Source organism: Streptomyces sp. NPDC001796 (assembly GCF_042892355.1).
Taxonomy (GTDB): Bacteria; Actinomycetota; Actinomycetes; order Streptomycetales; family Streptomycetaceae; genus Streptomyces.
In genome coordinates this window covers 115,344-171,698 of sequence record NZ_JBIAUC010000003.1, presented here as the reverse complement: position 1 = coordinate 171,698, position 56,355 = coordinate 115,344, and the positions used below count along the sequence as shown (strand labels likewise).

Below are 56,355 nucleotides of genomic sequence, written 5' to 3'. Positions count from 1 at the left end.
CTACCACCGCTTCATGGAGTTCCTGCGCCGCCGCGGCGAACTGGACGGCACCCGGCTGCTGGCCCCCGAGACGGTCACCGCGATGACCTCCAACCAGCTCCCGGGCGACGCCGACCTGCGGTCGTACGGCAGCCGGGTGCACCGCGAGCCCGGCAAGGCGGGCCTCGGCTTCGGCCTGGGCGTCTCCGTGGTCACCGACCCGGAACTCACCCGGTCCCCTGCGGTGCGGGGCTCGTTCGGCTGGAGCGGGGTGGCCACCACCACGTTCTGGGTGGACCCGCAGCACGACCTGACGGTCCAGTTCCTCACCCAGCTGCGGCCCACCGGCTCGCACACCGTGTACCCGGAGCTGAAGCAGCTCGTGCACGAGGCCCTGCCGGGAAGCGTCGGATCCGCAGCGAGATCCAGCAGGTAGCGGCCCCACCAGGTCTGCCCCGGGCCGGCCCGTACGCGGCGGACTCAGACGTCGCTCCCTTCCTCTCCCCCGGCTCCGAGTGCCCGGACCGCGGCGTCGAAGTGCTCCCGGCAGCGGCCCCAGGCGCCGCCCACCTCGAAGTCCAGCAGCAGCGGGGTGAGTGCGCCCGAGAAGTCGGTGCTGGCCTCCAGGGGCAGCAGGGACGGGAGGTTGTCGATGGCGATGAGGTCGAGCACGGGGTGCTCACGCAGCCGGCGTACCGGGTGGTCCCAGTCGGTCGGGGTGTCGTAGACCGGCAGGAGGTTCAGGGGCGAGCCGACGTCGGCCGTCACGTCGCACAGGGTGCGCAGGCGGCGCCCGGGTTCGTCGAGGTCCTTGTCCGTCAGGAAGGGCGGGACGGGCCGGGTCGTCAGGACGGTGTTGACCATCAGCTCGTGGGCGAGCAGGGCCTGACGGTCCAGGTTCCGGGTCTCGGCCAGATCCCAGCAGGTGGGGTCGGCGCCCGCGACGCCGAGCGCGACCCGGGCACCGCGTCCGCTGCGGCCGAGGGCGCCGATCACCAGCGCCCGCACCTCGCCCGAGGCGGCGCGCAGTTGTTCGTCCAGTTCCTCCTTGGACGTCGGCCGCAGCGGCGCGGTCAGCCGGCCCTGGTGCTGGAGCAGGGCGAGAGCCGCGCCCAGGTATCCGGCCCAGTAGCCGAACGCGACGAGCCGCCGCCCGTCCTCGTCCACCAGGTACTCCAGGTCCAGCAGGGCGCCACCCCCGGCGACGAACCGGCGCAGCAGGGCCGCGGCGCCCGGCTGCCCCTTGTAGGCGTGCCCGAAGAACAGGTGTCGGTGGACCAACGCGGAAGGCTCGTCGGGGAGTTCCTTCAGGCCGGCGATCACCGCCTCCGGCGGCGCCGACACCCAGGAGCCCGGCTCGGCGACACGGCAGCCCACCTGCTCGTACGCCTCGGCCGGGAACACCCGCTGCGGGGAGTCCTCGACCGTCACGGTCACGCCGCTCTCGACCAGGCGCCGGGCGTCGGACGGCACGATCGGTGTGCGCCGTTCGGTGGTACGGGACTCGTGGCGGAGCCACAGGTGGAGTGCGGTCATACGCGGTTGACCTCCGGGCGCGGGGGCGTCGGCGGCGAAGCGTCCGACGCTCACGGGGCTGACGTCGACGAAGGGTACGCGTCCGCGGAGGAGATCCCTCAGGATCTCGCCGACAGCGGGTCCCGGCGGGAGGCCGTGGCGACGGCGGTCGGTGGACCGACGGGAGCGGGGTGCGCGGCGGCCGGCGCCGGACGGCCGCCGCGCGGGCCGCTCACGAGGACTGCACCACCGCGTCCAGGTGCGGCAGGTAGTGGTCGAGCCGCTCCCGCTTGGTGCGCAGGTAGGTGATGTTGTTCTCGCACGGCGGTATCAGCAGCGACACCTGCTCGTCGACCTTGATGCCGTGCCGCAGCAGCGCCTCCCGCTTGCGCGGGTTGTTGGAGAGCAGGCGCACGGACCGTACGCCGAGGTCGTGCAGGATCTCCGCCGCGACCCGGTAGTCGCGGGCGTCCACCGGCAGACCGAGGGCGAGGTTGGCCTCGACGGTGTCCAGGCCCTCCGACTGGAGCTTCATCGCGCGCAGTTTGGCCAGCAGGCCGATGCCGCGGCCCTCGTGGCCGCGCAGATAGACGACGATGCCGCGGCCCTCGGCCACGACCTGCCTGAGGGCGGTGGAGAGTTGGGGCCCGCACTCGCAGTGCGTGGACCCGAAGGCGTCCCCGGTCAGGCACTCGGAATGCAGGCGGACGAGCATGCCCTCTTCCTCGATGTCGCCGTACACCAGCGCCACTTGTTCGTCGCCGCGGTCGTGGTCGAGGTAGCCGACGGCCTGGAAATCACCGTACTTGGTGGGCAGGGGTGCATTCACGACTCGGGTGACACCGGTGGGCACGTTCGCGATCCGGGTGACTCCCGAGGGGGCATTCCCGCCGAGCACGCCGTCAATGTCTGTCATGATCTGATTCCTATCTGGTAAGCGCAGGCGGTACGAGACGAAAGGCCGTGAAGTGATGAGCGGTTCGGGAACTGCGGGTACTGCCGGGGGCCGCACCGCGGGTGTGCTGCCGTCGGACACCTCGCGGGACGTGCGGGAGCGGGCGGAGGGTGTGCGCCGTCAGGTGGCCGTCCTCCCCGTGGGCAGTTTCGAACAGCACGGTCCGTACCTTCCGTTGGCGACCGACACGCTGGTCGCCTGCGCGATCGCCCGCGAGCTGGCCGCCGCGTATCCGGTTCACCTCCTTCCTCCGGTGACGATCTCCTGCTCGCACGAGCACGCGGCGTGGCCGGGAACGGTGAGCATCTCCTCCGTCACTCTCCATGCGGTGGTACGGGACATCGCCGCGTCGCTCGAACGCTCGGGCGTTCAGGCCCTGGTCCTGGTCAACGGTCACGGCGGTAATTACGTCCTCGGCAATGTCGTCCAGGAGGGCAATGCCGTCCGGGATTCCTCGGGCAGCGGTGTGCGGATGGCGCTTTTCCCGGCCCCGGAGGACTGGGAGGCGGCCCGGGAACGGGCCGGGGTGCGCACCTCGCTGCTCAGCGACATGCATGCCGGGGAAATCGAGACCTCCATTCTTCTGCACTGTCATCCCGAATTGGTCAGGCCTGGTCACGAGACCACGGATTTCATCGCCGACGACCGGCGGCATCTGCTCACCCTCGGTATGTCGGCCTATACGGAGTCCGGTGTCATCGGACGCCCTTCGCTGGCTTCCGCGGAGAAGGGGAAGCAGTTGCTCGCGACGCTCGCGGAGTCCTTCGAGCCGTATTTCTCCCTGGTCGGGCCGGACGGCGACGAGGACGGTGTGACGCATCGCCGGTGATCCCGGGTCAGGAAGGGCGCGGGGGCGGAGCCGGTGCGGCGGATGCGCGGACGGGGGGCGCGGAGCGCGTGGGGGGTACGCTCCGCGCCCGGTACGGGGGGCCGGGAGGGCGCCGCGGGGGCCCGGTTCTCCTCGGCGGCGTCCGTCGTCGTGGTGCGCGGGTGCCGCAGGCCCGTGCTCCAGCGGGCGAGCAGGACGAGCAGGCCGGGCAGGCTCGCCACGAAGCTGAGGACGCCGTAGACGACCGCGACGCCCAGCCCGGTGTCCGCGCCGAGGCCCGCCGCGCCGAAGGCCCAGGCGGTGACGCCCTCCCGGGGGCCGAAGCCGCCGATGTTCAGCGGCAGGCCCATCGCGATGAGCGCGAGCAGGGCCAGGGGCAACAGCGTGACCGGGGAGGCGTGCGATCCGGCGACCCGCGCGGCCACCAGGAACATCAGCAGGTGCCCGGCGAGCACGACGACGGACGACAGCAGGACGGCGGGCCAACTCCCGCGCGCCAGCAGGGCGGTGCGGGCCTCTGCGAGCGCGACCCCGAAAGCCCGGCGCCTGCGGGAGGGACGGGGCGCGCGACCCATGCGGACGGCCACGACGATGGCGAGCGCACCGAGCATGGCGAGCGCCGTCAGGCCGGCCAGATGGCGGGCCTGGGTGAGCACCGGCGAGGGCACCGTGAGCAGGACCGGTACGCCCACCGCCACCAGGGCGATCTGGCCGGCGGTGCGTTCCAGGACCACGGCGCGGACGCCGCGGCCGACGTCACCGGCGCTCTGCCCGTGCCGCACCGCGCGGTGCACGTCGCCGAGGACGCCGCCGGGGAGCGCCGCGTTGAGGAACAGGGCGCGGTAGTAGTCGGCGACGGCGACGCCGAACGGCAGCCTGATGCCGAGCGCGTGGGCGACCCGGCACCAGCGCCAGGCGCTGAACACGGTGGTCAGCACGCCGATCCCGAGGCCGGCCAGAAGGGTCGGCACATCGATCCGCCGCAGCCCGTCGAGCAGCACGCCGGTCCCGAGCCGCCACAGCAGCACCCCGAGGATGAGCGCCCCGGCGAGGGTCCCGACGTGGGTGCGCAGGGCGCGCAGGACCCGTCGGCGCGGGGGTGCGTCGGTGTGGGCGGCGGCCGCCACGGGGACGGTTTCCGTCACGGTCACGCGCACCTCCTCCGCCGCCGTCGCCAGGGCCGCCGTCCGCGTCGTCATCACGCGCCTCCCGTCGGGCGGGGCAGGACCAGAACGTCGCTGTGGTGGACCGTCACGCGCAGATCGCCCGCCGCGCAGGCGTCCAGGCGGTCCCGCAGATACGTCTCCGCACGGGACGCGAGGTCAGGGCGCTGCTCCACGGCCGCACCGACCCAGCCGCGCAGCCACTCCTGCGTCAACTCCCGCTGCCGGGCGCCCAGTCGCCAGGGGCTCGGATGGACCCGTACGCTCGCGCCGAGCCGGTCGAAGGCCTCGCAGGCCGCACCCACCGCGTCGGGGCCGAGGAGGTCACCGCGCCGCTGGTGGGCGTTGAACGCCTCGCCGATCTCCCGGTCCAGGGGGTGCTCCGGCGTCAGTTCCACGCGGCCCACGACGGACAGCGTCAGCAGCGCCGGGCAACCGGCACCCACGCAGGCCCGGGCGAGCGTGTCGATCTCCTCGGCGGTGAGCACGTCCAGCAGCGCGGACGCGGTCACCAGCGACGCCCCGGTCAGCGCGTCCGGGGTGAGCCGTCCGATGTCGCCGCGCTGGGTGGTGACGGTCACCCGGCTGCCGTCGGCCGCCGCGCGGGGCGCCCCCACCGAGGCGAAGTGCAGCAGGTAGGGGTCCCGGTCGTGCAGCACCCAGTGCTGGGGGCCGTCGAGCAGCGGGGCGAGCCAGCGGCCCATGGAACCGGTGCCGCAGCCCAGGTCGTGCACGATCAGCTCGGTGCCGTGCCGGGGCCGGTTCGCGAGGCGGATCCGCAGCGGGTCGAGCAGTTCGTGCGCCCGCCCCTCCGCGTCGGCCGGCTCCCGCAGCCTCAGCCACTGCGGGGCGTATCGCGGCACCTCGGTCTCGCCGCCGCCGGGCGCGGGGATCGCGGGGAGCACCCCGGGCCCCGGTTCCGTGGACGTCTCGGACCCCGCCTCCGATGTCGTACCCGTGCTCATGCCGCCCTCCGAGGATCGTGCCGCAGCCGGCCCAGCACACCCGCCAGGCTGCGTGCCGTGGTCGCCCAACCGTCCAGTGCCGCCCGGCGGCCGCGCGCGGCGGCCTTGAGCCGGCGCCGTACGTCCGCCTCGCCGAACCAGCCGCGCAGCTCGGCGGCGATCGCGCCGGGGTCCTCCGGCGGGACGAGGATGCCGGGCACCCCGCCGTCCGGCGCGCGGCCCACCGCCTCGGGCAGGCCGCCGACATCGGTGGCGAGGACCGGGATGCCGCGCGCCAGGGCCTCGGTGACGGCCATCCCGTACGTCTCGGCGTACGAGGTGAGGACCATGAGGTCGGCGGAGGCGTAGCTGGCCTCGAGTTCGGCACCGGACCGCGGGCCGGCCAGGTGCAGCCGGTCGGCCAGGCCGTGTTCGTCGATGAGGGCGCGCAGCCGCTCCACGTACTCCGGGTCGTGGCCGAGCCCGCCGACGCACACGCAGGTCCACGGCAGGTCCTTGACCGTGGCGAGGGCCTCGATGAGCCGGTGCTGCCCCTTGCGGGGGGTCACGGCGGCGACGCACAGCAGCCGGGAGACGCCGTCGGTGCCGGGAGCGAGGGGCGCGATGTCGGCGCCGGGGGCGGCCACATGGACCCGCTCGGGGGCGAGCCCGTGGTGGGAGACGAGCCGGCGCGCCGCCCAGTCGCTGGTGGCGATCACGGCGGGCACGGCCCGCAGGGTGGCCCGCTCCTTGGCGTCCAGTTCGGCCGCGGTCCCGGCGTCCAGACCGGTCTCGTCGCCGAGCGGCAGGTGCACCAGGACGGCGAGGCAGAGGCGTTCGGCCTCGGGCACGACGATCTCGGGGACGCCGCAGGCGACCAGGCCGTCGAGCAGGACGACGGTGCCGTCCGGCAGGTCCCGCAGCGTACGGGCGAGTTCGGCCCTCGCCTGCGCCCCGGGCCGGGGCCAGGAGCCCTCGACCAGGTGCCTTTCCACCTGCCAGCCGAAGCCGGGCAGGTCGAGGCAGATCCGGCGGTCGTAGGCGTTGCCGCCGCTGGGGGTGGCCGGGTCGTCGACGCCGCCCGGCATCACGAAGTGCACGGTGCGCAGGGACATGGGGATGATGTCGGCGTTCCTGAGGGCCGTGTTCTGCACGGGCACATAGCCGAGGCGGGGCTGGGCCTGCTGCCCGCTGGTGTTCACGGACGCGTGGTCGATGGTCGTGTCGGTCACAGGGCACGCTCGTAACTCGCCCAGGCGATGTGCGACTCGTGCAGCGTGACGGTGATGCCGGCGATTCCGCGGGCGCTCTCGCCCAGGGCGCCCTTGTGGATCCGCTCGGCGAGGCGGTCGGCGATCACCTTGGCCAGGAACTCCGTCGAGGTGTTGGTGTTCGCGAAGTCCGGCTCGTTGTCGAGGTTGCGGTAGTTGAGCTCGCTCACCACCGCGCCCAGCTCCTGCGTGGCCAGTCCGATGTCGACGACGATGTTGTCGTCGTCCAGCTCGGCGCGGCGGAAGGTGGCGTCCACGAGGAACGTCGCTCCGTGCAGGCGCTGCGCGGGTCCGAAGACCTCGCCGCGGAAGCTGTGGGCGACCATCAGGTGATCGCGGACGGTGATGCTGAACAACGGACGACCCTCCAGGTGCGGTGCGTCTGGTCCCCTTCGGGGGCATGCCGTGTAGTACGGCTGACCCCTCCGCGTTGTTCAGCTGCCCGTTCTCCTTGTTCGGAGGTTCCTTGGAAGTTCTTCGGGAGTTTCCCCCAAGGTCGGGCAACTCGGGCGGCCGGGGGATCAGTCGGCGGTGTACAGGATGCGGTGGCACAACCCCTTGAGCTCACCACGGGTGAGGCGTGGCAGCACGTCGGGGAGGTCTTCGAAGCGGGACTCGCCGGTGACGAGCGCGTCGAACGCGGGGTCGGCGAGCAGGTCGAGGGCGAGGGCCATGCGGTCGGCGTAGTCACGTCCGGCGCGAGCGCGCGGCGAGACGGTGCCGACCTGGCTGCTGCGGATCGTGAGGCGGCGCGAGTGGAAGGCCTCGCCGAGCGGCAGGGTGACGCGCCGGTCGCCGTACCAGCTGAGTTCGACGACGGTGCCTTCCGGCGCGAGGAGTTCCAGGGCGCGGACGAGCCCCTGTTCACTGGCGCTGGCGTGGACGACGAGGTCGCAGTCGCCGAGGGCGTCATCGGGCAGGGCGAAGCCGACGCCGAGCGCGCGGGCGGTCGCGGCGCGTTCCGGATCGGCGTCGACGAGCTGGACGCGGACGCCGGGGTGACGGGCGAGGAGGGCGGCGACGGAGCATCCGACCATGCCGCCGCCGACGACCGCGATCCGGTCCCCGAGCTGCGGACCCGCGTCCCACAGGGCGTTGACGGCGGTCTCGACGGTGCCGGCCAGGATGGCGCGGTGGGCGGGCACGGCGTCGGGGACCACGGTGACGGCCGAGGCGGGGACGACGTACCGGCTCTGGTGCGGATAGAGGCAGAAGACGGTCCGCCCGACCAGCTCGTCCGGTCCCTGCTCCACCTGCCCGACACTCAGGTAGCCGTACTTCACGGGGGCAGGGAAGTCGCCCTCCTGGAAAGGGGCGCGCATGGCGGCGTGCTGGCTCTGGGGGACACCGCCGCGGAAGACGAGCGTCTCGGTGCCGCGGCTGACACCGGAGTACAGCGCGCGCACCAGCACGTCGCCGTCGCCGGGCTTCGGCAGCTCCACGTCCCGCAGCTCCCCGTGGCCCGGCGAACGCAGCCAGAAGGCACGAGCTGTGAGGTCCATGTGCGTCTCCCTGAACGATCCGGCGTTTCACCACGTACGCAGCTACGAGAAGTCGCGCACAAGGTACGCGCGAAGATCGAATCTGTCACTTGGCCGGAGGGTGAGCGGTGGCCCTGAACCACACATACGAGGCGAGGCTCTTGCAGCAGGAGACGACCGTGGGGGCGGGCGTGCAGGTACTGCTGCTGGCCTTGCTGGGCACGGTGATCGGCATGGGTCCGGCCGGCTGGCTGACGGGCCTGGCGTTCGCGCTCGCCACCTGGGCCGTGCTCACCCGGGCGGTGCTCCGCTCCCGGCTCAGCTCGTTCGGCCCGGCGAACCGGGTGACGCTCGGCCGCGCGATCCTGGTGGGCGGGGTGACCGCGCTGGTCGCGGACTCGTTCGAGAGCGCGCCGCCGGTGACGGTGTTCGTGGGGCTCACGGCGGTGGCGCTGATCCTGGATGGCGTGGACGGCAAGGTGGCCCGCCGGACGGGCACGTCCTCGGCGCTGGGCGCGCGTTTCGACATGGAGGTCGACGCGTTCCTGATCCTGGTGCTGAGCGTGTACGTGTCGATGGCGCTGGGCCCGTGGGTGCTGCTGATCGGCGCGATGCGGTATGTGTTCGTGGCGGCGGCCCGGGTGCTGCCGTGGCTGAACGGCGAACTGCCGCCGAGCATGGCCCGCAAGACGGTGGCGGCGGTGCAGGGCGTCGCGCTGCTGGTGGCCGCGTCGGGGTTGCTGCCGTACGCGGCGAACGTGGGGGTCGTCGGGTGCGCGCTGGCGTCGCTGGTGTGGTCGTTCGGGCGGGACGTGCTGTGGCTGTGGAGCGTGCGGGACGGCGTCGCGGTGGAGTCGTCCGCCGCGGTGGTGGTGGAGCCGGTCGCGGAACTGGTGGCGGGCGGCTGACCGGCGCCATCGCCTCAGGTCCTCAGGAGGTGGCCCTCGGGCCGTCGAGCCGTCCGATGCGGGCCACGTTCTCCCGGTCCTCGGGGTCCTCGCTGGGGCGGGCGGCGAACCAGGCGTCGAGGATCTCCTTCAGGAGCGGCTCGGAGGTCAGGCGCAGGCTGAGCGCGAGCACGTTGGCGTCGTTCCAGCGGCGGGCGCCGTCCGCCGAGTACGCGTCCGTGCACAGCGCCGCGCGCACGCCCGGCACCTTGTTCGCGGCGATCGACGCGCCGGTGCCGGTCCAGCAGCACACGACCGCCTGGTCGGAGGTGCCGTCGGCGACCTCGCGGGCCGCAGCCTCGGAGCACGCGGCCCACTGCGGGTCGTCCCCGGCCATCAGCGCACCGTGTGTGATCACCTCGTGGCCACGGCCGCTCAGTTCGGCGACGAGGCTGCGGGCCACAGGTTCGTCCATGTCCGAGGAGACGGAGATCCGCATGCTCCGGAGACTACCCGCTCCCCCGGCGCGAGCCGAGGGTCCGCCAGGGCCTCCGGCCCGGTGCGGTGGGCGCGGCTCGGTCGGGGTGCCTTCAGGAGGCCGTCAGGTCGCGCACCGGAGACGCCACCACCGCGTCGCGCAGTCCGGTGGTCATGACGGCCTGCGGGGTACTCGGGCGCCGGACCGAGTCGGAAGGAGCCGGACGTGAGCGGCAGCGATCGGCTGCGGGAGTACCGCGGCAAACGTGACTTCGACCGGACCGCCGAGCCCCGGGGCGAGGTGGCGGCATCCGGCGAGGAGCCGCACTTCGTGGTGCAGATCCACGACGCGAGCACCCTGCACTTCGACTTCCGGCTCCAGGTCGGCGACGTCCTGAAGTCCTGGTCGATCCCCAAGGGGCCGTCCGCCGACCCCGGCGACAAGCGGCTCGCCGTGCCCACCGAGGACCATCCGCTGGAGTACGAGAACTTCGAGGGCGTCATTCCCGCCGGCGAGTACGGGGGCGGGACCGTGATCGTCTGGGACCGCGGCACCTACCAGCCGCTCAGCCACGACCGGCGCGGACGCCCCGTGCCCTTCGAGGAGTCGCTCGAGCGCGGGCACGCCACGTTCCGGCTCGACGGGTCGAAGCTGCACGGCGAGTACGCCCTCACCCGGTTCCGCGGCGCGGAGCGGGGCGACAGGGAGGAGGCCTGGTTGCTGGTGAAGGCGGGGCGCGCCGGCTCCGGCGGCCATCGGACGCCCGACCCGCGCCGCGCCCGGTCGGTCCGCAGCGGACGCACACTCGCGCAGGTGGCCGCGGACGGCGGTGAGGGCTGAGGCGCCATCAGCGGCCTGCCTCGGGCGCTGCCCGCCGAGGAGCATCGAATGGGCGGCGCGGCACGCCCCGGCACCGAACTCGCCGCACGGCCCGTGCTCACCACGCTGAGCCGTCGGCGCGACTTCCCTGCCGGCGGGGTGGCGGTCTGAGCCGGCATGCGCCTGTCGTCGAGCCGGGGCGGACGATCAACAGGACCACCACGATCAGCCAGGCAAGGGAGAACAGTCCGGTGATCATCGACAGGCGGGGCAGCCGGGCGATGACGGACTCCGAGGGGGACGTCTGTTCGGACTTGTCGAGGTGCGTGACCACGTCGTCCTGGACGCCGAGTACCGCGGTGCCCAGCAGGAGCGCGGCGACCACTGTCAGCGCCATGGAGGCGATGAGCCAGGGGCTGCCCATTACGCCCATCACCTCAGCGGTGGCGATACCGAAGACCGGCCGCTCGCGACCGACCGAGCCTTGCCGCCTCCGGGGACCCTCAGGGGCGGCAAGGCTCGGTACGTCACGTACCCGACGTGGCAGCCTCCCGCTCCGGGCGCGAAGCGGCTCGCGGCGCACCCTCGGTGCGCAACGCGCGCCTGCCCGGCACCAGCAACGCGGCCAGCGCGGCGCCGAGGCACAGCACCCCCAGCAGACCGAAGCCATGCGTGTACCCGGAGCCGTACGGCAGCCCCGTCGGCTGCAACCGACCCGTCACCAGCACACTGGTGACGGCCGCGCCGATGGAGCCGCCGATCGTGCGGATGTTGGCGTTCATCCCGGTCGCCGCACCGGTCTGCTCGGCCGGAACGCTGCCGACGATCAGGTTGGCCATGGAGGCGAAGGCCAGTCCGATGCCGAAGCCGAACACGCCCGCCACGAGAGCCACCTGCCACTGCGCGTCGTGCCACAGGGTGAGGAACCCGCAGGCGACCGCACCCAGCGCGGCCCCCGCAGTGAGCAGCGCCTTGGCTCCCACGACCGGCTCCAGGCGGCCGCTCAGCACGCCCGAGACGAACATGGCCACCAGCATCGGCAGCATGAGCAGCCCCGATGCGGTGACGGACGCGCCGAAGCCGTATCCGGCGGAGCGGGGCGTCTGCACGAAGGCGGGCAGGAAGGACCAGATCGCGTACATGCCCGCGCCGAACAGCAGCGCGGCGGTGTTGGTCGTCCACACGGCGGGCAGCCGCAGGACGCGCAGATCGATGAGCGGGCTGCGGGAACGCGCCTCGGCCGTCAGCCACAGCGCGAACACTGCGGCGGCGGCGAGGAAGAGACCGATCACCCTGGCCGATCCCCAGCCCCACCTGGTCGCCTGGCTGAGCGGCAGCAACAGCGCCACCAGCCACGCGGACAGCAGGACGGCACCGAGCCAGTTGACGCGTCCCTCGGCCCGGCTCGGCGACTCGGGCACGAAGCGCGCGGCGATCAGTGTGGTGACGGCGACGACGGCGACCGGGATCCAGAACAGCCAGCGGTAGTCGAGCGCGGAGACGATGGGACCGGCCGCCACGATGCCGACGCCGCCACCGGCGGCGATCACGGCGGACAGGTTGCTGATGCTGCCGCTCACCTCGGCCGGGGCGAACTCGTCCCGGATGATGCCGAACGACAGCGGGAACAGCGCGCCGCCGGCGCCCTGGACGACCCGGGCGACGATCAGCACGCCGATGTTCGGCGCGAGCGCGGCGAGCAGACAGCCGGCCAGCAGCGTCAGCAGCACCGCGACGAGTGTGCGTTTCCTTCCGACGAGGTCGCCGACCCGTCCGAGGATCGGTGTGAAGACCGAGGCGGACAGCAGGTACGCCGTCATCACCCAGGTCGCGGTGGACTGCGAGGTGTGCAGCGCGTGCTGGACCGTCGGCAGGGCCGGCGCGATCAGGGACTGCAACATGGAGAACACGCCCGCACCGGTCGCGAGGACCGCGAAGGTGAGGCGGGTGGACTTCCGGGGCATAAAAGCCTTTCCGAACAGGGCGCGGCCGGGTTCTTCCGGCCGCGGTCGTAGGACTCCGTCCTGCGTCAGGGCAGCGTGGAGCACGCCGACGGCCGCGGGGAGCGGTCGCGGAGCGGATGGAGTGAGGGCGGGCGGTGCGATCGGCGCAGGGCCCGCAGTACGAGGTCATGGGTACGAGGCCCCCGAGGGCGCGCGTGGCCGCACGCGTCCGGGGCGGACGCACCCCGACTGTTAAAGTGGAGGCGTGCCTCCACTGTAGCGGAGGCATACCTCCGCTTCAACCGGCCGGCCTCGGGAGGCAGCAGTGACGACCCCGCCGTTCCCCGTCAGTGAGATCGTGGCGTCCCAGCGGCCGCACCGTAAGGACGCCGCCCGCAACTACGACGCCCTGATCGCCGCCGCCCGCGAGGCCTTCGCGGAGCACGGCGCGGAGGCGTCCCTTGAGGACATCGCGCGCCGCGCGGGCGTCGGGATCGGCACGCTGTACCGCAACTTCCCCACCCGCCGCCATCTCTTCGAGAGCGTCTACGCGGGCGAGGTGAACGACCTGTGCCGGGTGGCGCGGGAGGTCGAGGACCGTGAGCCGTGGGAGGCGCTCACCTCGTGGCTGCGCCGGTTCGTGGACTACACGGTGACCAAGCGGGCGATCCGCGAGGCGATGGACGACGAGTCGGAGATCTTCCTGGCCTGCCGGGAGTCCATGTACCGGGCGGGCGGCCCGCTCTTCGAGCGCGCGCAGCAGGCCGGCGAGGCGCGCACGGACATGACCTTCGACGACCTGCTGCGGATGGTCGCCGGCATCACGGCGACGAACTTCCTGGACGACGAGCAGCGGGACCGGGTCCTGACCGTGGCCCTGGACGGGGTCCGGGGGTCCGGCGCCTGACGCTGCCCAGGCGCCGGACCGCGCTCAGCTGTTCCAGCTCTCGTCGTACGGGTCGCCGGGTGTCGCGACGGGCTTCGCCTGTATGACGTCGAGGTAGGGGATGATCCCGCCGTTGACGGGGTCCTTGGCGCGCTTCGCCGTGTAGGTGCCGGTGACGTCGAGCCAGGAGTCCGGCTGCAGGACGGGCGGCAGCTTGCCGGTCAGGCCGATCTTGACCGGCTGGGCGTCGGCTGCGCAGCAGTTGAGGGCCATGCGGACCAGGTAGGGCGTCCCTGTGCGGTCCAGGGCGACGAACCCGGTGATCTCCACCTTCCGGCCGCCGAGGGAGCGTCCGTGGTCGTACGCCGCGCGGCCCGCGTAGTCCACCAGGCCGAGCCTCACCGGGTCACCGGACGGCAGGGCCGGATAGGCCAGGGGCTGCTGGAGGGCCGTACCCGAGCGCAGGGCGCTGTAGGAGCCGAGCGCGGGCGGGGCGACCAGGATGAGCGCGAACAGCGGGAGCACGAGGAGCCAGGAGATCCCCGGCTCCCGGTGGGCGTGGCCATGGCCGTGGCCGTCGGCGGATTCGTCATGCTGGTCGTGTGCCTCGCCGCCCGGGTGCTTGCGGGCCGCCCGCGCGCGGCGCAACTCGTACCAGAAGGTGGCGCCCGCCGCCGCGATCAGGACGGCGCCGGCCGCGAGCAGCAGCGGCTGCAGGCCCGCCTTGACGTAGCGCAGGTACAGGCTGGTGGTCCCGGCGTGCAGCAGTGCCCCGCCGACCAGGAACAGGACGGCCGCTTGCGCCTGACGGTTCACAGCAGCACCGCCCCGGTCAGTACCGACACCAGGACCGCAAGCGCGAAGGTGGCGGGCGCGAACCGCAGCGCGAAGGAGCGGCCGAAGGTGCCGGCCTGCATCGCGAACAGCTTCAGGTCGATCATCGGCCCGACCACCAGGAACGCCAGCCGCGCGGTCAGCGAGAACTGCGACAGCGAGGCCGCCACGAACGCGTCCGCCTCGGAGCAGATCGACAGCAGCACCGCGAGCACGGAGAGCGCGAGGACCGCCACCACCGGGTTGCCGGCCGCCGTCCGCAGCCAGCTCGCCGGTGCCACGGCCTTGAGGGTCGCCGCGGCCATGGCGCCGACGACCAGGAAGCCCCCGGCGTGCATCACGTCGTGCCGTACGGACCCCCAGAACGCGGCCCCCTTGCTCTGCCCTTCGTACGACGCCCGGGCCGGCGGCCGCAGCCAGTCGGAGCGGCCGAGGCGCTGCCAGAGCCAGCCCATCGCGCACGCAACGAGCAGGCTCGCCAGGAACCGGGCCAGGACCATCTCGGGGTCACGGGGGAAGGCCACGGCGGTGGCGGTCAGCACGATCGGGTTGATCGCGGGCGCGGACAGCAGGAACGCCAGCGCCGCCGCGGGCGTCACCCCCCGGCGTACCAGCGCCCCGGCGACCGGCACCGAGGCGCATTCGCAGCCGGGCAGGACCGCCCCGGCCACCCCGGCGACGGGCACCGCGAGGGCGGGCCGCTTCGGCAGCGCGCGGGCGAAGAACGACGGCGGGACGAACACGGCGAGCGCCGCGGACAGCAGCACGCCGAGGACGAGGAACGGCAGCGCCTGGACGACCACCGCGAGGAACACGGTCATCCAGCTCTGCATCACCGGCGCGCCCAGCGCCCGGCGGATCGGGCCCTGACCGACGACCAGCACGAGCAGCAGCAGGGTCAGGCCCAGGGAGGAGTTGAACTGCCAGCCCTGCGAAGGCTCCTCGTCGTGGCCCCGGTCGACCGGGGCCGGGGGTGCTTTGACGACGGTCACGGGCGGGGTACCTCCGGAAAGGGGCGGGCGGCGCTGGGGGGGGTTTCCCCCTCCCCACTCATACGAAGTCCCGGGCGCGGTGTCTCACCGCGGACCCGGGACTTTGCCGCTCAATGACCTTCCGCCGTCACCGGCCGCTGCCGTACGCCGGTTTCGGCTGTCCCCCGGCGGCCGGGGCGTGCCGGCGGCGGAAGAGGGCCGGCAGGCTCGGTACGGTCAGGAACCCCTCGGCCCGTGCGCTGGCGATACCGATCCGGGGTATGTCGCGGGTGTTCTCGAACAGCAGGAAGCGGGGCTCCCAGACCGGCCGGTACTTGGCGTTGGCCCGGTACAGGGACTCGATCTGCCACCAGCGGGAGAAGAACGTCAGCACCGAGCGCCACAGCCGCAGGACGGGTCCGGCGCCGAGGCGGGAGCCGCGTTCGAAGACCGCGCGGAACATGGCGAAGTTGAGCGACACCCGCTCGATGCCGAGGTCGCGGGCGCGCAGCAGCAGCTCGATGACCATGAACTCCATCAGGCCGTTCTCGCAGTCGCGGTCGCGGCGCATCAGGTCGAGGGAGAGGCCCCGCTCGCCCCAGGGGACGAAGCTGAGCAGGGCGCGCGGCTCGCCCTCGCTGTCGCGGCACTCCAGCATCATGCAGCAGCCGTCGGCGGGGTCGCCGAGGCGGCCGAGGGCCATGGAGAAGCCGCGCTCGGTGGCGCCGTCGCGCCAGTGGTCGGCCTTCTCGATCAGCTCGGCCATCTCGGACTCGGGAATGTCCCTGTGGCGGCGGATGGTCACGGTGTATCCGGCGCGCCGTACCCGGTTGTGCGCCTGCCGCACGACCCGCATCGCGCGTCCCTCGAGGCTGAAGTCGGCGACCTCCACGATCGCCTCGTCGCCCAGTTCGAGGGCGTCCAGTCCGTGCCGGGCGTAGATCGTGCCGGCCTCTTCACTCGCGCCCATGACGGCGGGCGTCCAGGCGTGCCTACGGGCCTCCTCCAGCCACTCCTCGATGGCGCCGGGCCAGGCCTCCGGGTCGCCGATCGGGTCGCCGGAGGCGAGGGTGACGCCGCCGATCACCCGGTAGGCGATGGCGGCCTTGCCGCTCGGGGACCAGATCACGGCCTTGTCGCGGCGCAGCGCGAAGTAGCCGAGGGAGTCCCGCTCGCCCTGCTTGGCGAGCAGTTCGCGCAGCCGTCGCTCGTCTTCCTCGCCGAGGAGCTCGCGGCCGCGGGGTGCGCGGAAGCAGGCGTACAGGACGAGGAGGAAGGTCGCCGCCGTCAGGACGTTGATGGTGATGTCCACCCAGCGGGGGGCGTGCACGTGCTCGATGTGGTCGGCGAGCGGGCCGACGCTGACGCCGCGCAGCAGCGCGTACACGATCTTGTCCGCGAGGGAGGCCGAGGCCTCGGTGTGCGCCTTGTTGGTGGCGTCCACCAGCAGGGTGCCGATGCCGCCGCTGACGACGATGCCGCAGGCGGCGACGATCAGCGCGAGCTTGGGGTTGGAGCGGTCGCCCACGGCCCGGAACTCCTTGCGGCCCAGCAGCAGCGCGGCCACGAACAGACCGGTGAGCAGGGCGGAGATCCAGTTGAAGACGTGCCGGTTGTACTGGTGCTGGGTCAGAGCGGCCGCGTAGAGCACGAGCAGCGGGCCGGCGAGCAGGATGTTGGCGATCCAGGCCGCGCGCTTGCGGCGCCGCATGACCATGGCCAGGAACAGGGCCAGGGCCGCCGAGACCAGTCCGGCGGTGGCCAGGTAGGGGGTGAAGAACTGACCGCCGTTGTGCTCGTGCACTTCCTCACGGAAGGGCAGCGAGACGACGGCCACGATGTTCAGCAGGGCCATCAGCCGCAGGTACCAGACCGTGGCGACGGCCGCCCCGGGGCCCAGGCGCGCGGGCAGGGACGGGCCCTCCCCCGCCGCGCCCTGCGGGCGCCGGGCGCGTTGCTGGACGATCTCTGCTTGCTGCTGTGGGGGCACCGCGATGACTCACCTTGACGAGTAAGAGGCCGGAGCGACCGGCATGGACGGAAACACTCACATCGACCCTACATTTCGTAGGGGTAACGGTGGCTTTTCCTAGGGTAGGAGTCCGGCAAGGACGATCCCGTTCCCGCGAACCCGTGAGGGGGGGCGCGGGACGGCCGCCGGGGGCGACAGGTTCACCCGAACGGGAACCCCCTGGAAGTCTACGGGTCTGGCTATGGGGCTCTCTCCTCCGTGTGCTCGAGCCCGGCGCGTTCGAGGTCCGCGTGTTCGAGCAGGAACGGCATGATCGCCCGCTCCAGCAGGGCGCGCTCCCAGGCCTCGCGGGCCCGGCGCACCCGGGGATCGCGGTCTGCGGGGTGGTCGCCGTCGTCGCGGCGGGTCCGGGCGCGGGCCGCCAGGAGCCAGGCGAGGTCCCCGAGGGCCGCTCCCGCCGTCACGACGGCGGCGATCACCCCGGACATCACGAGCCCGTCGCCGATGTGCGGGCGCACGGCGAAGGCCCGCAGTCCGAAGCCGCACAGCAGGAACACTCCCGTGGCCGCGGCGCCGAGGCTCGGCACCAGGACCGCGAGCGCTGGCAGCAGTCTTCTTTGCATACGATCGTCGCCGTCCCCCGCCGGCCTGTCGCAGTCGACGGCCGCGGCCCGCAGCGCGAGGTAGTGGTGGTACTCGTCGGCGGCGATCCCGGCGAGGCGGTCGCGCGCCTCCAGTGCCCGCACACGCAGCTGCTCGCGCACCGGTCCCGCCCCGGTGGCGCCGATCGCCGCCGCGATCACCGGATGGCCGAGAGCCCGGTCCACCATCCGTTCGAAGATCGGGCCGCCCGCTGGTGACGGCTCCTCGGACTCCCGCACAGATCCCCCGATCGGCGCACAACGGGCCGGCCGATACCGACCGGCGGACGGACGAGCCAAACCCTACAACATGTAGGACCTCCGGCAGGGACAGAGCGTGGAGACCGCACATTCCCGGGGCGGGGACCGACTCGGGCATACGGTCAGTGCTCCTCGGCGGGCTCGGCGTCCAGGCCGGTGCACGCCAGCTTGCCGTCCACCTTGGCGCACGCCTCCACGTCGTCGGGCGACGTCACGGCGAGCATGGGGCTCGCCGAGCCGCCGGAACCGTCTCCCGGATACGCCGCGGAGAGCATGTCCCGCCCCTTGCGGACGGAGATGACGCGGGCGTCGGAGGCGTCCGCGTCGACCTCGGCCCAGGCGGTGCCGCAGCTCGGGGAGTACTGGAGGCGTACCGCATAGGAGGCGTCGCGGACCTTGCTCTTGGTCTGCGCGTCCCGGTCGCAGGCGGACACGTCGGGCAACCGCCCCTGACAGGCGTCGCCCCGGCACCGGGGCGAGGCTGCCGCGAGCCGTCCGCCCGGCGCACCGGAGCGGTCGGAGGCGAGGAGGGCGACGGCCACCGCGGTGACCGCGACGATCAGGGCGACCGCCGACAGCGGCAGCCGGCGCGGCCGGGCGGTCCGCGGCGGGGGGCCGTCGTGCGGCGGCGTGTCCGCGGGCGGCGGGCGGTCGGCCGCCTCCCACAGGGTCAGCACGGGAGCGGAGTCGGCGCCGGCGAGTGCGGCGAGCGCCTCGACCGCCGAACGAGGGGGCCGTTGGGCGCCGGTGAGATAGCGGTGCCAGGCGGACTTGCTGTACGGGGTGCGCGCGGCGAGGGCCGCGAGGCTGAGACCGGTGCGCTCCTTCAGGTCGCGCAGCGTGGTCACGAACGCCTCGTCCGTCTGTGGGGGCGCTGCGGCCGAGGTGCCGCAGGGCGCCGCCGTCCGTGCCGCGCCGGCCTTCACGGTCTGGATCCTTGGGGCTGTCTCATGACCTGTCCCTCAACACCTAATCCTATTTGGGTGGTTCGCCCTTGTTGTCGAGATGTGTTCCCGGGGGCTCGGTGCCGCCACACATCGGGACCGGTATGAGAAATGGGCGACTTGAGTCGCCGGGACGGAGCACACCGACGGCCTGCCCGGTCACATGCGTGAGCCGGGCAGGCCGTCCCTTGGAGGGGAGAGCGGTCGCGGTGTCAGCACCAGGGCAGTGCGCCCCGCGTGCGGACGTAGTGGGCGGAGACGTAGCCCCGGTTGCCCGAGAGCTTGTACCAGCGCCGGTCGCCGAAGACGTACGAGCCGTTCTTCTTGCAGACCAGTACGAGGCGGCCGTTGACGTGCGCGTGGCCGACGACGCGGTAGCGGAAGCCGGGACCGGAGCGGACGTTCAGTCTGACGTGGCGCGTGGCGACGTGTCCCACGAGGCGGACGGGGCGCCGGTGGTGGACCACGCGGGTGACATGCCGGGTGTGGCGGGCGGGGTGGGAGCAGCGTGTGGAGCGGTGCGCGCGGTGCCGGGCCGCGATGTGCCGGGCCGGGGCGGGGAGCAGGATGTGCGGGCGGTGCGGAACCGTCCGCACGACCGGTGCCGGGGTGGGCCGGCCGCCGTCGGCGGCGACGGCGGCGGCGGCCGTGGGCACCAGCGCGAACATCGCGACCGCGGCCACCAGGCCGCTCTGCAGTGTCCGGCGAATCATGGGAACCTCCGTGCTGACGATGCCGATCACGGTCTGCGTGATCTCATGTCGCCCAGCGTTTCCGTGCCGACGGCCGGGGATTCCGTCCCGTTGTGCCAGGGATACGGGAAACGTCCCGTGGGACGACCGGCGACGGCGAGCCACCGGAGCGCGGGCCGCACACGACGGCGCACGGCAGGTCGCGGGGGTCTGCGCGGCGCAGGCGCGGCGACGCACAGACGTTCGGGACTGCGGACGTGAGATGTGCGGACGTGCGGACGGGTCCCGCCCCGCGCACGGGGCGCGACGGTCGTCGAACTACCGGGTTGGGACCAAGGTCGCCGTCCTCACCTGCCTGCCGGTTGGGCGGGCAGGCCGAAGACGTGCCCGGGCGTGACGAGCTTCGTGATCGCTTCGCCGAAGAGCGTGCTGGGTTCCTGGCCGGCATGGCCGATGTCGGTGTTCAGCAGCACCACGAGGGTCGTCCGCGCCGACGGGAGGTGGACGGTGAGGGACTGGTAGCCCGGCAGTGAACCGTTGTGCCCGATCCAGCCGTGGACATCGAAGACGCCCAGGCCGTATCCGGCACCCGGGACGGGGGTCGGGGGTGCGGTGAGCCGTTGTCTCTGCAGGGCCGGGCTGATCAGGGTGCCGCCGCCCGGGAGCATGCCGGTGGCCACCGTCCGCGCCCACACCCGCAGGTCCCGCAGATCGGAGATCATCGCGCCGGCCGCCCATGCCCAGGAGGGGTTCCAGTCGGTGGCGTCCTCGACCTTCCCGCTCGCGGTCTGGTCCGTGTACCCCCGCGCGTGCGGGATCGGAAAGCCGGCGTCGAGCGGGAACAGCGTGTGGTGGAGGCCGGCCGGTCCTAGGACGTTCCTCCGGATGAAGTCCGCGAGCGGCTGGCCGCCGGCCTTCTCGACGACCAGGCCCAGCAGGACGGTGTTGGTGTTGGAGTAGTCGAACTTCTGCCCGGGCGGAAACAGCACAGGATGCCTGAAGGCGTAGTCGAGCAACTGCCGTGGCGTGAAGGCCCGTCGCGGATCGGACGTCAGCGCCTTGAAGAAGTCCGGGTCCTGCGAGTAGTTGAACAACCCGCTGCGCATGCCGGCCAGTTGGCGCAGGGTGATCCTGTCGCCGTTCGGTACGCCGCCGACGTACTTCCCGATCGGGTCGTCCAGGCCCACCCTGCCCCGGTCGACCAGCTGGAGCAGCGCGGTCACGGTGAACGTCTTGGTCTCGCTGCCGATCCGCAGGTAAAGGTCCGGCGACATCCGCCGCCCGCTGCTCTGGTCGGCGACGCCGAACGACCGGACGTAGCTGCCCTGGTGGGGTGTCCACAGCCCCACGGTCACGCCGGGCACGTGCGCCTCCCGCATGACCCGCCGAACGGCCGCGTCGAGTTGCCGCGTCACGGCGGGGGTGAGGTCTCGGACCTCACCCGAGGCCGACGGCGTGGGCGGTCCGGCGGCGGTGACGCCCGTGACAGGCGACCGGGCCGCTCCGAACGCGGTACCGCCCGCGGCCGGCACGACGAGCATCCCCGCCGCCACGGCGGCCACGGCCCCCCTGCGCCATCGCGTACACGCACGTGTCATGGGCTGACTCCCACCGAGCCGCAGGTCCCGAGGTTCCGCGGGCCAGCCTAGGGGCGTCCGCCCGCTGCCGCCCGCCGGCGTGGCGCGAGCGCGCTGGTGCGCGCAGGGCGGCCGTCAGTGCTCTCGGAGCGCCGCCGTGGTGCCCCGGACGACCAGGCGCGGGGCGATGACGGCCTCTTTGCCCGGGGCCGTTTCGCTGTCCGTCTCCCCTTCCAGCCGGGCGATGGTGCGGCCGACGGCGAGTTCGGCCAGGCGGGGGATGTCCTGGGCCACGGTGGTGAGGTCGATGTGGGCGAGGCGGGCCAGGCGGGTGTCGTCGAAGCCGACCACGGACACCTCGTCGGGGACGCCGACACCGGCCCGCAGGAAGGCGTCGAGGACACCCATGGCGCAACGGTCGTTGAAGGCCAGCACCGCGGTCGGCCGGGGCGCTTCGGCGAGCAGGGCGCGTGCGGCCCGGGCGCCGGCCTCCTCGGTGAGCCCGCCGGTCAGCAGGCGTACGTGGTCCTGGAGGCCGTGGCGGTTCATCGCGGTGCGGTAGCCGCGGCGGCGGTCGGCGGCACCGGGCGCCCGGCCGCCGTCGATGTGCACGATGGCGCGGTGGCCCAGCGCGACCAGGTGGTCGACGGCCTGGCGGGCGCCCTCGTCGTCGGCGGTGCGCACGACGTCGACGCCGGGCGGGGCCGACCGCAGCCGACGGGCCACCGAGACCACGGGGACCTGGGTCGCGAGGTCCGCCAGCCGGGCGACGGGCATCTCGGGGCCGAGCAGGACCAGGGCTTCGCACCGGTCGGCGAGCAGCGCCTCCACCGCCTGCCGCTCGCCGCGGGAGGGCGCGACCGCGCTGAGGGCCACCTGGTAGCCGGCGGGCTCCGCGGCGGCGTAGATGCCCTCCACCAGGTCGGTGTGGAACGGCTCGCGCAGCCCGAACTGCACGCCGAGCAGGCGCGAACGGCTGCTGCGCAGCAAGCGGGCCCGGGTGTCGGGCCGATAGCCGATCTCCTCGGCGGCCCTGAGCACGCGTTCGCGGGTGGCGGCGCCTGCGCCCTTGGCCCCGCGCATGACGATGGAGACCAGGGCGACGGACACGCCCGCCCGTGCCGCGACGTCGGCGAGGGTCGGCCGTTTTCCCTCCCCGGCCGCGGGGGTCGTCGGCACGGCTTCCCTCCCTGTTCGAGCCGGTCCCGGTGTGCTTCCCGGCCGGAATCGTAGCCGGTCCGAGGGTACTGCAACGTTCTAGTCCAGTGGGGGTGCGAGCGCTTGACAGGAGGGGACGGCGACTGGCCTACTGCTGCCGACCTCACTAGAACGTTCTAGTAACTCGAACGTTCTGGTTCCGAGCGGCCACGAAAGCGTGAAAGAAGGCGTGCAGCCATGTACACACTGGCGGTCTGTGCCGAGATGGTCTTCCGGGAACTGCCGATCCACGAGCGTGCGCGGCGCATTCACTCCGCCGGCTTCCAGGTCGAGATCTGGGACTGGACCCGGCACGACCTCGACGCGCTCGCGCGTACCCCGGCCACGTTCTCGTCCATGACCGGGTACATCCGCGGCAGCCTCACCGACGAGGCGGGCGCCGCCGAACTGCTGCGCACCGCCGAGGAGTCGGTCAGGGCGGCCGAGCACCTGGGGTGCCCCCGGCTGAACCTGCACGGCACCGGGCTGGACGCCGAGGGCCTGCCGGTGGTGCCGGTGACCGGCGCGGCCACCGGCCCGATGTGGATCGCGGCCCACCGCACCCTGACCCGCCTGGCCGAGCTGGGCGAGAGCGCCGGGGTCACCTTCACCCTGGAGAACCTGAACACGGCGGTCGACCACCCGGGCGTACCGTTCGCGACAGCCGCCGACACCCTCGCCCTGGTCGCGGCCGTGGACCGCCCCGGCCTGCGGATGAACCTGGACCTGTACCACGCCCAGATCGGCGAGGGGAACCTCATCGGACTCCTCCGCGAGGCGCACGGGCTTGGCCTGATCGGCGAGATCCAGGTGGCGGACGTGCCCGGCCGCCGGGAGCCCGGCACCGGCGAGATCAACTACCCGGCCGTCGCCCGCGCCCTGGCGGACCTCGGCTACGACGGCACGGTCGCCCTGGAGGCCTGGGCCTCCGACGACGACGGCGACCGCGCCCTGGAGCGCTTCCGCTCCGCGTTCACCCTCTGAGCAAGGGCCACACGCGGAGGCACGGCCCCCGCGAAGGCAGCACCCGTCCGCGAACGCAACCACCCGCGAACGCAACGGCCGTCCACACACGCAACAGGCACCCGCGACCGTACGGAGAACCCGATGACCACCCACCAGCCCCTCGCCATCGCCCTCGTCGGCGCCGGACGTATGGGCTCCTTCCATGCCGAGACCCTCGCCCACCGGCTGCCCGGCGTCCGCCTCGCCGCCGTCGCCGACCCGGCCCCGGGCGCGGCACGGCGCCTGGCCGACCGGCTCGGCTGCCCCACCGCACACACCGAGATCGGTGAGCTGCTCGCGGACCCGGCGGTCGACGCGGTGGTGATCGCCACCCCGGCCCGCACCCACGCCGGTCTGGTCGAGGCCGCGGCGCGCGCGGGCAAGGCGGTGTACTGCGAGAAGCCGATGGCGGTCACGCTCGCGGAGGCCGACCGTGCCGTCGCGGCCGCCGCCGAGGCTGGCACAGTGCTCCAGGTGGGCTTCAACCGCCGCTACGACCCCGGCTTCCGCGCCGCCCACGAGAAGATCGCCGCGGGCGCCATCGGCACCCCGCAGCTGCTGCGCTCGCTCACCCGCGACCCGAAGCTGGCCGATCCGGCGCGTATCCCGCCGTGGACGATCTTCCTCGAGACCCTCATCCACGACTTCGACACCCTGCGGTTCCTCAACCCGGGCGCCGAGCCCGTGGAGGTGTTCGCGTGGGCCGACGCCCTGATCCGTCCCGACTTCAAGGACCGCGGCCTGCTGGACACGGCCATGGTCACGATCCGCTTCGGCGACGGCGCCCTCGCCACCGCGGAGGCGAGTTTCCAGGCCGTCTACGGCTACGACGTGCGCGGCGAGGTCCTCGGCTCCGCGGGCATGCTGACGACGGGCGACCTTCGCCGCACCCACCTGACGGCGTACGGACCGGACGGCATCGCCGCCGAGTGCGTGGCCTACGACCAGGACCTCTTCCACGACGCGTACATCGCGGAGCTGGCCGACTTCGCCGACAGTGTCCGCACCGCCGGCACCCCGTCGGTCACGGGCGAGGACGCCCGCGCGGCCCTGGTGATCGCGCTCGCGGCCATACGGTCGGTGGAGACGGGAGGGCCCGTACGCATCTCGGACATCGAGGGTGATGCCGACGCGGGCATCAAGGGGCGGACCGATCTCCCGGACGGCGAAATGATGGGAATGAGCAATTCGTCTCTTTCGCCAATATAAGTTCTAAAATTACGTACGGCATCCAACCGTTCCCCCAACGAGAGCGGCGGAGCAGCCCAGCGGCGAGCCGGCGAGGGGAGTGATGCACATGGTCGTGGACAACGGCATCGACCTCGCCCAGGTTCGCGAGCGGTTCCTGCAGGGCGGGACCGTGGACAGCTGCGTACGGAGCATGATCCGCAACTCCTGGCAGCGCTCCGTGCTGCTGGGCCTCTCCCCCGATCAGGCCGAGCTTCCCTACCGGCCGGACGTCGACACGGACGTACGGCTCGTCCGTGCGGCCGACCCGGTGCTCGACTGGCTGCAGAACCGGTTCGCCGGCAGCCGGGTGAACATCGGGCTTGCCGACGGGGAGGGAACGGTGCTCGCGCGCCGCTTCGGGCAACCGTCGCTGGCGCGCAGGCTGCCGCCGTTCCAGGTCGTCCCCGGGTTCGTGTTCGCCGAGCACGTCGCAGGCACGAACGGCATCGGCCTCGCCCTGGCGGAGCGGCGGCTGTGCCGACTGTACGGCGCGGAGCACTTCGCCGAGCGGTCGCAGGGCAACGCCTGTTCGGCCATCCCGATCCGGGATCTGCTCAGCGGACGCATCGAGGGCGTCCTGTCCTTCGGCTGCCCCCGCACCGACGCCGGCCCGGTCATGGACAACCTGATCGTCCAGGCCGCCCACGCGATCGAGCGCCGGCTGCTGGAACAGAGTTCGGCGCGCGAGCGTGACCTGCTCCAGGCATACCTCGATGCCCGGCGCGGCGCCACGGTCGGCGCGCGGCTGCTCGACGCCGCGCGGATCGGCATGGACGAGCCGGCCCTGAGCGAGCTCAACGGGCGCGACCGGATGATCGTCAAGGAGAAGGCCGCGGAGCTGATCTCCGCCGCCCAGCGCGGCGCGGTCGAGGTGGCCCTCTGCGACGGCCGGCGGGTCACCCTGGTGAGCCAGGTGGTGACCGGCCCCGGCGGCACCGAGGGCGTCGCCGTCGAGGCGGTCCTGCACGAGGACGGGCCGCAGCCACTGCTCACCCTGCCCGGCCGCCCCGGCGAACCGCGCGACCTCGCCACGCCGGACACGCCCGTCATTCCGGTGCCCCGGCACCTTCCCGGTGTGCCGCCCGGCCAGGTGACCACGGCTCCGCCCATCACCGTCCGTACGCCCGAGCGGTCCGGCGGCGGCGCACCCGTCCCGACCCCTACCGACGGCCCGCTGGTCCTCGTCGGGGAGCCCGGCGTGGGAAGGTACGCCGTCGCGGCGCGCCGACGTCTGGAGCTGCTGTCCGAGGCGAGCGCCCGTATCGGCACCACCCTGGACGTGCGCCGCACGGCTCTCGAACTGGCCGAGATGGCCGTACCGCGTCTTGCGGACCACGTCGCCATCGACCTGCCCGAGGCGGTCCTGCGCGGCGAGGAGGCGGCCGACCCGCGCACCGGCATGGTGCGCGCGGTGATGCACGGCACCCGTGACGGCCTCCCCTTCTACCCGGTCGGCGAGCGGATCGACCCGCGACCCGCGACGCCGCAGTCCCGGTGCCTGGACCGCGAGCAGGCCGTGCTGGTACCCGATCTGAGGGTCTCCACCGGCTGGCTCTCCCAGGAGCCCGCCCACACCGAACGACTGGTCTCCATGGGCGTCCACTCCCTGATCGCCGTCCCCCTCCTCGCCCGCGGCGTCGTCCTGGGCATCGCCAGCTTCTACCGTTGCGAGTCCCCGTCGCCCTTCGACGACGACGACCGCTCCCTGGCCCAGGAACTCGCCACACGCGCAGCGATCTGCATCGACAACGCCCGCCGCTACACCCGCGAGCACACCATGGTCCTGGCGCTGCAGCGCAGCCTGCTGCCGAACCGGCTGCCGGAGCAGAACGCCCTGGAGATCGCGCACCGCTACCAGCCCGCCGAATGGGAGGTCGGCGGGGACTGGTTCGACGTCATCCCCCTCTCCGGCACCCGGGTCGCGCTGATCGTCGGCGACGTGGTGGGCCACGGCCTGCACGCCGCGGTCACCATGGGCCGGCTGCGCACGGCCGCGCGCAACTACGCCGAACTCGACCTCTGCCCCGACGAGGTGCTCACCCACCTCGACAACCTGGTGGGGCGCTTGGACCGGGACGAGACGGCCTGCGGCACCACCGGCATCATCGGCGCGACCTGCCTGTACGCCGTCTACGACCCCACCTCGCAGCGGGCCACCATGGCGCGCGCGGGCCATCTGCCGCCCGCGCTGGTGCACCCCGACGGCAGCGTGACCTTCCCCGACCTGCCCGCCGGGCCTCCCCTGGGCCTCGGCGGCCTGCCGTTCGAGTCCACCGAGATCCCCCTCCCCGAGGGCAGCGAACTCGTCCTGTACACCGACGGGCTCGTCGAGGACCGCGGGCGGGACCTGGACGCCTCCTTCGAGCTGCTGCGCCGGGTGCTCGCCCACCCGGACCGCGCGCCGGACGACACCTGCCGCGAGATCCTCAGCGCCGTGGCGCCGGAGCACCCCGACGACGACATCGCGCTGCTGGTCGCCCGCACCCACGCGCTGGACCCCGGCCGGGTCGCCGACTGGTCGCTGCCCGCGGACCCGGCCCGCGTCAAGGACGTCCGAGCCGCCGTCGGCCGCCGCCTGGCCGACTGGGGCCTGGACGAGGTGTCGTTCACCGCGGAACTGCTGCTGAGCGAACTGGTCACCAACGCCGTCCGCTACGGCAGCGGTCCCATCCACGTACGCCTGATCCACGACCGCACCCTGATCTGCGAGGTCGCGGACACCAGCAGCACAGCGCCGCACCTGCGCCACGCGGCCACCTACGACGAGGGCGGCCGGGGCCTGTTCCTCGTGGCGCAGCTGGCCCAGTCCTGGGGCACGCGCTACACCGACGAGGGCAAGGTCATCTGGGCGGAGTGCGCCCTTCAGGCGCCGTCCGGCGCTCTGCCGGAGGCGGTGCCGACGGACATGGACTGGGGGGACCTCGCTGGCCTCGCATGACGTCCCGGACTTCGCCGCGAACGACAGCGGTGCGGAGCCCCTGCTGCGCATCCGGGGGCTCGGCAAGCGGTTCGGCGGCACGCTCGCGCTGGACTCGGTCGACCTGGACGTCCACCGGGGCAGCGTCCTCGCACTGCTGGGTCCCAACGGCGCCGGCAAGTCCACCCTCATCAAGGTGCTCGCCCAGGTCCACCGCGCCGACGAGGGAGAGGTGACGGTGGCCGGGCACCCGCTCGGCACGCAGGCCGCCGCGCGTGCCATGTCCTTCATCCATCAGGACCTCGGGCTCGTCGGGTGGATGACCGTCGCGGAGAACATCGCCCTGGGCACCGGTTACCCGCGCCGCCTGGGCCTGATCTCCTTCAGCCGTATGCGGGAGCGGTGCGTGGAGGCCCTGGAGACCGTCGCCGGCCACCCGGCCCCGAGCGCCCGGGTCGCCGACCTCGGCCGGGCCGAGCGTTCACTGGTCGCGATCGCCCGCGCGCTCGCCACCCGGGCCCCGCTGATCGTGCTCGACGAGCCCACGGCGAGCCTGCCCGCGACCGACTGCGCCCGCCTGTTCGACGTACTGCACGCCCTGCGCGACCGCGGCCACGGCGTCGTGTACGTCAGCCACCGGATCGACGAGGTGTACCAGGTCGCCGACCGCTTCGCCGTACTGCGCGACGGCCGCGTCGTCAGCCGGGGCCGCCTCGCGGACCATCCCCCGGCCCGGCTGGTGCACGACATCGTGGGCCATGGCCCGGTGGTGGCCCACCGGCCCGCGACGGCTCCCGCACCCGGACCGGCCGTACAACCGCCCACGACGGCTCCCGCCTCCGGACGGGCCGCCCCCCGGCCCACGACCTCCATCGCTCCTCGACCGATCGTGCTCCGCCTGGAGGACGTCCGCACCGAGACCGCGGGGCCGGTCAGCCTGCGGCTGCGCTCCGGTGAGCTGCTGGGCATGGTCGGACTGACCGGCGCCGGCCACATGGCTCTGGGGCGGGCGCTCGCCGGGTCGGGGACGATCACCGGCGGACGGGTCCTGCTGGACGGCCGTCCCTACCACCCTCGGACGGTCGCCGACGCCGTCGCTGCCGGGGTCGGTTTCGTCACCGACGACCGGCAGGAGGAGGGCTGCCTGCACGACCTCACCGTCCGCGAGAACCTCCTGGCCAACCCCCGGGCGCAAGGCCCGCGCGCGCCCCGCTGGATCGGCCCGCCACGCGAGCGCACCACGGCCCTGTCCCTGCTCGACCGGTACGGGGTGCGCCCCCGCGACACCGAGGCACGTATCGACACCCTGTCCGGCGGCAACCAGCAGAAGGTCATGGTGGGCCGGTGGCTCGGGCTCGGCCGGCGCCTGCTGATCCTCGAGGAGCCGACCGCCGGCATCGACGTCGGCGCCAAGGCGGCGATCCACCGCCTGCTCGATGAGGCGCTGGCCGCCGGGGCGGCGGTGCTGCTGTGCTCCACGGACTTCGAGGAGGTCGCCGACGTGTGTCACCGCGCCCTGGTGTTCGCCCGCGGGACCGTGGCGGCCGAGTTGACCGGCGCGGCCCTCACGGTCCCGGAACTGACCCGCACGGCCTCGGCCATGCCGGGCATCACCGGGACGGCGACGGAGGGATGACCGGCGCCGCCCCGCGGTCCCCACACGGACCGTCCCGCCCGCCACGGTGGCGCCCGCTCCGTGCCCGGGGCCACGTCATCGGCGCGTACGGCCTGCTGTTCCTGACCGCCCTGCTGTTCCTCGTCTTCTCCCTCGCCCTCCCGGGCACGTTCCCGACGCTGGACAACGTCTCCTCCATCCTGTCCAACCAGTCGGTGCCGGCGATCCTCGCGCTCGGGGCGACGGTCCCCATCGCCACCGGCCGGTTCGACCTGTCCATCGGGTACGGCCTCGGCCTCGCCCATGTGATGGTCCTGCAGCTGCTGGTGGCCGGCGGCTGGCCCTGGCCGGCGGCCTGCCTGGCCGTCATCGCCGGCGGCGGTGTCGTCGGCGTCTGCAACGGCCTGCTGGTCGAGTTCGCCCGCATCAACTCCTTCATCGCCACCCTCGGCACGGGCACGGTGATGTACGGGGTCACCGGCTGGATCACCGGCGGCGCACGGATCGTCCCCGGCCCGGCGGGCCTGCCGCCCGCGTTCACCGACCTCTACGACGCCACGTTCCTCGGCCTGCCCCTCCCCGCCTTCTACGTCCTGGCACTGGCCGTTCTGCTCTGGCTGCTGCTGGAGCGTCTGCCGCTCGGCCGGTACCTCTACGTCATCGGCTCCAACCCGCGCGCCGCCGACCTGGTCGGTATCCCCACCCGCCGCTACGGCGTCTACGCCTTCACCGCCTCCGGCCTGGTGGTAGGCCTCGCCGGAGTCCTCCTGGCGGCTCAACAGCAGCTGGGCAACCCGAGCGTGGGCATGGACTACCTGCTCCCGGCCTTCGTCGGCGCGCTCCTCGGCTCGACCGCCATCAGGCCGGGCCGCGCCAACGCCGCGGGAACCCTCGTCGCCGTCGCGGTGCTGGCGATCGGCCTGGCCGGCATCCAGCAGCTCGGCGCGGACTTCTGGGTCACGCCGCTGTTCGACGGTGGCACCCTGCTGCTCGCGGTCGGTCTCGCGGGGTATGCGGCGCGCCGCCGCGCACGCGCGGCCACGGCGGACGGCCGCCCCGCGCCGACGACCGGCGAAGGCCCTCCGAGGAACCCTTGAGGTGGACGAAGACCCTCCGCGGCCCCTTCGCCGTGGCTCACAGCGGGAAAATGTGCACGTGAACCGCACAACCGCCGCCGGGACCGCGGCCCTGGCCGCCGTCGTCGTCCTCGCCGTCGGCTGCGGACACGGCTCGCGGCCGGGCACCGGGACCTCCGCCGAGCCGTCGACGTCCGGCTGCCCGGCTGCGTTCGCCCGGGCGCAGTCGGCCGTACGCCAGGCGGAGCAGCCCCACACCGCCTGGAACGGTCCCACGACCGGCCCCAGAGCGGAACGCGGCCGGACCATCGTCTATGTCGCGCAGACGATGACCAACCCGGGTGTGGCCGGCACGGCGAACGGCGCGCGGGAGGCCGCGAAGGCCATCGGATGGAAGTTCGAGGTGATCGACGGGGGCGGCACACCGGCCGGCATCCAGGCGGCGCTCAGCCAGGCCGTCGCGCTCAAGCCGTCGGGCATCGTGCTGGGCGGCTTCGACCCGAAGTCCACGGCGCAGCAGGTCTCGAGGGCGAACGCGGAGGGCATCCCGCTGATCGGCTGGCACGCGGTCGACAGGCCCGGCCCCAGCGAGAACCCGAAGCTGTTCACGAACATCACCACACGCGTGGGGGACGTCGCGAGGATCACGGCCGACTGGATCATCGCGCACTCCGGCGGCCGGGCGGGCGCCGTCCTGTTCACCGACGACTCGATCCCGTTCGCGAAACACAAGGCGGAATCGATCAGAGAGGAACTGGCCACGTGCGGTGGCGTGCGGCTCCTGTCCTACGAGAACATCCCGCTCCCGGACGCGAGCAGCCGCGTCCCCCAGGAGGTCTCTTCGCTGACCTCCCGCCTGGGCGACCGCTGGACCTGTTCGGCGGCCATCAACGACCTCTACTTCGCCGACGCCGCCCCCGCCCTGCGCGCCGCGGGAAAGAAGGGCTCGGGTCCCCCCTTCAACATCGGCGCGGGAGACGGGGATCCGTCCGCGTTCCAGCGCATCAACAGCGGTGGCTACCAGGCGGCGACGGTCCCGGAACCGCTCACACAACAGGGCTGGCAGATCGTGGACGAGTTCAACCGGGCGTTCGCGAGGTCTCCGGCGAGCGGGTATGTGGCGCCGGTGCATGTGGCCACGGCGCAGAACACCGGAGGGGCCACGTCCTGGGATCCGGTGGGGTATCGGGAGGCCTATCGGGGGATCTGGGGGACGTAGTCGGTGTTCACGGGTCAGTGGGCAAGAGCTCGCGCAGACAGGGGCGGTGGAGCGCGCCGAGAGCAGAAAAGGCACAGGGCCCAGTGATCACGACGCCTTGACTCGGGCCGCCGTCGGACGCTTTGATCATGCGCGTGCCGGGCCGTTGCCCCGGTACCTCAGAGGTGCGCCCGGCCGGTAGCGGACACGGTCCGAGTCCGGCCCGAGTCGCCAGGACCGCGACAGCGTCCGAGGCGGGGTGGTACTCGCGATGGATGGAGCGGACATGTCCGTCATGCGTGTGGCCCGTGTCGGAGCGGCCGCCGCTGTGGTGGCCCTGCTGGCGGTCGCCGGCTGCGGCACCAAGGCCGACACGGAGGACCCTTCGGACGCGAGCCCAGGGCAGATCCCGTCGCAGGCGTCCGCCTCGCAACAGCCCGCTCCCACCACGGTCAGGCTCCCACCGCCGCACGCCGGCTTCGACTACCAGATCGGGGGCGCCTATCCCCCGCCGCGCGGAGTCCGCGTCGTCAGCCGCGACCGTACGGCGTCCCCCGCGCCGGGCCTCTACAACATCTGTTACGTCAACGCCTTCCAGGCCCAGCCCGGTGACGAGAAGACATGGCCCGCCGATCTGCTGCTGCGGGACGACAGCGGCGAGGTGGTCATCGACCAGGACTGGAACGAGGCACTGCTCGACATCGGTACGGCGGCCAAGCGCGCCCGGGTGGCGACGCGGATCAACCAGTGGATCGACGGCTGCGCCGCCAAGGGCTTCGACGCGGTCGAGCCGGACAACTACGACAGCTACACCCGCTCCGGCAACCTGTTGAGCGCGCAGGACGCCACCGCCTTCATCACCCTCCTGTCGGCCCACGCGCACGCCCGCCATCTGGCCATCGGCCAGAAGAACACCCTCGATCTGGCCGGGCAGCGCAAGCGGACCGGCCTCGGCTTCGCGGTGACGGAGGAGTGCGGGCAGTACGACGAGTGCGACGCGTATGCGAAGGCCTTCGACAACCACGTCCTCGACGTCGAGTACACGGACAGCGGCCTGCGCAAAGCCCTCGCGGGCTACGGCGACCGGCTGAGCATCGTGCGCCGGGACCGCGATGTGTCCACGCCGGACAACCCGGGCTATGTGCGCAGGACCAACTGACGTGGGCCGCGCGCACGAATGACCTGCCGGGCCGGCCTCCGGTGAGAAGGCCGGTAACGCTCAGGGCCGTTGCATACGAAAGTTTTGCGCTTTCGAGGGGATCGCTCACACTGCCCCCCACCTGCTCCGAGTCCACTTTGTCCGCACGTACGGCCTGCCGGTCACACCAAGTTCACCGCGCTGCCCTTCCACGGCTTCTACGCGCGTGGTGTCATGCACGCGCCCACCCCCCGCTCCGTACGTCAACTCGACCAGGAGTCACGCATGCTGTGGAAGGTCCTCGGCCGTGCAGGTGTCGCCTTGGCGGCCGGCGCCGCCGTGCTCGCCACCGCCCTCCCCGCGAACGCCGCGAGCTACTCCGCGTTCGCCTTCTCGCAGAGCGGCAGCCAGCCCACCATCTACGACTTCATCAACTCGGCCACCACCTCGCTCGACATGACCATGTACGAGCTGGAGGACACCACGGCGGTCAACGACCTCATAGCCCTGGAGAACAAGGGCGTCACTGTGCGGGTCGTCCTGGACCGCCAGCACCAGAGCGCGAACGGCTCGGCTTACAACGCCTTGAAGAGCGCGGGCGTGGGAGTGGTGTGGTCGCCGTCCACCTTCGTCTACACCCACCAGAAGACCATCACGGTGGACGACGTCAAGTCGCTGATCCTGACCGGCAACCTCACCTCCCAGTACTACACGACCAGTCGTGACTACGGCGTGTTCGACGACGACAGTCGCGATGTCGCCTCGATCGAAAAGGTCTTCAACGCCGACTACAGCGGCACCTCGATCACCCCGACCGACGGCGACCATCTGCTCTGGTCCCCCACCGACTCCCGCAATCGCCTGCTGTCCGTCATCAACGGCGCCACCGCGAAGCTCGACGTCGAAGAGCTGGAGCTCAGCGACAGCACGGTGGTCAACGCCATCGTGGCGCGGGCGAAGGCGGGGGTGGCCGTGCGGGTGGTCCTGGAGAGCCCGTCCAGTTACTCCAGCGAGGTGTCCGCCATCAAGGCGGCGGGCGGCACCGTCGTCGGCTACTCCGACCCCAACGGCTTCTACATCCACGCCAAGGCGATGGTCGCCGACTACGGTCTGTCCACCCAGAAGGTGGAGGCGGGTTCCATGAACATCAGCAGCAACTCACTGAACAACAACCGCGAGCTGGGCCTCATCCTCACGGGTACCGGGGTGGCGGAGCCGGTGGCCACGACCATAGAGACCACCTTCAGCAGCGACTACTCGGGCGGCACTCCCGCATGACCCGGAGCCGGTGATCCGACCCGATGCCCTGCGGCACACTGTTGCGCGGGCATCGGGAGCCGGAAACTTCCGGCAGGTCTGACCAACGCGTCGAGTGCGTGGGACACTTGGACTGTCGTGCTACGTCCGGAACCGGGGGACGGGGAGTGGTGGGCGAGCAGATGGTGAGCACACCACGCGGTCAGTCGCGTGTGCTCGGCGTGACGCTACTGGCAGTCGGCTGGGTACTGCTGCCGGTCGGGGCGGCCTTCGAGTTCGTCTGCTTCGCCGCGACGCGGCCAGGCGGGAGCAAGCCGGTCTGGTCGCCGCTGGTCGGCTTCGCGCTGGGCCTGATCGGCCTGGCGATCCTGCTGGTGGCCAGGTACTTGGTGCGCCAGGGGAAGCGGCACCTGAGTCCGATCACCACGGCCCAGGAGGTGCTGGACGGCCCGCCCTTCGTCCTGTACCTGCGAACCTTCACCGACGATCCGGCGCTGGGCAGCATCCAGCCCGGAGCGAATCTGCGCGGCACTCTCGGAGACGAGCGCGTCTTCGGTCAGGCCCTGCGTACGGAGGAAGAGCAACTGAGGGTCGCGCTGCGCCCGTTCGGACCGATGGTGGCGGTCGGCCGGCCCGGAGAGCGACTGCCCGAGGTCGGGGCGAGGCGCCTGTACCTGGACCAGCACGACTGGCAGGACACGGTGCTGCAGCTCATGGCGAAGGCCGGTGACCGCGGGTTGGTGCTCATGGGCGCGGGACGGGGAGCGGCACTGCGCTGGGAACTGGCCCAGGCCGTCGCCCTGGTCCCCCCGTCACGGCTGGTGCTGCTGGTCCCCCTGCGGCAGGAGGACTACCAGTCCTTCCGGCGGGACGCCGCCGCCCTGTTCCCCGCCTCGCTTCCCGACCATCCCGCCGGTGCGCGACTGGTGAAGTACAACGCGCGAATCCGCGGCGCCGTCTACTTCGACGAGGACTGGACACCCCACTTCGTGCGCTTCGACACCCCTCGGTCACCCGGCAACTTCCAACGCGTCATCGAGTCGCGCTTCGTCTACGGGTTGCGACCGGTGTACGAGCGCCTTGGCGTCCCCTGGCCAGGCGTCGAACTGCGGCTTCCCACCCACATGCGCCCAACACGCCGCCAGGTGCCGCTCTTCGTCACCGTGCTCGGCGTTCCGCTCGCAGGGCTGGGTTTTCTGGGCTGGACGGTGCTGCACTCCTTGTAGCAGTGCCGCCCTGGCGGACGCGGGCGGGACCGTGACAGCGGTGCCGGCATCCGGGCCGGCCCACGGATGCCGTGCAGCGCCTGCGAGAAGGGCTCCCGGCATGCAGAATGGCAAAGTGACCGATCGTCAGGACCTGCTCTGGAACGCCGACGTCTCCCCGTCCGACTACGCGACGGCCTCCGAGAAGTACCAGGAGGCGATACTCGAGCAGTACAAGCTCTGTGTGGAGATGGCCGACAGGGTGAGCGCCCGCCGCAACCTGGCCAACACCTTCTTCCTGTCGGTCAACACCGCGGCGGTCGCGGCCGTCGCGGCCCTCGCGAGCCACGGACTGTCCACCCTGTCGCGCTGGGGGATCGCCGCAGGTCTGGTGATTCTGCTGGCCCAGTGTGCGGCCTGGTGGGCCATGGTCCGGTCATACCGCCAGCTCAACGCAGCCAAGTACCGGGTGATCGGCATGCTCGAGGAGCGTCTGCCGGCCTTCGCGTACTCCCGTGCCGAGTGGGTCATGCTCGGCGAGGGCCGCGACTGGCGTAGATACCTGCCCTTGTCTCACATCGAGCAGTGGGTGCCCGCCATCTTCGCCCTGTCGTACGTCTTGGGCTCGGCGGCTCTGGTGATGCGGCGGTGACCGCGGTGCAGTTGCGCGGTCACCGGGCTCGCACTGCCGGTTGCTCGCCTCTGTGACATCATGCGGCACATTGGACGACCGGGAGGAGGTGACCATGCCGACAGTCGCCGTCACCGGACACATGGATCTCACGGAGACGACCGTCGAGCGGGTCCGCGCCGCGCTGGACGAACTGCTGGGCGGGACGGGGCGCGACGACACTCTGATCGGCGTGTCATGCCTGGCCGCCGGCGCGGACACCGTGTTCGCCGAGGCCGTGCTCGACGCGGGCGGGGCCCTGGTCGTCGTACTGCCGTCGCGGGACTACCGCACGGCGAAGGTGAGGCCCCGGCAGGCGGCGCTCTTCGACCGCCTGGTGGCCGCCGCGTCGGAGGTCCTCGTCATGCCCTTCGCCGAGGCCGGCCCACCCGCCTACCAGGCTGCCAACGCTGAGCTGATAGCGCGGGCCGACACGCTGGTCGCGGTCTGGGACGGCACCGAGCCCGAAGGCCGGGGCGGTGGAACGGCGGACATGGTCATGGAGGCCCGTCGCGCGGGAGTCCCCGTGCGGGTGGTCTGGCCCGCAGGAGCGGAGCGGCGGGGGTAGGGCGGGCCCGGCCCATGCCCGCAGCCGGCTCGGATTCGGGTCGTCGGCCGGCATGAGCGATGCCACCGGCTCGTCCGGGATTCGACCAGACGGGTGTTCGTTGTCCGAGGTGGGGGTTGCCGCCCGTCGCTCGCCCCTCACGCCCGGCCATGCGCCTCCTGCGACCGTCGTGACAGCGCGTCGATGACCGCCGCCGCGAACAGCACCCCGCCGGTGATCACGAACTGGAGGGCGACCGGGATGCCCGTGATCGCCATGCCCGAGGAGATCGACTGGATGATCAGCGCGCCGAGCACTGCGGACCAGGTGGTGCCGCGTCCGCCGAACAGGCTGGTGCCGCCGATGACCGCGGCCGCGATGGCGTTGAGCAGCAGGACGCCCGAGCCGGAGGACTGGCTCACGGAGGTGATCCGTGAGGCGAGGAACAGGCCGCCGATCGCGGCCATCGTGCCCGAGACCGCCAGCACCGCGGTCTGTATCCAGACCACGCTCAGACTGGCGCGGCGGGCCGCCTCGATGCCGCCGCCGAGTGCGTAGACCTGCCGTCCGTAGCGCGTGCCGCGCAGCAGGACGTCCAGGCCTGCCGTGATGACGAGGAAGATCAGGAGGGCCAGCGGCAGGCCCTGGAACCGGTTCAGTACGTAGGCGGCGCCGAACGCGACCACCGCGAGTGCTCCCGTGCGCACCCCGATCTCGCCGAGCGAACGGTGCGGCAGGTCGAGAGCGCGCCGGCGTCGCCTGTCCCGGTAGGAGATGAGGAAGAGCAGGCCGGCGCCGAACGCCGCCAGACCGTAGGCGACGCTGTGGTTGCCGAAGTAGTAGCTGGTCAGCCGGGCGACGAAACCGTTCTCGTTGAGGTCGATGGTGCCGGTGCTGCCGAGGATGTAGAGCATGACGCCGTTCCAGGTGAGCAGTCCCGCCAGCGTGACCACGAACGCGGGCACGCGGGTCCGGGCGACGGAGAATCCCTGGATGGTCCCCGCCGCGGTGCCCGTGAGGACGGCGAGGATGACGGCGAGCCATTCGGGCATGCCGTTGTTGACGTTCAGTACGGCGAAGACGGCCGCCGCGAGGCCGCTGGTCGAGCCGACCGACAGGTCGAGCTCACCGATCAGCAGTACGAAGACAATGCCGACCGCGATCAGGCCCGTACCGACGATGTCGACACTGAGGTTGGACAGGTTCCGAGGTGAGAGGAAGTTGGGGTTGAGCAACTGGAAGACGATCCACACCGCGGCGAGCACGAGGATGACCGGGAGCGAGCCCAGTTCACCGGCGATGAACCTGCGCCGGGACGCAGCGGCCCAGCCCGCGAGGACAGGGACGATCTTCCGCCCGGTCTGCGGCTGGCGGGGGGCGGCGGGGGCGTCCCGCGTGTCGGCTGCCCTCTTGCGGCTCTCTTTCACCACTCCACCTCCCGGTGGGCCACCCGATGGGGGACGTTCTCCGTGGCCCCGGTGATGGAGGAAATGATCTCTTCCTGAGACGCGGTGTTCACGTTGAAGAAGCCGTTGTTGCGGCCCAGCCGCAGCACGGCGGCCCGGTCTGCGAGAGCTTTGACGTCGGCCATGTTGTGACTGATGAGCAGCACTGCCATGCCGCGGTCACGCAGATGGTCGACGAGTTCCAGGACCTCGGCGGTCTGCTGGATGCCGAGGGAGGCCGTCGGCTCGTCCAGGAGGAGGAGCCGCGGGTCGCCGAGGAGCGAGCGCGCGATGGCGACCATCTGCCGCTGGCCGCTGGAGAGGGAGACGACCGGGGAGCGCAGATCGGCCAGGCCGGTCGCCAGTCGCTTCAGCAGGTCCCGGGTGCAGCGTTCCATCTCCACTTCGTCGAGGAATCCGAACCTTCGGATTTCGCGCCCGAGGAACAGGTTGCCGACGACGTCGAGGTTCCCGCACAGGGCGAGGTCCTGGTAGACGGTGGCGATGCCGAGTCCCCGGGCGTCGTGGGGACGCCTGATCTGCACCGGCCGGCCCTCCCACTCGATGACGCCCGTGTCCGCGGGCGCGACGCCGGAGATCACCTTGACCAGTGTGGACTTGCCGGCCCCGTTGTCGCCCAGAAGCGCCACGACCTCGCCTGCGCGAACCTCCAGTTCGATGTCGGTGAGGACCTGAACGACGCCGAAGCGCTTGCAGACGCCGTGCAGTGCCAGCAGGGGTTGAGCCGGCACGGAAACCATCTCCTTCCCGGGCCCGGCCGTGGTGCACGGCCTGTCCGTCCTGTCCGGCCTGTCCGGTCTGTCCGGCCTGTTAAGCCGCCCGTTCGGCCTGTTCGGCCGGTTCAGCCGCCGTTCGGCACGTCCGGCCGGTTCAGTCGCCGTTCGGCACGTTCAGCCTGTTCGGCCTATCCGGTGAGTCCGGCCTTGTCGCAGGCCGTCCTGAGTCGGGGAATGCAGATCTGCTGGATCGTGTAGACCCCGCCTTTCACGAGGGTGTCCTTGATGTTGTGGGCGGTCACGGCCACCGGGGTGAGGAGGACCGCCGGGACCGCCTTCTCACTGCGGTTGCTCACCTTGCCGGTGGCGACGCGGTCGAGGCTCTCGCCACGGGCGGCGGCCACGGCCATGGCGGCGCCCGCGGCGGCCTCGGGCTGGAACGGCTTCCAGACAGTCATGTACTGCTCGCCGCCGACGATCCGCCGGACTGCTCCGAGGTCCGCGTCCTGGCCGGTGACCGGGGGCAGCGGGCTGATCTTGTTGGCTTTGAGGGAGGAGATGATGCCCGAGGCGAGGGCGTCGTTCGCGGAGTAGACGCCGTCGATGTGGTCGGCGCCCAGGTCGGCGATGGCTCCCGACATGCTCATGTTGGCCAGGTCCGACCGCCACATGGGCGTGTCGAACATTTTGCCGATCTTGACCTTGCCTCTGAGCACCGACAGGGCTCCTTCCTTGAACGCGACGGCGTTGGGGTCGGTGGGGTCGCCGTTGATCATGACGATCTCGTCACCGTGCCCTCTGTCATGCATGGCCTGCAGGAGCGCCCTGCCCTGGAGCCTGCCGACCTCCTGGCCGTTGAAGGAGACATAGCCCGAGATGGGGCCCTCGGACAGGCGGTCGTAGGCGATCACCGGGATACCCGCCTGAGCCGCCTTCCCGACCGCGGAACTGAGCGCCCTGGCGTCGACCGCCACGAGCACCAGCGCATCGACCCCTCTGGTGATCATGGAGTCGACCTGCTGCTGCTGGGTGGCCACATCACCTCGGGCGTTGGCGTGTTCGACCGTGCAGTCGCCGCACAACTCCTTGATCTTCTTCTCCAGCAGGGGCCTGTCGTTCGCCTCCCAGCGGGACGTGACCGCATCCGGCACCAGCACGCCGATGCTGGGACCGCTCCCGCCGCCGACGGCGTTCCCGCCGCCCTGTCCGCAGGACGCGAGCGCGACGGCCACCGACACCGCGGTCAGAGCGAGGACGGCGTTCCGTATGCAGGTCTTCATGCGGGAGACCTCCCTGGGCCTTCCCACCGGGGCGAGGCCCGATCAGGTCCTCAGCCGAGGGCGGCCTGGACCGGCAGGTTTCCACAGGTCCCGGGTCGGGACGGATCCCGGGTGGGGCCAGGTCCCGGTCGGGACAGGTCCCGGGTCCGGAGTCGTCGGCCCGGCAGCGCACGTGGGCACGGCTGCGCCGTTCGGCGGCGGGGCCCTCGGCGGCGTCGTCGACAGGACAGGTCGTCCAGCGGGCACCGGCGCCTCCCAGACTGCGCACGGCCGTACCCGGCCTCCCCACCATGTCACCCGTACCGGCGGGCCGAGGCCCGCCCGAGGGCAGACGGCGACGATGCGGGCGCATGCGCTCTGCGCCCGCAACGTGCCGTCCGAGAGTGACATGACGGCCACGTCGTCAGTCTGGCATCGGCCGCGACTACCTGCGAGCGCAACGGGTCCATACCGGTGGCCGGCGCCGGCCGGGGGGACGGGCGCCGGCCGGCCGGACGTCCTCAGCCACGCAGGAGCGGGTCACCGGGACCGGCAGTCAACCGCGGTCGCGGAGGCTGGCTTCCTCGAGGTCGAGTTCGTGCTGGATCCGGCGCCGGGTGGCGTTGCTGATCTTGTTGGCTTCGTAGAGGCGCTGGAGCTCGGCCGCCTCGATCGCGATGAGTGTCCGCCGTATCTCGCGGTAGACGTCGGCAGGACGGGCGTCCGGGTCGCTGTAGTCGGCGTCTTCGACCTGGTGGATACGCGCTTCCAGATGGCGACGTGCCTGTTTCAGGGCGGCCTCGGCGGCGCCACCCAGTTCGGCGAGCTGATCCAGATCGCCGAGCTGTTTGAGCTCTTCGAGAGCGGCGCGGGCGATGTGTCGGCGGGTCCTGGCCTCCTCGCGGGCGGTGTGCTCCGGTTCCAGAGCGATGCCGGAGCGGCGGACGACAGAGGCGAGGGTGAACCCCTGGAAGACGAGAGTGAGCACGACGGTCCCGGTGGTGAGCGTGAGGATGAGCGCCCGGTGCGGCAGCGGCGCCCCTGCGTCGGTGGTCAGGGGGATGGAGAGCGTGGCGGCCAGCGGCATGACACCTCGGGTGCCTGCCCAGGACAGGACGGCCGGAACGCGCCAGGAGAGACGACCCTCGCCCTCACTGTGCCGGTGCTGCATCAGGGCGGACAGCGGGAAGACCCACAGCAGGCGGATCCCCAGCACGGTGAAGGCGATCACCGGCACCCACAGCGGCCAGCCGCGCTCGTCGTGCGCGAGATGGCGGACGGCGGAGGGGAGCTCCAGGCCGATGAGGGCGAAGACGACGCTCTCCAGCAGGAAGGCCACGGTGTCGTAGACGGCGTGGACCTGGAGGCGGATGGGGGCGTTGCTGAGCTTGTGACCGGTGCTCCCGAGCACGACGCCGGACACGATGACGGCGGTCACGCCCGAGGTGTGCGATTGCTCCGCGATGACGTACGAGGCGTACGGAGTGACCAACGCGATGACGGTGTCCAGCATGGGGTCCTCGGTCCGTCGGCGGATGAGGGCCACCACGGCGGCGACCGCCGCGCCGATGAGGACCCCTCCGCCCGCGAGGATCAGGAACTGCTCGACGGTGCCGGACACGGTGATGGCGCTGCCGGAGACCGCGGTGGCCACGGCGACCTTGTACAGGACCAGGGACGTGGCGTCGTTGAACAGGCTTTCCGCCTGCACCATGGCCTGCACGCGCGGGGGGAGGGACAGGCGCCGGCCGAGCGCGGTCACGGCCACGGGGTCGGTGCTGGCCAGGACCGAGCCGAGGATGAACGCGGTCGCGGCGGTCAGCGGGGTGATCGCTCGGGCCACGTACCCGACGGCGATGGCCGAGGCGAGTACCAGGCCGAAGACCAGGCCGGTCACGGGCCGCCACACGGTGCGCAGGTCGCGGACGGAGATGTCCCCGGCCGAGGCGAAGAGCAGTGGCGGCAGCACCAGCACGTTGATCGTGTGAGGAGGCAGGCGCACCTCGGGAACCCATGGCATCAGCCCGACGACAAGACCGGCGACGACGAGCAGCGAGGGGGCCGGCAGGCTCCAGCGCCGCGCACCGGTCGCCACGGCTGTGGCCAGGACCACGAGCAGAAGGACGACGGTCAGGCCGGTCATGGTGCGTCCCCGGGTGGGTTACGGCTTGTCACTACGCTCTGACCAGGCTTTATCAACGTAACCGACCTCGGGCGGCGCCGCAGCCGCCGACCTCTCGCGCACCTTTTCGACCCACAGGGCGGTTTGGTTGCCCGCTCCTCACGTGCTTCCCGCATCGGGCGCGGTGGGCGGTGCGCTCGTCCGGCCGCCGGGGTTGCGCGCGTGCAGGGCAAGGAAGACCGACGTGCCGGCCAGGCACCACGCGGCGAGCACGACATAGGGCTGGACGTGCTGGTCGTGAGGGAAGTAGATGGCGTTGCGCTGGGCACTCACCGACGCGCCCGGGGGCAGGAACCGCCCCAGAAAGCCCAGGAGCGGGGGGAGCAACGGCCAGGCGACCGCGCCCCCGGAGGAGGGATTGCCGAGGATGACCAGCAGCACCCACGTCGGCAGGAGTGCCCAGCGGCCCAGGAAGGTGTGGAACGCGGTGAAGATCATGCCGGCGGTGAACATCGTGAGGGCGCAGATTCCCCACGACTGGGAGAACGGCAGCCGCACCACGCCGAGCACCCAGTCGGTCATGGCGCAGATGGACAGGCCGCCCAGCACGGAGTAGCCGGCGGTGGCGGCGATCCGTTCGGCGGGGCGCAGTGCCGCGGCGTGCACTCCGAGCTGGATCGCACCGACGAAACCGAGGATGGTCGACCCCAGGGCGATGTAGAAGATCGCGAGTCCCTGGGGGTCGGTGGCCGGAAGCGGTTTGACGTCCCTGACCTGGACGGGGACGCCCAGCGCCCGGCCCACCGCCGGGGCACTCCGGCTGAGGACCCGGGCGACCGACGCGCCCGACGCGCTCGCCACGTCGACCTCGACCCCGGCCGGATGGCGCTGCAGGATCGCGAACTCCCGCTGTGCGTCGACCGCGGCGAGGGCCCTGTCGTAGTCGGCATACGGGTGGAGGACCAGCGAGGTGCGCAGCGCGGCCTCCAGCGCGCCGACGAACCGTTCGCCCTTGACCGACTTTCCCGTCACCGCGACGGGGATGCGATGCGGTACGGGATTGGCCATGGCGAAGCAGTAGGCGCCGACGAAGAGCCCGGCCAGGGCCGCGATGATGGGGGAGATCACGACGGCCGGCACGAAGCGCGAGGACCTCAGTCGCGACCATCCGCCCTGACGGGGCTGCCGACCAGGCTCCGCTGCGGACCGATGCTCGCCCATGGCCGTGATCGTATGGGGGCGTGGAGGGCCGCCCCCGGCTGCCGCACCGGACGCGTCACCGGCATGCCGGACCCGTGTCGACCGCGTCGGTGACCTCGAGGCCGTCGTCCTCGCCCTCCACAACGTGACGCTGCCCTTCGCGCGCAACATCGGCGGCCCGATGGACTACACCATCTGCTACGGCCAGTCGCGTGACAAGACGACCAACGCCCACCAGAGGGCGATGGCGGCGGTCTACTACCAGCCGCTGAACTTCCTCTTCTGGTACGACAAGCCCTCGAAGTACTCCCCTCCCGAGCGTGACCTCGCAGTCCACGCTCGACGTCGCCATGGCCGGCGCGGGAGGCCAGGCGATCATCCTGAAGCCGAGCTGACCTCGGGCGGTCGTCGCCTGCGCCCAGCCCTCGAAGAGCCGGATGGTGCGGTCGACGTGTTCCCCGTGCAGGTGGTGGCCGGAGTCAGGCCGGTTCTCCACGCGGCACCCCGGTGGGAGCGCGGCACGTGCAGCGTGCCGCGCGCCGAGGTCTCCGCCGCCCGGTCCGTACGTACGGTGAGCACCGACCGGGTGCGCGGGCAGGGCCCGACACCGCCTCTCGGCGCCACGATGCGGAGGACGGGTTCCGGACCGAGGCGCAGTACCTCGCCGTGGATCTCGACGCCGCTCCGTGACGGGTATGGCGGTCTTGATGCCGGTCGCGGCACCTCCGCCTGCGCCGGCCCGTTCACAGGGCGCTTCTCAGGGGTCGCAGCGCAGCGGTGCCGACCCGCGCCATCGCGGAGACCGGTGATCCCGCCCATCGCATGAGGTCGCGCGGCAAGCCGGCGTCGAGCTCGATGGTCACCCGCACGTATCGGGTGTGCAGCCGAGTGACCTTGACGGGACGCGGTACGGCGGTGTCCGGTTCGCGCTGCAATGCGGCTCGGTAGGCGTCCTTGCGCTGGTTCATGCTGTGTCCTGTCGCTTGATGAGTTCGTCCACGAGGTCCATGTACGCCGAGCCTTTGACCTCGACGGGACTGCCGAATGACTGGGCATACAAGTCGAGCCGCGGAATGTGGGTGGACAACACCTCGAATCCCCGCTCGGTGAGAGCCTCGCGGGCGTCGGCGTCGGGACCGGTGCGCGTGGCTTCGGCACGATTCGTTCGGTTCAGCAGAACGGAGGCGCGCGCCGGCTGGGCGCGCAAGGACTGTACGTCGCCCATCTCGCCGCCGATGGGCGCCATGCGATCCAGCTCGATGGGAGCCGGGGTCACCGGCAGGATCCACTCGCTCGCGTACCTCATGATGCTCCGGGTGATGGGCGCGTGGTCCTCCAGCTGCGGGGCGTCGAAGACGACGGCCTTCCGGTCGCCGAGGAAGTCGTTCACGCGCCGGTGCACGTCGCCCACCGGAAGAGCGACCACCGGGAACGGGAAGCCACCGGCCAGTTCGCTCCAGCGCAGCGCGGAGGAGGCGGCGTCACTGTCGACCAGCAGCGGTGGGATGCCCGACTCGTGAAGTGCGTGCGCCAACCAGACCGCGCTCGTCGTCTTTCCCACTCCGGGCTTCAGGTTCACAAAGGCGTAGCTCAGCGACACAGGAGCCAACGTATGGTCGCGAGCGGCCTTGGGCCGTCGGCTCGGGGCACGCGGCCCGATCCTTCACCCCGCGGCGCCGATGATTCATTCGTATGGGCCAGTACGGAAGCCGCAAGGCCATGGAGCTCAGCCGGCCGCCGCGACCGCGTCCCTGATGAGGCGGCCGGCGGCCGCGTCGGGACGGGCGACGTCATGGGTCACCAAGCGGTCCTGGCACAAGCCGCGCAGGCCGGAGACGAGCAGCGTGGCCCCTGCCCGGGCCTGTTGTGGCGGGTGCCCCAGCCGGACGTATGCGTCGGCGACGGGGCCGACCATGGCCTCAGACTCGAAGCCCTGGAGCGCCGGATCCCATTCAGAAGCAACACTGCTGGATCCCATGAAACGGCGCTATTGGACTTCACAGTCGCGCAGGAGCACCGTTGGGAGCGGCCCCCTCGAACCCGACGGGGACGTCCTTCACCGCACCACCCGGAGATCGTCCGATGAACCACGTCGCGGATCCTGAGCGTTACAACGGCACCATGCGCTACCGCCGCACCGGCCGCTCAGGGCTCGACCTTCCCGTCCTGTCCCTGGGCTACTGGCACAATTTCGGCGACAACCGGCCGTTCGAGGCCCAGCGCGAGATCGCGCTGCGCGCCTTCGACCTCGGGATCACCCACCACGACCTCGCGAACAACTACGGCCCGCCCTACGGCTCCGCGGAGATCAACTTCGGGCGCCTGATGAAGCAGGACCTCGCGCCGTACCGGGACGAACTGGTGATCTCCACCAAGGCCGGCTGGGACATGTGGCCCGGCCCCTACGGCCAGGGCGGCGGCTCCCGCAAGTACGTGCTCGCCTCGCTCGACCAGTCTCTGCGGCGCATGGGCCTGGAGTACGTCGACATCTTCTACTCCCACCGGCTCGACGCGACCACCCCGCTCGAGGAGACGATGGGCGCGCTCGACACCGCCGTGCGTCAGGGCAAGGCGCTCTACGTCGGCATCTCCTCCTACGACGCCGAACGGACCCGCGAGGCGGCCGCCATCCTCCGGGACCTGGGCACCCCGCTCCTCATCCACCAGCCGTCGTACAGCATGCTCAACCGCTGGATCGAGACCGACGGTCTGCTTGACACCGCCCAGGAGGAGGGCTTCGGCGTCATCGGGTTCACGGCCCTCGCCCAGGGGCTCCTGACCGGCCGGTACCTCGACGGCGTCCCCGGTGACTCGCGGGCCGCGCAGGGCACGTCGTTCGACACGGCGTGGCTGTCGGACGACATGCTGCACCGGCTGCGCGCTCTCAACGACATCGCGGCCCGTCGCGGGCAGACCCTGGCCCAGATGGCCCTCGCCTGGGCCCTGCGCGACAAGCGCGTCACCTCCCTCGTCATCGGCGCGTCGCGCACCGAACAGCTGGAACAGAACGTCGCCGCGCTGGACAACCTCGACTTCACCACCGAGGAACTGGCCGAGATCGACAAGTACGCCACCGACGGCGGCGTCGACCTGTGGCAGGACGCCCGCCTCGGAAACCTCGGCTGACCGTCACCCGTACGACAGAGAGCAGCGAAATGATCTTCATCACGGCAAAGTTCCGGATCAAGCCGGAGCACGCGGAGCACTGGCCGGAGATCGTCCGGGAATTCACCGAGGCCACCCGCGGCGAACCCGGCTGCCTCTGGTTCGACTGGTCACGCAGCCTGGCCGACCCGGCCGAGTACGTACTCGTCGAGGCCTTCCGCGACGCCGACGCCGGCGCCGCACACGTCCAGTCCGCCCACTTCAGGGCCGCGCAGCAAACCCTGCCGCCGTATCTGGCGGAGACACCGCGGATCGTCAACACGGAAATCGAACAGGACGACTGGTCCTTGCTCGGGGAGATGGCCGTCGAGGACTGATCTCGAGGCGTAGGGCCCGAGGTTCTGCCGCGCGCCCGTCAGCACACAAGGGGCCCCTGTCGCGGTGCACGGCGACAGGGGCCCGCTGACAAGCCGCGCGCACGGCGGCCGGGGGGCCGGTTGGGCCGGCGCGGAATTGTCAGGGGCCCTCACGCGCTGACGTAGGCAGAGGAAACGCCGACGGTGTGCGAGCCGAGCGGCGCGAGCGACCGAGGCGACAGACAGTGAAGGGGCCGACATGGCAGCGCAGACGCAGAGGGCCGTACTGGCGGGCGGATGTTTCTGGGGGATGCAGGACCTGATCCGCCGGCTCCCGGGCGTGACGGCGACCCGGGTCGGCTACACCGGGGGTGACGTGCCGAACGCGACGTACCGCAACCACGGGACCCACGCGGAGGCCATCGAGATCCTTTTCGACCCCGAGAAGACCGACTACCGCACGATCCTGGAGTTCTTCTTCCAGATCCACGACCCGAGCACCAAGAACCGCCAGGGCAACGACATCGGCCTCAGCTACCGCTCGGCGATCTACTACGTGGATGACGAGCAGAAGCGGATCGCCGAGGACACCATCGCGGACGTGGACGCCTCCGGCCTGTGGCCGGGCAAGGTCGTCACCGAGGTCGAGCCGGTCGGACCCTTCTGGGAGGCCGAGCCCGAGCACCAGGACTACCTGGAGCGCTACCCCGACGGCTACACCTGCCACTTCCCTCGCCCGGGCTGGCGGCTGCCCGCCCGCACGGAGGGCTGAACCACTCCGCCACCGGCACAGGCCACGATCTGCGTCAGTGGTCGCCACACCGGTGCCCACGTCGTCGCCCGCAGCCGACGCGGCCCGGTGACGGCGACCGGGCCCGAGCGGAGCAGACCCCGCACGGGCCCACACCGACCAGTGGAATCGTCGGTCGACCGTGATCGGGCGTGACTGCTCCCGGTCACCGGTCACCGGTCTGTGCGGGGAAGCCCGTCCAAGGATTCCAAAGTGATGGTCAGCAGGCGCCGTTGCGGGGCAGGATTGCCGGCATGACGGATGAAGGCTCCTCCATCGACCCCACCAAGCCCAGTATCGCGCGCGTCTACGACTACCTGCTCGGCGGCAAGGACAACTACGCCGTGGACCGGGAGATCGGCGACGTGTTCAAACGTGACCTTCCTGGTTCGGTGGCAATCGCCTTCGCCAATCGCGCGGCCCTGACCCGGGCGGTCGGTGAGATCGCGACGACCACCGACGTACGGCAGTTCATCGACCTGGGCAGTGGTCTTCCGACCGCCGACAACGTCCACCAGGTCGCGCAACGGCACGCTCCGGAGTCCCGGGTCGTGTACGTGGACACCGACCCCCAAGTGCTGGTCCACGGCCGGGCGCTGTTGGAGGAGAACGACCGGACCCGGTTCGTCCCGGCCGACGTACGCGACCCCGAGGCCGTGCGCACCCACCCGGACACCCAGGAACTGATCGACTTCGACCGCCCCGTCGCCGTCATGTTCAGCGCCATCCTTCACCACGTCAACGACGAGGAGGACCCGGCCGGAATCGTCCGCTACTGGCGCGACCGCGTGCCCTCCGGGAGCTACTTCTTCGTCAGCCACTTCCGCTCCGGCAACAATCCGGAGACGTCGGAGGCCGAGGCGGTCCTCCAGCGGACTTTCGGCCGCGGCCGGTGGCGCACCGACGAGGAGATCGAAGCCCTCCTGGATGGTCTGGAGATCCTCGAACCCGGTATCGTCCCCGCGTCCCGATGGCGTCCGGACGTGGTCGACAACCCGTGGAGCAGCGGCGGCGAACGTGAACTCACCGTCTGGGAGCGTCTCATCGCCGCCGGGCTGGCCCGGAAGGCCTAGTACTTGCCAGGGTGATCGTGCCACCGCCGTGTGCCTGTGTCGTTGGTCCCAGGCGCACGGCGCCCACCCCGTCCCGCACTGTCCGAACCATCACGTGGCCGAGGCGGAGACTTCCGGCTCGGGCTTCTGCGACGCGGCGGACGCCGTCCGGTCCCGGCCGCCGCCACGGCTGAGGTGCACGCCGATCGCCGACGTCGCCAGGCCCAGTACGGCGGCTGCGCACCAGACGATCCGGAAGTCGTGACGTGAGCCGGCACCTACGTGGGAGCCGACCACCGCAACCAGGACGGCCACTCCGACCGTGGCCGAGATCTGGCGGACGGAGTTGACCAGGGCCGACCCGGTCGCCGCTCGGTGTCCGGGCAGGGCGTGCACACCGGCGGCCACCAGAGTGCCCAGGGCCAGCCCGATGCCCGTACCGGTCAACAGCTGGCTGGGCAGCAAGTCATGCACATAGTCCGGCATGACTGACGCGAAGCACGCGCGCCAGACCATGCCGCCGGTGAACAGCAATCCGCCCACAGCGACCAGCGGACCGTGCCCGAAGCGCTGCGCGGCGCGGGCGGTCAGAAGGGTGACGACCGGTACGAGGGCGGGACCGGGGACCAGAGCGACACCGGTACGCAGCGCGCTCCAGTGCCAGACCTCCTGGCACCACAGCACATTGGACAGCAGCATGATCGCGAAGGCGACGCCGAACACGAGACTGCCCGCGTTCGCCGCTCCGAAGCGTGGCAGCCGCAGCAGGTCCAGCTCGAACAGCGGGCGGGGGTGCCGCAGGGACCTGAGGACGAACGCGGCCCCGCTGATCACGGCAACGGCCAGGAGCAACGCGGTCCTGCCGCTCGCCCAGCCCCAGTCGGGCGCCTGCACCAGCGCCCCGGACAGCGCCGCGACCGACGCGATGAGCAGCAGGGCGCCGAAGAAGTCGGGCAGCCCTCCGGCCTCCCCGGCGGCCGGCTTCGGCAGCACCGCTCGGCCGGCGACGAGCGCCGCGATGCCTATGGGCACGTTGACGGCGAAGACCCACCTCCAGTCCACCTCGACCAGGAGGCCGCCGGCGACGGGCCCGGCGGCTGCGGCGAGTCCGCCGACCGCAGCCCAGATCCGGGTGGCGTGAGTACGGCGCTCGGCCGGCACCGCCGCCAGCAGCAGGGCCAGGGACGTCGGGATCTGGGCGGACGCTCCGACGGCCTGCACCACGCGGGCCACGACGAGCGTCCACAGGTTCGGGGCCAGGGCACAGCCCAGCGACGCGAGGGTGAAGACGGCGATCCCGGTGAGGAAGACCGGCCGCTGGCCTATGCGGTCACCGGCACGCCCGGCCACCACCAGCAGCGCGGCGAAGGTGATCGCGTAGGCGTTGAGGACCCAGGACAGTGAACCCAGGGCCGTGCCCCCGCCGTCCCCGGAGAAGGTCGCTCCCATGGCCGGAAGTGCGACGTTCACGATCCACAGATCCAGGTTGGTCATGAAGACGGCCACCAGGACGACCGCGACCGCGCGAGGGCGCTTTGAAAAGCCAAGCATCTTGGGCATGGCACCAGTGAAGCATGCGGGTGGTTTGGAATTCAAACCGTGCCGAGTGATACTGGAGCCATGACCAGGCGCATCGATCCCGAGGACATGGCCGGACGCCCCTGCTCACTCGCCGCCGCCCTGCAAATCGTCGGCGACCGGTGGGCCCTGCCGGCGATCCGCGAGGTCATGCTCGGCAACCACCGGTTCCGGCAGATCGCCCGGAACACCGGTGCTCCCACGGACCGTCTGGCGGCGCGCCTGAAGGCGCTGGTGGAGAGCGGTGTCCTCGAACGGCGCCCGCTGCCCGCCGACGCACGCCACAGCGGCTACTACCTGACGGAGGCGGGGCGCGACCTCGCGGGCGTCACCCGCGAGCTCATCGGCTGGGGCGACCGCTGGGCCGTCACCACGCCACCCGTTCGGCTCCTCCACCGGGACCACGAACTCGTCACCCACGCCGTCTGCGAGATCTGCGGGGAGCAGGTCCTGGCCGAGGACGTCCACCGGGAGGAGAAGATCCCCGGCTGGGACCGCTCCGGTCCGGTGCAAGCCCCGTAGACCGTGCGGTGGTCGTCGATCCCTCCCCGATCGGGCGTGCGATCTCGGCGCGATCGTCACAGCTGTGTCACCGGCCGCCGACTGGCTCTCGCCCCGGAAGGGCGCTGGGGAAGAATGCAGATCCGACGGGGCGCTTGGAGGAGATGTGATGCAGGTAGCCGTGGTCACCTTCGACGGATTCAACGAACTCGACAGCTTCATCGCTTCCGCGCTGATCAACCGATGCCGCAAGGACGGCCTGGAAGCCTTCATCACGACGCCGACGCCGGTGGTCACGTCAATGAACGGTGTGGAGGTGACCGGGCAGCGCCCCATCGACTTCGTGACCGAGGCCGAGGTCGTGCTGCTCGGCAGTGGCGTGAAGGCGCGAGAGGTGGTCGCCGACGATCAGCTGACCTCCCGGCTGCGGCTCGATCCGTCGCGACAGCTGATCGGCGCGCAGTGCTCCGGCGCGCTGGTGCTTGCCCAGCTGGGGTTGCTGGAGGGCATGCCGGCGTGCACGGACAGGAAGAGCCGGCCCTTTGTCGAAGCCCGCGGCGTCACCGTGCTGGACGCGCCGTTCCATGCCGAGGGGAACATCGCCACAGCGGGTGGTTGCCTGGCGTCCCAATATCTCGCCACCTGGGTGATCACCCGGACGCTCGGGGAAGAGGCCGCACGCGACGTCCTCGACTACGTGGCTCCGGTGGGCGAGAACCAGGAGACCGTCGAGCGCGCCAGGCGCGCCGTCCAGACGGGAGCGGTCGCACTGCGCTGACGTCCCGTGATCGTGGTCGGTGCCAGTCGTCGAAGACGAAGAGCGGCTTGGCGTCACGTGCGGGTGCTTCGGCGAGCGCGACGGCTTCAGTGAAGCGTTCGAGCGGGAACGGCCGGCCCTGCGGGATGGTCAGCACTTGACCGCCGCTTGACTGGTTTCCGCCCCCATGCGCCATTACCCACCGGGTACGGGTGATCGTGGTCCGTGACGGCACCCGTGGGACGGGGCGATTTGGGGAGGGCTTGTGATCAGAGTGCTTCTGGTCCATGAGAACCGCCTGCTGCGGTCGGCGCTGGCGGCGCTGTTAGGGCAGGACAGTGGGTTGGAAGTCACCACGTCCAGCTGGGGGGATGCGGTGTCGGAGGCCCGCTCACTGGGGCCGCAGGTGTGTGTGGTGGACGTGGACACGCCCGCCGCTCCGGCGGCCGCCCATGGGCCGGAGTCGGCCGAACTGGCCGGCCTGGCCGCGCTGTCCGACGGCTCGCGCGGTCCCGGCCTGCTGGTGCTGGCCAGCCCCGGCAGACCGGGCCTGCTGCGCAGGATGTGGCGGGCTCGCCCGCTGGGCTTCGTCAACAAGGACGCCGCGCCGGACGCTCTGCTCGGGGCCATCCGGCGGGTCGCCAAGGGAGAACGTTTCGTCGACAGTTCGCTCGGCCACGACTTCCTGCGAGCCTCCGAGATACCGCTCACCCCGCGGGAGCTCAGCGTGCTGTCACTGGCCGCCGAGGGCGCGTCCGTCTCGGAGATCGCGCGCAGCCTGCACCTGTGCAACGGCACGGTGCGCAACTACATGGCCGCCATCACCCGCAAGACCGGGGGCCGCAACCGGGTCGACGCCATCCGCATCTCCCATGGCGCCGGGTGGCTGTGAACCGTCGTCCCAGGCGCCGACCAGGTCCCGGTAGAGGGCTGAGCGACGCAGCAGTTCCTCGTGGGTGCCGTCAACCGCCCGCGCGCCGTCCAGCACGAGCACCCGGTCCGCCCGGCGGGCGGAGCTGATGCGGTGCGCGACCACCACCAGGGTGCCGCCCGTCCTGGCGGCGAAGGCGCGCTCGACGCGCGCCTCTGCCGCCGGGTCCAGGTGGCAGGTCGCCTCGTCCAGCAGCGCGACCGGCGCGGGGCTGAGCCAGGCACGGGCGAGGGCGATCAGCTGCCGCTCCCCGGCGGACAGCGCTGCCGGATCCAGCTCCCGGTCCCAGCCACCCAGCCGGGCCACCAGTTCGGCCATGCCCAACGCCCCTGCCGCCGACCGCAGTTCGGTGTCGGTGACGGGCGCGGTGGACGGGCGCAGATAGCCGAGGTTGTCGCGCAGTGTCCCGGTGAAGACGTAGGCCTCCTGGGGGATGAGTACCCGCAGTGCGGCCTGCCGGGCCGGTTCGCCTCCGGCCACCGCCACGCCGTGCACTCGCACCTGCCCGGCGTGCGGCGGCAGCGTCCCGGCCACCAGCCCGGCGAGCGTGGACTTGCCGACCCCGCTGGGGCCCACCACGGCCAGCCACTCGCCGGCCGCCACGGCCAGGTCGAGACCGTCCACCACGGGCCGGGCGCCCTCCCCGTAGGCGAACGTCACCCCCCGCAGCTCCACCGCCGGTGCCCGCCCGGCCACGCGCGCCTCCCGCTGTCCCGGGGACGGCGCTGGTGCGGGGTCGGGGGCTGCGGTCAGGCGGTCGATGACAACGGTCAGCCGGGTGCCGGCGCCGGCGAAGCCGTGCACCAGCGCCTGCAACGCCGGGGAGAGCGACTGCGTCAGGTAGGTCAGCGCGCCGACCAGGTCACCGGCGCTCACGCCGCGGGCCGACAGCCAGGGCGCGGTGATCAGCAGGAGCACCACGGGCAGCCGGCCGCCGACCGCCAGGGCGGCGATCCGCAGCGTGCCCCACCGGGCAAGCGTTCGAGCGGCCCGGTATTCGGCGGCGATCCGCTCCGCGGACCGTTGCCCGGCCCGGTCCTCCGCCCCGCAGGCGACCACGTCGCGCAGTCCGGTTGCAGTGGTGTGCAGCTCGTCGGCCAACTCCTCGCCCGCGGCGAGGAACGCGCGCTGCCGGGTCGCCATGGGCCGCAGCGACACCGCGAACACCGCGAGCCCCGCCACCAGGGGCACCCCCACCACGGGCAACAGCGCAGACGACAGGGACACCAGACCCGCCAGCGCACCGGCGGCGGTGAACACGAACGACCGGGCCACCATCACCAGTCCGGCGAAGCTCTCCCGGGCGATCTCCACCTGTTGAGTGAGCCGCGCGACGGCGCCGGAGGCCGGCTTGCCGAGAGCACCGTGCACCACCCGTCGTACCAGGGCGTCCCGCAGCGGCTCTGCGAGCGCGGCGACGCCTGCGTAGGAGCGCCCGGTGCCGACGGCGCCGAGCAGGATGCCGGCCGCGCCCACGGCCAGCCAGGCCAGACCGACGCCCGGCCGCCCGGCGAGGAAACCCGCGTCCACGGCCCGGGCCATCGCGTAGCCGCCGAGGAAGGTCTGCCCCGTCTCCAGAAGCGACCACAACGCGAGCGCCACCAGCACCGCGGCCCGCCGTCGCAGGAACCGCAGCCCCTGCCGCGCCAGAGGATGGCGGGGGCTGCCCGCTCCGGCGAAGCGCCGCCCGGCTGGGAAGGGCAGCGTGCGGGCGTCCCGTCCCGCGCCGGGACGCCCGCCGGGAGCCGTCCGGAGGCGGGCACGCGGCCTCATCCGCCCTCCTCGGCGAAGGCCGCCCGGTACTCCGGCAGCCGCCACAGCTCGCGGTGCGGCGCAAGTGCCCTGATGCGGCCGCCGTCGAGCCAGGCGACGGTGTCGGCGCGGGCGGCGGTGGCCGCACGGTGTGCGATGACCAGGCGGGTACGGCCGCCGGTGTGGTGCATCAGGGCTCCGGTGACGTGCCGTTCGGTGACGGTGTCGAGGCTGGAGGTGGCGTCGTCCAGGATGAGCAGCCTGCCGGCGTGGGCGAAGGCGCGCGCCAGGCCGAGGCGTTGCGCCTCGCCGCCGGACAGCGGCGCGCCGGTCAGGGGCGTGCGGTAGCCGTCGGGCAGGAGTCTCACGAAACCGTCCGCGCAGGCCGCCCGGGCCGCCGCGGTGACGCGGTCCAGGTCGGCTTCGGGGGTGGCGTATCCGATGGCGTCGGCGATCGTCTCGCCGAACAGCGCGGGCCGTTCGAAGGCGTAGCCGATCCCGGCGCGCAGCTCCGCCCGGTCGAGTTCGTCCAGCGGCACGCCGTCGAGGGTGACCACGCCGCGGTCCGGATCGGCCAGTCGGCCGGCCACCGCGGCCAGCAGGGACTTGCCTGATCCCGAGCGCCCCACCACGGCGAGCGAAGTGCCGCCGGGGACCACCAGGTCCAGCTCGCGCAGCACCGTTCCGCCGCCGCGCGCCACGCTCACGCCACGCAGCTCCAGTCGGCCCGGGCCCGCCGGCAGTCGGCGGCTGCCGTAGGCGACGGAGGGCAGATCGAGCAGGGCGTCGGTGCGGGCGGCCGCGGTCCGGGCCCGGACCAGGGCGTCGAGCCGGCTGACGATCACGCCGATCCCGGCGGCGAGCACGGCGTAGCGGGACGCTGCGAGCAGGTCGCCGACGCTGAGCCGGCCCGCGGCCAGCCGCAGCCCGCCCACCGCGACCACCGCGGTCTGCAGCAGCGGGACGAGCGCGGACGCCTGTGCGGTGGCCCGGCCCTGAATGTGCCACATGCGGTGCCCGTGGCGGCTCAGTTCGGGCAGGGCGCGCAGGATGCGGTCGCTTTCGCGGGCCTGCGTTCCGGCGGCGGCGATGGTGCGGGCGCCGCCGACGGCTTCCGCCAGCGGTCCGGCGATGGCTGCTTGGGCCTGCTGGTAGCGGGCGGCACAGTCGGCACCGGCCCGTGTGAAGGCGCGCAGCAGGGCGATGAGCAGCGGGGCACCGAGCAGGAAGACACCCATCAGCCACGGGTCTGTCAGGCCCAGGGCCACGATGGCGCCGATCGGCGTGGCGAGCGCGGCGAGCAGAGCGGCGACCGAGGTGGGCGCGGTGCCGGCGGCTGCCGCGTTGCCGGTGCAGCGGGCCACCACGTCGCCGACGCCGAACCGTTCGGCGGTGGCGGGGCCGGCGGCCAGGACGCGGCGGACCAGCCTGCGGCGCAGCCAGGCGGTGGTGCGGGCGTCGGTGGTGCCGGTCAGCCAGGTCTGCAGCGCGTCGCAGAGGGCGACGGCAGCCAGCAGGCAGCCGCACAGCAGCGTCCAGCGGGCGGTGGCCGAACGGTCCCCCTGGGCGAGCAGCAGGTCGAGGGTGCGGCCGAGCGCGGCGGGCAGGATCAGCGCGGCGGCCGAGCCGCAGACGGTGACCGCGCACAGTGCGGCGGCCGGCAAGGCGCTGTGTCGCATGGCGGACTGCCCACTGGTCTTCGTCATGCGTACCTTCCTGACGGAGTCAGCCGGAGTCAGCCGTTGTCTGCCGAAGTCGTGGGAACACAGTGGGATCACAGTGGATCACGGTTGGATCAAAGAGTGTGTCCCGGGCGGCTCGGGGCCGCCCGGGACGTTTCAGCGCCGGCCCGTCAGGGCCGCCGGCCCGTCAGAGACAGAGCGTGACGCTGGCGACGCTGTTGCACAGCGTCAGGCTGATCTCGCTGCCGCCGCCGTGCAGTTCGTCCTCCTGCGGCTCCGGGGTCTCCATCGTCTGCAGGTCGAGAAGCGACATGATCGTTTCCTTTCCTTCGGTGTCCTCGCGGGGACGGGGATGATTGGTCACGACTCCGGATCCGGAGCCGGCTCGTGGTCCCGCGGCCGTGGCGGCGGGAGGAAGGGGAGCCCGACGGGCTCTGGATGGAGGGCCGCGCCGGCGGCGAGCAGACAGCCCGCCGTGCCGGTGGCCAGATCGTGGGACAGCCGCATCATCTGGTCGCCGGGGAACGCGAGCCCGCTGCCGTGGCGCATGGCGTACCAGTCGAGCGCGGCGAGCTGGACGGGCAGTTCGGCGGCCGGGCACTCGCCGGGCGTGGTGGTGCGGGCCAGGTGCAGGACCATGCCGGCCCGGCCGCGGAACAGGCCGGGCTGCGCGTAGAAGCGCGAGCAGGCGGCCGGCAGGATGGCGGCCCGGGCCGTCTCGAACTCCGGGTCGTCGCGTTGCGCGAGGTAATCGTCGAGCACCATGGCGATGCCGACGCTGCCCGCGCCGGTGTACGGCAGGGTGCGGGTGCGGTCGTCGACGACGAGGGTGCCGTCCGGCCGGTGCACGCAGCGAGCCAGGTCGGTGCGGAGCGCGGTGGCGGCGGCGTCCAGCAGCGCCGGGTCACCGGTGCGTTCGTGGCGCCGGATGAACAGCAGGGCCGCTCCGGTGGCGCCGTGCAGCAGTCCGGTGCGGTCCGGCGGCGCGGCG

Annotated in this window: 52 protein-coding genes and 2 pseudogenes (2 of these 54 running past the window's edge); 23 read left to right on the top strand and 31 right to left on the bottom strand. The window is 72.1% G+C overall.

Annotation, left to right across the window (positions count from 1 at the left end):
• On the top strand, positions 1-415 hold the 3' end of the coding sequence (locus ACFYZE_RS07465; RefSeq protein ID WP_388989841.1) for a serine hydrolase domain-containing protein. It extends 842 nt beyond the left edge of the window; 415 of the gene's 1,257 nt are visible here — the last part of the coding sequence; the start codon falls outside the window, past its left edge; the stop codon is at positions 413-415.
• Between the two features lie 44 nt (positions 416-459).
• On the opposite strand, the gene ACFYZE_RS07460 is transcribed toward ACFYZE_RS07465, so the two are convergent.
• Together ACFYZE_RS07460 and ribA are read right to left on the bottom strand one after the other, a co-directional pair.
• Positions 460-1,515, bottom strand: a complete 1,056-nt coding sequence (locus ACFYZE_RS07460; RefSeq protein WP_388989839.1) for a saccharopine dehydrogenase — start codon at positions 1,513-1,515, stop codon at positions 460-462.
• 211 nt (positions 1,516-1,726) lie between these two features.
• Positions 1,727-2,410 (bottom strand): GTP cyclohydrolase II, encoded by a 684-nt coding sequence (gene ribA, locus ACFYZE_RS07455; RefSeq protein WP_388989837.1) that lies wholly within the window; start codon positions 2,408-2,410, stop codon positions 1,727-1,729.
• A 55-nt stretch (positions 2,411-2,465) separates the two neighbouring features.
• Between ribA and ACFYZE_RS07450 the strand changes: the two genes are divergently transcribed.
• Positions 2,466-3,278 carry a creatininase family protein gene (locus ACFYZE_RS07450; protein WP_388989835.1) on the top strand — a complete coding sequence of 271 codons (813 nt, stop codon included), beginning with the start codon at positions 2,466-2,468 and terminating at the stop codon, positions 3,276-3,278.
• A 215-nt stretch (positions 3,279-3,493) separates the two neighbouring features.
• Here ACFYZE_RS07450 and ACFYZE_RS07445 read toward each other — a convergent pair.
• From ACFYZE_RS07445 to ACFYZE_RS07425, 5 genes and pseudogenes are all read right to left on the bottom strand, one after another.
• Positions 3,494-4,477, bottom strand: a pseudogene (locus tag ACFYZE_RS07445) (YbhN family protein); the annotation flags it as partial.
• The gene (locus ACFYZE_RS07440; protein ID WP_388989833.1) at positions 4,477-5,406 is read right to left on the bottom strand and encodes a class I SAM-dependent methyltransferase; all 930 of its coding nucleotides are present in this window, start codon (positions 5,404-5,406) and stop codon (positions 4,477-4,479) included. The gene ACFYZE_RS07440 and the pseudogene ACFYZE_RS07445, both read right to left, overlap by 1 nt.
• On the bottom strand, positions 5,403-6,617 hold the full coding sequence (locus ACFYZE_RS07435) for a glycosyltransferase family 4 protein (RefSeq protein WP_388989831.1): 1,215 nt from the start codon (positions 6,615-6,617) through the stop codon (positions 5,403-5,405). The genes ACFYZE_RS07440 and ACFYZE_RS07435 overlap by 4 nt, the downstream gene beginning before the upstream one ends.
• Positions 6,614-7,012, bottom strand: a complete 399-nt coding sequence (locus ACFYZE_RS07430) for a 6-pyruvoyl tetrahydropterin synthase family protein (protein WP_388989829.1) — start codon at positions 7,010-7,012, stop codon at positions 6,614-6,616. The genes ACFYZE_RS07435 and ACFYZE_RS07430 overlap by 4 nt, the downstream gene beginning before the upstream one ends.
• A gap of 165 nt (positions 7,013-7,177) precedes the next feature.
• Positions 7,178-8,158 carry an FAD-dependent oxidoreductase gene (locus tag ACFYZE_RS07425; RefSeq protein WP_388989827.1) on the bottom strand — a complete coding sequence of 327 codons (981 nt, stop codon included), beginning with the start codon at positions 8,156-8,158 and terminating at the stop codon, positions 7,178-7,180.
• Between the two features lie 107 nt (positions 8,159-8,265).
• Between ACFYZE_RS07425 and ACFYZE_RS07420 the strand changes: the two genes are divergently transcribed.
• A complete protein-coding gene (locus tag ACFYZE_RS07420; RefSeq protein WP_388989825.1) occupies positions 8,266-9,045 on the top strand; it encodes a CDP-alcohol phosphatidyltransferase family protein in 780 nt (259 codons plus the stop codon).
• A gap of 22 nt (positions 9,046-9,067) precedes the next feature.
• Here ACFYZE_RS07420 and ACFYZE_RS07415 read toward each other — a convergent pair whose 3' ends face one another.
• Positions 9,068-9,523: an RpiB/LacA/LacB family sugar-phosphate isomerase gene (locus ACFYZE_RS07415; protein WP_388989823.1), complete on the bottom strand. Its 456-nt coding sequence runs from the start codon at positions 9,521-9,523 to the stop codon at positions 9,068-9,070.
• A gap of 204 nt (positions 9,524-9,727) precedes the next feature.
• Between ACFYZE_RS07415 and ACFYZE_RS07410 the strand changes: the two genes are divergently transcribed.
• Positions 9,728-10,342 (top strand): DNA polymerase ligase N-terminal domain-containing protein, encoded by a 615-nt coding sequence (locus tag ACFYZE_RS07410; protein WP_388989821.1) that lies wholly within the window; start codon positions 9,728-9,730, stop codon positions 10,340-10,342.
• A gap of 97 nt (positions 10,343-10,439) precedes the next feature.
• Here the strand turns inward: ACFYZE_RS07410 and ACFYZE_RS07405 are convergent, their stop codons facing one another.
• Together ACFYZE_RS07405 and ACFYZE_RS07400 are read right to left on the bottom strand one after the other, a co-directional pair.
• Positions 10,440-10,745, bottom strand: coding sequence for a hypothetical protein (locus tag ACFYZE_RS07405; RefSeq protein ID WP_388989819.1), 306 nt, complete (start codon positions 10,743-10,745; stop codon positions 10,440-10,442).
• 103 nt (positions 10,746-10,848) lie between these two features.
• Positions 10,849-12,285 (bottom strand): MFS transporter, encoded by a 1,437-nt coding sequence (locus tag ACFYZE_RS07400; protein WP_388989817.1) that lies wholly within the window; start codon positions 12,283-12,285, stop codon positions 10,849-10,851.
• A 304-nt stretch (positions 12,286-12,589) separates the two neighbouring features.
• Here ACFYZE_RS07400 and ACFYZE_RS07395 point away from each other — a divergent pair, with 304 nt between their 5' ends.
• Entirely contained in the window at positions 12,590-13,171 is a 582-nt protein-coding gene (locus ACFYZE_RS07395) for a TetR/AcrR family transcriptional regulator (protein ID WP_388989815.1), read from the top strand.
• Positions 13,172-13,195: 24 nt separating this feature from the next.
• Here the strand turns inward: ACFYZE_RS07395 and ACFYZE_RS07390 are convergent, their stop codons facing one another.
• From ACFYZE_RS07390 to ACFYZE_RS07355, 8 genes are all read right to left on the bottom strand, one after another.
• The gene (locus tag ACFYZE_RS07390; RefSeq protein WP_388989813.1) at positions 13,196-13,966 is read right to left on the bottom strand and encodes a TIGR03943 family putative permease subunit; all 771 of its coding nucleotides are present in this window, start codon (positions 13,964-13,966) and stop codon (positions 13,196-13,198) included.
• On the bottom strand, positions 13,963-14,976 hold the full coding sequence (locus ACFYZE_RS07385; protein ID WP_388989811.1) for a permease: 1,014 nt from the start codon (positions 14,974-14,976) through the stop codon (positions 13,963-13,965). Before ACFYZE_RS07385 ends, ACFYZE_RS07390 begins: the two co-directional genes overlap by 4 nt.
• A gap of 127 nt (positions 14,977-15,103) precedes the next feature.
• A complete protein-coding gene (locus ACFYZE_RS07380) occupies positions 15,104-16,945 on the bottom strand; it encodes a phosphatidylglycerol lysyltransferase domain-containing protein (RefSeq protein ID WP_388989809.1) in 1,842 nt (613 codons plus the stop codon).
• A gap of 221 nt (positions 16,946-17,166) precedes the next feature.
• Positions 17,167-17,757, bottom strand: coding sequence for a hypothetical protein (locus ACFYZE_RS07375; protein ID WP_388989807.1), 591 nt, complete (start codon positions 17,755-17,757; stop codon positions 17,167-17,169).
• Between the two features lie 194 nt (positions 17,758-17,951).
• A complete protein-coding gene (locus ACFYZE_RS07370; RefSeq protein ID WP_388989806.1) occupies positions 17,952-18,755 on the bottom strand; it encodes a DUF2690 domain-containing protein in 804 nt (267 codons plus the stop codon).
• A gap of 230 nt (positions 18,756-18,985) precedes the next feature.
• Positions 18,986-19,486 (bottom strand): SH3 domain-containing protein, encoded by a 501-nt coding sequence (locus tag ACFYZE_RS07365; protein ID WP_388989804.1) that lies wholly within the window; start codon positions 19,484-19,486, stop codon positions 18,986-18,988.
• A gap of 326 nt (positions 19,487-19,812) precedes the next feature.
• Entirely contained in the window at positions 19,813-21,063 is a 1,251-nt protein-coding gene (locus tag ACFYZE_RS07360; RefSeq protein WP_388989802.1) for a serine hydrolase domain-containing protein, read from the bottom strand.
• Positions 21,064-21,177: 114 nt separating this feature from the next.
• Entirely contained in the window at positions 21,178-22,221 is a 1,044-nt protein-coding gene (locus tag ACFYZE_RS07355) for a LacI family DNA-binding transcriptional regulator (RefSeq protein WP_388989800.1), read from the bottom strand.
• A gap of 216 nt (positions 22,222-22,437) precedes the next feature.
• Here ACFYZE_RS07355 and ACFYZE_RS07350 point away from each other — a divergent pair, with 216 nt between their 5' ends.
• From ACFYZE_RS07350 to ACFYZE_RS07300, 11 genes are all read left to right on the top strand, one after another.
• Positions 22,438-23,223 carry a TIM barrel protein gene (locus ACFYZE_RS07350; protein ID WP_388989798.1) on the top strand — a complete coding sequence of 262 codons (786 nt, stop codon included), beginning with the start codon at positions 22,438-22,440 and terminating at the stop codon, positions 23,221-23,223.
• Positions 23,224-23,346: 123 nt separating this feature from the next.
• Positions 23,347-24,453 carry a Gfo/Idh/MocA family oxidoreductase gene (locus ACFYZE_RS07345; RefSeq protein ID WP_388989796.1) on the top strand — a complete coding sequence of 369 codons (1,107 nt, stop codon included), beginning with the start codon at positions 23,347-23,349 and terminating at the stop codon, positions 24,451-24,453.
• An 88-nt stretch (positions 24,454-24,541) separates the two neighbouring features.
• The gene (locus ACFYZE_RS07340) at positions 24,542-27,412 is read left to right on the top strand and encodes a SpoIIE family protein phosphatase (protein ID WP_388989794.1); all 2,871 of its coding nucleotides are present in this window, start codon (positions 24,542-24,544) and stop codon (positions 27,410-27,412) included.
• Entirely contained in the window at positions 27,399-29,027 is a 1,629-nt protein-coding gene (locus ACFYZE_RS07335; protein ID WP_388990561.1) for a sugar ABC transporter ATP-binding protein, read from the top strand. Before ACFYZE_RS07340 ends, ACFYZE_RS07335 begins: the two co-directional genes overlap by 14 nt.
• Positions 29,024-30,103, top strand: coding sequence for an ABC transporter permease (locus ACFYZE_RS07330; RefSeq protein ID WP_388989792.1), 1,080 nt, complete (start codon positions 29,024-29,026; stop codon positions 30,101-30,103). The genes ACFYZE_RS07335 and ACFYZE_RS07330 overlap by 4 nt, the downstream gene beginning before the upstream one ends.
• A gap of 52 nt (positions 30,104-30,155) precedes the next feature.
• Positions 30,156-31,301 (top strand): substrate-binding domain-containing protein, encoded by a 1,146-nt coding sequence (locus ACFYZE_RS07325; protein WP_388989790.1) that lies wholly within the window; start codon positions 30,156-30,158, stop codon positions 31,299-31,301.
• A 265-nt stretch (positions 31,302-31,566) separates the two neighbouring features.
• Positions 31,567-32,439 carry an endo alpha-1,4 polygalactosaminidase gene (locus tag ACFYZE_RS07320; RefSeq protein WP_388989789.1) on the top strand — a complete coding sequence of 291 codons (873 nt, stop codon included), beginning with the start codon at positions 31,567-31,569 and terminating at the stop codon, positions 32,437-32,439.
• A gap of 264 nt (positions 32,440-32,703) precedes the next feature.
• A complete protein-coding gene (locus tag ACFYZE_RS07315; RefSeq protein WP_388989787.1) occupies positions 32,704-33,696 on the top strand; it encodes a phospholipase D-like domain-containing protein in 993 nt (330 codons plus the stop codon).
• A 200-nt stretch (positions 33,697-33,896) separates the two neighbouring features.
• Complete coding sequence (locus tag ACFYZE_RS07310) at positions 33,897-34,901, top strand: hypothetical protein (protein ID WP_388989785.1); 1,005 nt, start codon at positions 33,897-33,899, stop codon at positions 34,899-34,901.
• Between the two features lie 115 nt (positions 34,902-35,016).
• Positions 35,017-35,532: a hypothetical protein gene (locus tag ACFYZE_RS07305; RefSeq protein WP_388989783.1), complete on the top strand. Its 516-nt coding sequence runs from the start codon at positions 35,017-35,019 to the stop codon at positions 35,530-35,532.
• 94 nt (positions 35,533-35,626) lie between these two features.
• Positions 35,627-36,118 (top strand): hypothetical protein, encoded by a 492-nt coding sequence (locus ACFYZE_RS07300; RefSeq protein ID WP_388989781.1) that lies wholly within the window; start codon positions 35,627-35,629, stop codon positions 36,116-36,118.
• 137 nt (positions 36,119-36,255) lie between these two features.
• Here ACFYZE_RS07300 and ACFYZE_RS07295 read toward each other — a convergent pair whose 3' ends face one another.
• The 8 genes from ACFYZE_RS07295 to ACFYZE_RS07260 form a co-directional block, all read right to left on the bottom strand.
• Positions 36,256-37,527 (bottom strand): sugar ABC transporter permease, encoded by a 1,272-nt coding sequence (locus ACFYZE_RS07295; RefSeq protein WP_388989779.1) that lies wholly within the window; start codon positions 37,525-37,527, stop codon positions 36,256-36,258.
• Positions 37,521-38,303, bottom strand: a complete 783-nt coding sequence (locus ACFYZE_RS07290; RefSeq protein ID WP_388989777.1) for an ATP-binding cassette domain-containing protein — start codon at positions 38,301-38,303, stop codon at positions 37,521-37,523. The genes ACFYZE_RS07295 and ACFYZE_RS07290 overlap by 7 nt, the downstream gene beginning before the upstream one ends.
• Before the next feature lie 164 nt (positions 38,304-38,467).
• Positions 38,468-39,559, bottom strand: coding sequence for a sugar ABC transporter substrate-binding protein (locus tag ACFYZE_RS07285; protein WP_388989775.1), 1,092 nt, complete (start codon positions 39,557-39,559; stop codon positions 38,468-38,470).
• A 535-nt stretch (positions 39,560-40,094) separates the two neighbouring features.
• The gene (locus ACFYZE_RS07280) at positions 40,095-41,681 is read right to left on the bottom strand and encodes a Na+/H+ antiporter (protein ID WP_388989773.1); all 1,587 of its coding nucleotides are present in this window, start codon (positions 41,679-41,681) and stop codon (positions 40,095-40,097) included.
• A 138-nt stretch (positions 41,682-41,819) separates the two neighbouring features.
• Positions 41,820-42,881, bottom strand: coding sequence for an ABC transporter permease (locus tag ACFYZE_RS07275; RefSeq protein ID WP_388989771.1), 1,062 nt, complete (start codon positions 42,879-42,881; stop codon positions 41,820-41,822).
• 722 nt (positions 42,882-43,603) lie between these two features.
• On the bottom strand, positions 43,604-43,828 hold the full coding sequence (locus tag ACFYZE_RS07270) for a hypothetical protein (protein WP_388989769.1): 225 nt from the start codon (positions 43,826-43,828) through the stop codon (positions 43,604-43,606).
• A complete protein-coding gene (locus ACFYZE_RS07265) occupies positions 43,825-44,460 on the bottom strand; it encodes a hypothetical protein (RefSeq protein WP_388989767.1) in 636 nt (211 codons plus the stop codon). The genes ACFYZE_RS07270 and ACFYZE_RS07265 overlap by 4 nt, the downstream gene beginning before the upstream one ends.
• 126 nt (positions 44,461-44,586) lie before the next feature.
• Positions 44,587-44,775 (bottom strand): hypothetical protein, encoded by a 189-nt coding sequence (locus tag ACFYZE_RS07260; RefSeq protein ID WP_388989766.1) that lies wholly within the window; start codon positions 44,773-44,775, stop codon positions 44,587-44,589.
• Between the two features lie 167 nt (positions 44,776-44,942).
• On the opposite strand from ACFYZE_RS07260, the gene mgrA reads away from it, so the two are divergent.
• The 4 genes from mgrA to ACFYZE_RS07240 all read left to right on the top strand — a co-directional run bounded on the left by mgrA (position 44,943) and on the right by ACFYZE_RS07240 (position 48,184).
• The gene (gene mgrA, locus ACFYZE_RS07255) at positions 44,943-45,986 is read left to right on the top strand and encodes an L-glyceraldehyde 3-phosphate reductase (protein ID WP_388989764.1); all 1,044 of its coding nucleotides are present in this window, start codon (positions 44,943-44,945) and stop codon (positions 45,984-45,986) included.
• A gap of 29 nt (positions 45,987-46,015) precedes the next feature.
• On the top strand, positions 46,016-46,342 hold the full coding sequence (locus ACFYZE_RS07250) for a putative quinol monooxygenase (protein WP_388989762.1): 327 nt from the start codon (positions 46,016-46,018) through the stop codon (positions 46,340-46,342).
• 238 nt (positions 46,343-46,580) lie between these two features.
• Positions 46,581-47,093 carry a peptide-methionine (S)-S-oxide reductase MsrA gene (msrA, locus tag ACFYZE_RS07245; RefSeq protein WP_388989760.1) on the top strand — a complete coding sequence of 171 codons (513 nt, stop codon included), beginning with the start codon at positions 46,581-46,583 and terminating at the stop codon, positions 47,091-47,093.
• Between the two features lie 272 nt (positions 47,094-47,365).
• Positions 47,366-48,184 carry an SAM-dependent methyltransferase gene (locus ACFYZE_RS07240; protein ID WP_388989758.1) on the top strand — a complete coding sequence of 273 codons (819 nt, stop codon included), beginning with the start codon at positions 47,366-47,368 and terminating at the stop codon, positions 48,182-48,184.
• A gap of 90 nt (positions 48,185-48,274) precedes the next feature.
• Here ACFYZE_RS07240 and ACFYZE_RS07235 read toward each other — a convergent pair whose 3' ends face one another.
• Positions 48,275-49,723 (bottom strand): MFS transporter, encoded by a 1,449-nt coding sequence (locus ACFYZE_RS07235; RefSeq protein WP_388989756.1) that lies wholly within the window; start codon positions 49,721-49,723, stop codon positions 48,275-48,277.
• A gap of 60 nt (positions 49,724-49,783) precedes the next feature.
• Between ACFYZE_RS07235 and ACFYZE_RS07230 the strand changes: the two genes are divergently transcribed.
• The 3 genes and pseudogenes from ACFYZE_RS07230 to ACFYZE_RS07220 all read left to right on the top strand — a co-directional run.
• Complete coding sequence (locus ACFYZE_RS07230; protein ID WP_388989754.1) at positions 49,784-50,263, top strand: winged helix-turn-helix transcriptional regulator; 480 nt, start codon at positions 49,784-49,786, stop codon at positions 50,261-50,263.
• Between the two features lie 148 nt (positions 50,264-50,411).
• Positions 50,412-51,020: a DJ-1/PfpI family protein gene (locus ACFYZE_RS07225; protein ID WP_388989752.1), complete on the top strand. Its 609-nt coding sequence runs from the start codon at positions 50,412-50,414 to the stop codon at positions 51,018-51,020.
• Positions 51,021-51,561: 541 nt separating this feature from the next.
• A pseudogene (locus ACFYZE_RS07220) lies at positions 51,562-51,807 on the top strand (LuxR C-terminal-related transcriptional regulator); the annotation flags it as partial.
• Here the strand turns inward: ACFYZE_RS07220 and ACFYZE_RS07215 are convergent.
• The 4 genes from ACFYZE_RS07215 to lanKC all read right to left on the bottom strand — a co-directional run.
• Complete coding sequence (locus ACFYZE_RS07215; RefSeq protein ID WP_388989750.1) at positions 51,733-53,703, bottom strand: ABC transporter ATP-binding protein; 1,971 nt, start codon at positions 53,701-53,703, stop codon at positions 51,733-51,735. The pseudogene ACFYZE_RS07220 and the gene ACFYZE_RS07215 sit on opposite strands and share 75 nt — an antisense overlap.
• Entirely contained in the window at positions 53,700-55,388 is a 1,689-nt protein-coding gene (locus ACFYZE_RS07210) for an ABC transporter transmembrane domain-containing protein (protein ID WP_388989748.1), read from the bottom strand. The genes ACFYZE_RS07215 and ACFYZE_RS07210 overlap by 4 nt, the downstream gene beginning before the upstream one ends.
• A gap of 163 nt (positions 55,389-55,551) precedes the next feature.
• Positions 55,552-55,677: a SapB/AmfS family lanthipeptide gene (locus ACFYZE_RS07205; RefSeq protein WP_388989746.1), complete on the bottom strand. Its 126-nt coding sequence runs from the start codon at positions 55,675-55,677 to the stop codon at positions 55,552-55,554.
• A gap of 47 nt (positions 55,678-55,724) precedes the next feature.
• Positions 55,725-56,355, bottom strand: the final stretch of a protein-coding gene (gene lanKC / locus ACFYZE_RS07200; protein WP_388989744.1) for a class III lanthionine synthetase LanKC. It continues 1,943 nt past the right edge of the window; the window shows 631 of its 2,574 coding nt (coding positions 1,944-2,574); its start codon lies beyond the right edge, outside the window; it ends in the stop codon at positions 55,725-55,727.

Excerpts from the sequence above, each read along its gene's own strand:
- ACFYZE_RS07460 (WP_388989839.1), bottom strand. The coding sequence starts at position 1,515 with ATGACCGCACTCCACCTGTGGCTCCGCCACGAGTCCCGTACCACCGAA.
- ribA (WP_388989837.1), bottom strand. The coding sequence starts at position 2,410 with ATGACAGACATTGACGGCGTGCTCGGCGGGAATGCCCCCTCGGGAGTC.
- ACFYZE_RS07450 (WP_388989835.1), top strand. The coding sequence starts at position 2,466 with ATGAGCGGTTCGGGAACTGCGGGTACTGCCGGGGGCCGCACCGCGGGT.
- ACFYZE_RS07440 (WP_388989833.1), bottom strand. The coding sequence starts at position 5,406 with ATGAGCACGGGTACGACATCGGAGGCGGGGTCCGAGACGTCCACGGAA.
- ACFYZE_RS07425 (WP_388989827.1), bottom strand. The coding sequence starts at position 8,158 with ATGGACCTCACAGCTCGTGCCTTCTGGCTGCGTTCGCCGGGCCACGGG.
- ACFYZE_RS07415 (WP_388989823.1), bottom strand. The coding sequence starts at position 9,523 with ATGCGGATCTCCGTCTCCTCGGACATGGACGAACCTGTGGCCCGCAGC.
- ACFYZE_RS07405 (WP_388989819.1), bottom strand. The coding sequence starts at position 10,745 with ATGGGCAGCCCCTGGCTCATCGCCTCCATGGCGCTGACAGTGGTCGCC.
- ACFYZE_RS07400 (WP_388989817.1), bottom strand. The coding sequence starts at position 12,285 with ATGCCCCGGAAGTCCACCCGCCTCACCTTCGCGGTCCTCGCGACCGGT.
- ACFYZE_RS07375 (WP_388989807.1), bottom strand. The coding sequence starts at position 17,757 with ATGGTGGACCGGGCTCTCGGCCATCCGGTGATCGCGGCGGCGATCGGC.
- ACFYZE_RS07365 (WP_388989804.1), bottom strand. The coding sequence starts at position 19,486 with ATGATTCGCCGGACACTGCAGAGCGGCCTGGTGGCCGCGGTCGCGATG.
- ACFYZE_RS07360 (WP_388989802.1), bottom strand. The coding sequence starts at position 21,063 with ATGACACGTGCGTGTACGCGATGGCGCAGGGGGGCCGTGGCCGCCGTG.
- ACFYZE_RS07350 (WP_388989798.1), top strand. The coding sequence starts at position 22,438 with ATGTACACACTGGCGGTCTGTGCCGAGATGGTCTTCCGGGAACTGCCG.
- ACFYZE_RS07345 (WP_388989796.1), top strand. The coding sequence starts at position 23,347 with ATGACCACCCACCAGCCCCTCGCCATCGCCCTCGTCGGCGCCGGACGT.
- ACFYZE_RS07340 (WP_388989794.1), top strand. The coding sequence starts at position 24,542 with ATGGTCGTGGACAACGGCATCGACCTCGCCCAGGTTCGCGAGCGGTTC.
- ACFYZE_RS07330 (WP_388989792.1), top strand. The coding sequence starts at position 29,024 with ATGACCGGCGCCGCCCCGCGGTCCCCACACGGACCGTCCCGCCCGCCA.
- ACFYZE_RS07320 (WP_388989789.1), top strand. The coding sequence starts at position 31,567 with ATGTCCGTCATGCGTGTGGCCCGTGTCGGAGCGGCCGCCGCTGTGGTG.
- ACFYZE_RS07315 (WP_388989787.1), top strand. The coding sequence starts at position 32,704 with ATGCTGTGGAAGGTCCTCGGCCGTGCAGGTGTCGCCTTGGCGGCCGGC.
- ACFYZE_RS07300 (WP_388989781.1), top strand. The coding sequence starts at position 35,627 with ATGCCGACAGTCGCCGTCACCGGACACATGGATCTCACGGAGACGACC.
- ACFYZE_RS07290 (WP_388989777.1), bottom strand. The coding sequence starts at position 38,303 with ATGGTTTCCGTGCCGGCTCAACCCCTGCTGGCACTGCACGGCGTCTGC.
- ACFYZE_RS07285 (WP_388989775.1), bottom strand. The coding sequence starts at position 39,559 with ATGAAGACCTGCATACGGAACGCCGTCCTCGCTCTGACCGCGGTGTCG.
- ACFYZE_RS07280 (WP_388989773.1), bottom strand. The coding sequence starts at position 41,681 with ATGACCGGCCTGACCGTCGTCCTTCTGCTCGTGGTCCTGGCCACAGCC.
- ACFYZE_RS07275 (WP_388989771.1), bottom strand. The coding sequence starts at position 42,881 with ATGGGCGAGCATCGGTCCGCAGCGGAGCCTGGTCGGCAGCCCCGTCAG.
- ACFYZE_RS07270 (WP_388989769.1), bottom strand. The coding sequence starts at position 43,828 with ATGAACCAGCGCAAGGACGCCTACCGAGCCGCATTGCAGCGCGAACCG.
- ACFYZE_RS07260 (WP_388989766.1), bottom strand. The coding sequence starts at position 44,775 with ATGGTCGGCCCCGTCGCCGACGCATACGTCCGGCTGGGGCACCCGCCA.
- mgrA (WP_388989764.1), top strand. The coding sequence starts at position 44,943 with ATGAACCACGTCGCGGATCCTGAGCGTTACAACGGCACCATGCGCTAC.
- ACFYZE_RS07250 (WP_388989762.1), top strand. The coding sequence starts at position 46,016 with ATGATCTTCATCACGGCAAAGTTCCGGATCAAGCCGGAGCACGCGGAG.
- msrA (WP_388989760.1), top strand. The coding sequence starts at position 46,581 with ATGGCAGCGCAGACGCAGAGGGCCGTACTGGCGGGCGGATGTTTCTGG.
- ACFYZE_RS07240 (WP_388989758.1), top strand. The coding sequence starts at position 47,366 with ATGACGGATGAAGGCTCCTCCATCGACCCCACCAAGCCCAGTATCGCG.
- ACFYZE_RS07235 (WP_388989756.1), bottom strand. The coding sequence starts at position 49,723 with ATGCCCAAGATGCTTGGCTTTTCAAAGCGCCCTCGCGCGGTCGCGGTC.
- ACFYZE_RS07230 (WP_388989754.1), top strand. The coding sequence starts at position 49,784 with ATGACCAGGCGCATCGATCCCGAGGACATGGCCGGACGCCCCTGCTCA.
- ACFYZE_RS07225 (WP_388989752.1), top strand. The coding sequence starts at position 50,412 with ATGCAGGTAGCCGTGGTCACCTTCGACGGATTCAACGAACTCGACAGC.
- ACFYZE_RS07215 (WP_388989750.1), bottom strand. The coding sequence starts at position 53,703 with ATGAGGCCGCGTGCCCGCCTCCGGACGGCTCCCGGCGGGCGTCCCGGC.
- ACFYZE_RS07210 (WP_388989748.1), bottom strand. The coding sequence starts at position 55,388 with ATGACGAAGACCAGTGGGCAGTCCGCCATGCGACACAGCGCCTTGCCG.
- ACFYZE_RS07205 (WP_388989746.1), bottom strand. The coding sequence starts at position 55,677 with ATGTCGCTTCTCGACCTGCAGACGATGGAGACCCCGGAGCCGCAGGAG.